Source organism: Actinoplanes palleronii (assembly GCF_016862315.1).
Taxonomy (GTDB): Bacteria; Actinomycetota; Actinomycetes; order Mycobacteriales; family Micromonosporaceae; genus Actinoplanes; species Actinoplanes palleronii.
In genome coordinates this window covers 1-41,079 of record NZ_BOMS01000091.1, presented here as the reverse complement: position 1 = coordinate 41,079, position 41,079 = coordinate 1, and the positions used below count along the sequence as shown (strand labels likewise).

The 41,079-nt window shown below is 71.6% G+C and carries 40 protein-coding genes; 25 read left to right on the top strand and 15 right to left on the bottom strand.

Annotated features, from left to right (window positions below):
• Nucleotides 1-13: 13 nt before the first annotated feature.
• Nucleotides 14-2,926 carry a glycoside hydrolase family 3 protein gene (locus tag Apa02nite_RS29105; RefSeq protein ID WP_203827854.1) on the bottom strand — a complete coding sequence of 971 codons (2,913 nt, stop codon included), beginning with the start codon at nucleotides 2,924-2,926 and terminating at the stop codon, nucleotides 14-16.
• Between the two features lie 231 nt (nucleotides 2,927-3,157).
• On the opposite strand from Apa02nite_RS29105, the gene Apa02nite_RS29100 reads away from it, so the two are divergent.
• Nucleotides 3,158-4,510, top strand: coding sequence for an FAD-dependent oxidoreductase (locus Apa02nite_RS29100; RefSeq protein ID WP_203827853.1), 1,353 nt, complete (start codon nucleotides 3,158-3,160; stop codon nucleotides 4,508-4,510).
• A 39-nt stretch (nucleotides 4,511-4,549) separates the two neighbouring features.
• On the opposite strand, the gene Apa02nite_RS29095 is transcribed toward Apa02nite_RS29100, so the two are convergent.
• Both Apa02nite_RS29095 and Apa02nite_RS29090 read right to left on the bottom strand, forming a co-directional pair.
• Nucleotides 4,550-7,837, bottom strand: a complete 3,288-nt coding sequence (locus Apa02nite_RS29095) for a S8 family serine peptidase (protein ID WP_373873065.1) — start codon at nucleotides 7,835-7,837, stop codon at nucleotides 4,550-4,552.
• An 85-nt stretch (nucleotides 7,838-7,922) separates the two neighbouring features.
• Nucleotides 7,923-8,786, bottom strand: a complete 864-nt coding sequence (locus Apa02nite_RS29090) for an alpha/beta fold hydrolase (RefSeq protein ID WP_203827852.1) — start codon at nucleotides 8,784-8,786, stop codon at nucleotides 7,923-7,925.
• Between the two features lie 57 nt (nucleotides 8,787-8,843).
• On the opposite strand from Apa02nite_RS29090, the gene Apa02nite_RS29085 reads away from it, so the two are divergent.
• A complete protein-coding gene (locus tag Apa02nite_RS29085) occupies nucleotides 8,844-9,281 on the top strand; it encodes a MarR family winged helix-turn-helix transcriptional regulator (RefSeq protein WP_203827851.1) in 438 nt (145 codons plus the stop codon).
• A 63-nt stretch (nucleotides 9,282-9,344) separates the two neighbouring features.
• Here Apa02nite_RS29085 and Apa02nite_RS29080 read toward each other — a convergent pair whose 3' ends face one another.
• Entirely contained in the window at nucleotides 9,345-10,001 is a 657-nt protein-coding gene (locus tag Apa02nite_RS29080) for a maltokinase N-terminal cap-like domain-containing protein (protein ID WP_203827850.1), read from the bottom strand.
• 177 nt (nucleotides 10,002-10,178) lie between these two features.
• On the opposite strand from Apa02nite_RS29080, the gene Apa02nite_RS29075 reads away from it, so the two are divergent.
• Complete coding sequence (locus tag Apa02nite_RS29075; protein WP_203827849.1) at nucleotides 10,179-11,075, top strand: polysaccharide deacetylase family protein; 897 nt, start codon at nucleotides 10,179-10,181, stop codon at nucleotides 11,073-11,075.
• Here Apa02nite_RS29075 and Apa02nite_RS29070 read toward each other — a convergent pair.
• The 4 genes from Apa02nite_RS29070 to Apa02nite_RS29055 form a co-directional block, all read right to left on the bottom strand.
• On the bottom strand, nucleotides 11,072-11,584 hold the full coding sequence (locus Apa02nite_RS29070) for a hypothetical protein (RefSeq protein ID WP_203827848.1): 513 nt from the start codon (nucleotides 11,582-11,584) through the stop codon (nucleotides 11,072-11,074). The genes Apa02nite_RS29075 and Apa02nite_RS29070 overlap by 4 nt on opposite strands.
• A 338-nt stretch (nucleotides 11,585-11,922) precedes the next feature.
• Nucleotides 11,923-13,080: an acyl-CoA dehydrogenase family protein gene (locus Apa02nite_RS29065; protein WP_203827847.1), complete on the bottom strand. Its 1,158-nt coding sequence runs from the start codon at nucleotides 13,078-13,080 to the stop codon at nucleotides 11,923-11,925.
• Nucleotides 13,081-13,101: 21 nt separating this feature from the next.
• Complete coding sequence (gene fabG, locus Apa02nite_RS29060; protein WP_232344192.1) at nucleotides 13,102-13,851, bottom strand: 3-oxoacyl-ACP reductase FabG; 750 nt, start codon at nucleotides 13,849-13,851, stop codon at nucleotides 13,102-13,104.
• Between the two features lie 26 nt (nucleotides 13,852-13,877).
• Nucleotides 13,878-15,026 (bottom strand): acyl-CoA dehydrogenase family protein, encoded by a 1,149-nt coding sequence (locus tag Apa02nite_RS29055; protein WP_203827846.1) that lies wholly within the window; start codon nucleotides 15,024-15,026, stop codon nucleotides 13,878-13,880.
• 88 nt (nucleotides 15,027-15,114) lie between these two features.
• Here Apa02nite_RS29055 and Apa02nite_RS29050 point away from each other — a divergent pair, with 88 nt between their 5' ends.
• Both Apa02nite_RS29050 and Apa02nite_RS29045 read left to right on the top strand, forming a co-directional pair.
• Nucleotides 15,115-15,759, top strand: coding sequence for a TetR family transcriptional regulator (locus Apa02nite_RS29050; RefSeq protein ID WP_203827845.1), 645 nt, complete (start codon nucleotides 15,115-15,117; stop codon nucleotides 15,757-15,759).
• Nucleotides 15,756-16,646, top strand: a complete 891-nt coding sequence (locus Apa02nite_RS29045) for a PfkB family carbohydrate kinase (RefSeq protein WP_203827844.1) — start codon at nucleotides 15,756-15,758, stop codon at nucleotides 16,644-16,646. Before Apa02nite_RS29050 ends, Apa02nite_RS29045 begins: the two co-directional genes overlap by 4 nt.
• Nucleotides 16,647-16,829: 183 nt before the next feature.
• On the opposite strand, the gene Apa02nite_RS29040 is transcribed toward Apa02nite_RS29045, so the two are convergent.
• Entirely contained in the window at nucleotides 16,830-17,831 is a 1,002-nt protein-coding gene (locus Apa02nite_RS29040; RefSeq protein WP_203827843.1) for an LLM class flavin-dependent oxidoreductase, read from the bottom strand.
• A gap of 94 nt (nucleotides 17,832-17,925) precedes the next feature.
• Here Apa02nite_RS29040 and Apa02nite_RS29035 point away from each other — a divergent pair, with 94 nt between their 5' ends.
• On the top strand, nucleotides 17,926-18,792 hold the full coding sequence (locus tag Apa02nite_RS29035) for a L,D-transpeptidase (protein ID WP_203827842.1): 867 nt from the start codon (nucleotides 17,926-17,928) through the stop codon (nucleotides 18,790-18,792).
• Between the two features lie 18 nt (nucleotides 18,793-18,810).
• Here Apa02nite_RS29035 and Apa02nite_RS52420 read toward each other — a convergent pair whose 3' ends face one another.
• A complete protein-coding gene (locus Apa02nite_RS52420) occupies nucleotides 18,811-19,218 on the bottom strand; it encodes a helix-turn-helix domain-containing protein (protein WP_083971393.1) in 408 nt (135 codons plus the stop codon).
• A 194-nt stretch (nucleotides 19,219-19,412) separates the two neighbouring features.
• Between Apa02nite_RS52420 and rho the strand changes: the two genes are divergently transcribed.
• The 3 genes from rho (at nucleotide 19,413) to Apa02nite_RS29015 (ending at nucleotide 22,365) form a co-directional block, all read left to right on the top strand.
• Nucleotides 19,413-20,552, top strand: coding sequence for a transcription termination factor Rho (gene rho / locus Apa02nite_RS29025; RefSeq protein ID WP_239164643.1), 1,140 nt, complete (start codon nucleotides 19,413-19,415; stop codon nucleotides 20,550-20,552).
• A gap of 101 nt (nucleotides 20,553-20,653) precedes the next feature.
• Complete coding sequence (locus Apa02nite_RS29020) at nucleotides 20,654-21,451, top strand: SAM-dependent methyltransferase (protein WP_203827840.1); 798 nt, start codon at nucleotides 20,654-20,656, stop codon at nucleotides 21,449-21,451.
• 32 nt (nucleotides 21,452-21,483) lie between these two features.
• Nucleotides 21,484-22,365 carry a Sco1979 family transcriptional regulator gene (locus Apa02nite_RS29015; RefSeq protein ID WP_203827839.1) on the top strand — a complete coding sequence of 294 codons (882 nt, stop codon included), beginning with the start codon at nucleotides 21,484-21,486 and terminating at the stop codon, nucleotides 22,363-22,365.
• Nucleotides 22,366-22,488: 123 nt separating this feature from the next.
• On the opposite strand, the gene Apa02nite_RS29010 is transcribed toward Apa02nite_RS29015, so the two are convergent.
• Nucleotides 22,489-23,061, bottom strand: coding sequence for a TetR/AcrR family transcriptional regulator (locus Apa02nite_RS29010; protein ID WP_203827838.1), 573 nt, complete (start codon nucleotides 23,059-23,061; stop codon nucleotides 22,489-22,491).
• A 93-nt stretch (nucleotides 23,062-23,154) separates the two neighbouring features.
• Between Apa02nite_RS29010 and Apa02nite_RS29005 the strand changes: the two genes are divergently transcribed.
• On the top strand, nucleotides 23,155-24,363 hold the full coding sequence (locus Apa02nite_RS29005) for an FAD-dependent oxidoreductase (protein ID WP_203827837.1): 1,209 nt from the start codon (nucleotides 23,155-23,157) through the stop codon (nucleotides 24,361-24,363).
• Here Apa02nite_RS29005 and Apa02nite_RS29000 read toward each other — a convergent pair.
• On the bottom strand, nucleotides 24,360-25,235 hold the full coding sequence (locus Apa02nite_RS29000) for a universal stress protein (RefSeq protein WP_067692144.1): 876 nt from the start codon (nucleotides 25,233-25,235) through the stop codon (nucleotides 24,360-24,362). The two genes, Apa02nite_RS29005 and Apa02nite_RS29000, sit on opposite strands and share 4 nt — an antisense overlap.
• Nucleotides 25,236-25,486: 251 nt before the next feature.
• On the opposite strand from Apa02nite_RS29000, the gene glnII reads away from it, so the two are divergent.
• The 3 genes from glnII to Apa02nite_RS28985 all read left to right on the top strand — a co-directional run bounded on the left by glnII (nucleotide 25,487) and on the right by Apa02nite_RS28985 (nucleotide 27,353).
• Nucleotides 25,487-26,494: a glutamine synthetase gene (glnII, locus tag Apa02nite_RS28995; RefSeq protein WP_203827836.1), complete on the top strand. Its 1,008-nt coding sequence runs from the start codon at nucleotides 25,487-25,489 to the stop codon at nucleotides 26,492-26,494.
• A 150-nt stretch (nucleotides 26,495-26,644) separates the two neighbouring features.
• A complete protein-coding gene (locus Apa02nite_RS28990; RefSeq protein WP_203827835.1) occupies nucleotides 26,645-26,974 on the top strand; it encodes an STAS domain-containing protein in 330 nt (109 codons plus the stop codon).
• A complete protein-coding gene (locus Apa02nite_RS28985) occupies nucleotides 26,967-27,353 on the top strand; it encodes an ATP-binding protein (protein WP_203827834.1) in 387 nt (128 codons plus the stop codon). The genes Apa02nite_RS28990 and Apa02nite_RS28985 overlap by 8 nt, the downstream gene beginning before the upstream one ends.
• Here the strand turns inward: Apa02nite_RS28985 and Apa02nite_RS28980 are convergent.
• Nucleotides 27,343-28,842: a PP2C family protein-serine/threonine phosphatase gene (locus tag Apa02nite_RS28980; RefSeq protein WP_203827833.1), complete on the bottom strand. Its 1,500-nt coding sequence runs from the start codon at nucleotides 28,840-28,842 to the stop codon at nucleotides 27,343-27,345. The genes Apa02nite_RS28985 and Apa02nite_RS28980 overlap by 11 nt on opposite strands.
• Before the next feature lie 198 nt (nucleotides 28,843-29,040).
• Between Apa02nite_RS28980 and Apa02nite_RS28975 the strand changes: the two genes are divergently transcribed.
• The gene (locus Apa02nite_RS28975) at nucleotides 29,041-29,733 is read left to right on the top strand and encodes a ferric reductase-like transmembrane domain-containing protein (RefSeq protein WP_203827832.1); all 693 of its coding nucleotides are present in this window, start codon (nucleotides 29,041-29,043) and stop codon (nucleotides 29,731-29,733) included.
• A 51-nt stretch (nucleotides 29,734-29,784) separates the two neighbouring features.
• Nucleotides 29,785-31,452 carry a methyl-accepting chemotaxis protein gene (locus tag Apa02nite_RS28970; RefSeq protein WP_203827831.1) on the top strand — a complete coding sequence of 556 codons (1,668 nt, stop codon included), beginning with the start codon at nucleotides 29,785-29,787 and terminating at the stop codon, nucleotides 31,450-31,452.
• Nucleotides 31,453-31,469: 17 nt separating this feature from the next.
• Here Apa02nite_RS28970 and Apa02nite_RS28965 read toward each other — a convergent pair whose 3' ends face one another.
• Nucleotides 31,470-31,934, bottom strand: coding sequence for a response regulator (locus Apa02nite_RS28965; RefSeq protein ID WP_203827830.1), 465 nt, complete (start codon nucleotides 31,932-31,934; stop codon nucleotides 31,470-31,472).
• Between the two features lie 140 nt (nucleotides 31,935-32,074).
• Here Apa02nite_RS28965 and Apa02nite_RS28960 point away from each other — a divergent pair, with 140 nt between their 5' ends.
• The 9 genes from Apa02nite_RS28960 to Apa02nite_RS28920 all read left to right on the top strand — a co-directional run bounded on the left by Apa02nite_RS28960 (nucleotide 32,075) and on the right by Apa02nite_RS28920 (nucleotide 39,689).
• A complete protein-coding gene (locus tag Apa02nite_RS28960; protein ID WP_203827829.1) occupies nucleotides 32,075-32,995 on the top strand; it encodes a siderophore-interacting protein in 921 nt (306 codons plus the stop codon).
• Nucleotides 32,989-33,669, top strand: coding sequence for a nucleoside/nucleotide kinase family protein (locus Apa02nite_RS28955; protein WP_239164642.1), 681 nt, complete (start codon nucleotides 32,989-32,991; stop codon nucleotides 33,667-33,669). Before Apa02nite_RS28960 ends, Apa02nite_RS28955 begins: the two co-directional genes overlap by 7 nt.
• Before the next feature lie 525 nt (nucleotides 33,670-34,194).
• Nucleotides 34,195-34,515: a protealysin inhibitor emfourin gene (locus tag Apa02nite_RS28950; protein WP_067687636.1), complete on the top strand. Its 321-nt coding sequence runs from the start codon at nucleotides 34,195-34,197 to the stop codon at nucleotides 34,513-34,515.
• 238 nt (nucleotides 34,516-34,753) lie between these two features.
• The gene (locus Apa02nite_RS28945) at nucleotides 34,754-35,296 is read left to right on the top strand and encodes a hypothetical protein (protein WP_203827828.1); all 543 of its coding nucleotides are present in this window, start codon (nucleotides 34,754-34,756) and stop codon (nucleotides 35,294-35,296) included.
• A gap of 72 nt (nucleotides 35,297-35,368) precedes the next feature.
• Complete coding sequence (locus tag Apa02nite_RS28940) at nucleotides 35,369-36,319, top strand: STM4015 family protein (RefSeq protein WP_203827827.1); 951 nt, start codon at nucleotides 35,369-35,371, stop codon at nucleotides 36,317-36,319.
• Between the two features lie 4 nt (nucleotides 36,320-36,323).
• Nucleotides 36,324-37,127 (top strand): STM4013/SEN3800 family hydrolase, encoded by an 804-nt coding sequence (locus Apa02nite_RS28935; RefSeq protein ID WP_203827826.1) that lies wholly within the window; start codon nucleotides 36,324-36,326, stop codon nucleotides 37,125-37,127.
• Entirely contained in the window at nucleotides 37,124-38,425 is a 1,302-nt protein-coding gene (locus Apa02nite_RS28930; protein ID WP_203827825.1) for an STM4012 family radical SAM protein, read from the top strand. The genes Apa02nite_RS28935 and Apa02nite_RS28930 overlap by 4 nt, the downstream gene beginning before the upstream one ends.
• Nucleotides 38,422-39,336, top strand: coding sequence for an STM4011 family radical SAM protein (locus tag Apa02nite_RS28925; RefSeq protein ID WP_203827824.1), 915 nt, complete (start codon nucleotides 38,422-38,424; stop codon nucleotides 39,334-39,336). Before Apa02nite_RS28930 ends, Apa02nite_RS28925 begins: the two co-directional genes overlap by 4 nt.
• 95 nt (nucleotides 39,337-39,431) lie before the next feature.
• Nucleotides 39,432-39,689 (top strand): hypothetical protein, encoded by a 258-nt coding sequence (locus Apa02nite_RS28920; RefSeq protein ID WP_203827823.1) that lies wholly within the window; start codon nucleotides 39,432-39,434, stop codon nucleotides 39,687-39,689.
• A gap of 89 nt (nucleotides 39,690-39,778) precedes the next feature.
• Here the strand turns inward: Apa02nite_RS28920 and Apa02nite_RS28915 are convergent, their stop codons facing one another.
• Nucleotides 39,779-40,348 (bottom strand): nucleotidyltransferase domain-containing protein, encoded by a 570-nt coding sequence (locus tag Apa02nite_RS28915; RefSeq protein ID WP_239164641.1) that lies wholly within the window; start codon nucleotides 40,346-40,348, stop codon nucleotides 39,779-39,781.
• 168 nt (nucleotides 40,349-40,516) lie between these two features.
• On the opposite strand from Apa02nite_RS28915, the gene Apa02nite_RS28910 reads away from it, so the two are divergent.
• Nucleotides 40,517-40,954, top strand: a complete 438-nt coding sequence (locus tag Apa02nite_RS28910) for a CBS domain-containing protein (RefSeq protein WP_203827822.1) — start codon at nucleotides 40,517-40,519, stop codon at nucleotides 40,952-40,954.
• Nucleotides 40,955-41,079: the final 125 nt, after the last annotated feature.

The following is a 41,079-nucleotide window of genomic DNA, read 5'->3' as shown; positions in this document are numbered from 1 at the left end:
CCCGCCGCGAGTCTCATCGGATCCCGAACGACGCCAGCCGCAGCCCGGGACTGGGCAGCAGGTAGACGTCCCGGCGGCCACGCACGGCCGCCAGCGGTGCGGTGACGTCCGCGTACGTATAGATCCCGCCGGTGTCCGGCACGGTGGCCGTGCCCAGCAGCCGCCCGCCCGGTGAGCCCAGCCGGAGCTGGACGGTCCCGGCGCCGGACGCCCGTACGGTGAAGGTCTTTCCGCCGCGCAGCGCGGCATCCCGGAAAGCAATCCAGTCACCCGCAGTGACCGCACCCACCACCGTGCCGCTTGCCTTGCTCTCGTCGAGCAGGCGCACCCCGGCGTAGTCGTCGAACGTCTCCGCCCTGGTCACCGCGGACAGGTCACGGGCCGGGATCGTCTCGCCGCGCACCGGCAGGGCCGCACGCTGCCGGATGTCACTCGACGACGCGCCGACCAGCACGTCGTATACCGACGTCTCAGTCACCCAGCGTTGCCGGGTGACGTCCCAGCGGGCCAGGTCGGCCGGAGTGAGCGCGAACGTCACGACGGTGCTCCGCCCGGCCGCCAGGTGCACCTTGCGGAAGTCGCGGAGCTGCTTGGTCGCGGTGACGTCGCGGGAGGTGCGCTGGTGGGTGTAGAGCTGGACCACCTCGTCACCGGCCCGCTTGCCGGTGTTGGTGACGGTCACGCTGACCTTGCCGCCGGCCACCCGGAGCCCGCTGTACCGGAACGTGCTGTACGACAGCCCGTGGCCGAACGGGTAGAGCGGCGTCGCGTCGCTGTAGAGGTACGTCTGCCGGGACTTGACGATGTCGTACTCGTTGAGGTCCGCCGGCAGGTCCGCGACCGAGGAGTACCAGGTCTGTGTCAGCTTGCCGGACGGGTTGACGTCGCCGTAGAGCACGTCGGCCAGGGCGTTGCCGGTCTCCGCGCCGGCGTGCGTGGTCCAGACGATGCCCGGCACGTCCCGCTGGGCCCAGGTGATCGCCTCCGGATAGCTGCTCTGCAGCACCACCACGGTGTGCGGGTTGGCCGCGCGGACCGCCTCGATCAGCGCTTCCTGCCGGGCGCCGAGGGCCAGCCCGGTGCGGTCGTGCGCCTCCCTGCCGGCCACGAACGGGTTCGTCCCGACCACCACGACGGCGGTCTGCTTGCCCTTCGCCGATGCCGCCGCCGCGGCCACGCCGTCGACGAGCACCTCCTTGGCGAAGTGCGCGGCGCCGGCCGCGGTCGCCGAACCCAGGCCGAGTGCGCCGTCCGCGCCGACCGTCACGTAGGTGTTCGGGCCGAACCAGCTCTCCTGCGTCTCGTAGCCGGCGTAGTGCAGCACCACCGTGCCGTCGGCCTGCGGCTCCACTCTGAACTGCTGCTGGACGAACCAGCCGGTCGGTGCGGTGTCGTGGGTGACGAACGGGCCCCAGTTGTAGCCGAGGTACGTGCCGTTCGCGGCGTTGCGCAGCGTCGACACCCCGTCGCCCCAGTCCACTGAGTCGAACTGGGCGGCCGCGTCCGGTCCCACCCCGGTCGCGGCGACCGCTTCCGGGTCGGCGGCCGTCACGTACCGGCCGGTGGTGACGTCCTTGAGGGCGATCCGGTCGGCGCCCGCGGCGGTGGACACCGTGCCGGCCCGCGCGGTGATGCCGTCCAGCGCGGTCACCTGGTACGGGAGCTGTCCGCCGTACCAATCGGTGAAGAGCGAGTCGGCCAGCGGACCGACCACCGCGACCGAACCGCCGGTCTTCAGCGGCAGCGCGTTGCCGTCGTTCTTCAGCAGCACCGCGGCCTCGGCCGCGGCTTCCCGAGCCAGCTTGCGGTGCGCGGGACTGTCCACGACCGACGTGGGGATCTTCGCGTACGGGCCGCCGTCCGGGTCGAACTCGCCGAGCCGGAAACGGATGCTCAGCGCGTTCCCGACCGCGGTGTCCACCTGCGCCTCGGTCAGCAGACCCCGGTCGAGCGCCTGCTGCAGCGCGGTGGTGGTCGGCTCGCCGTTGGTGTCGTTGACCGTGAAGCTGTCCAACCCGGCCGTGACCACCGCGGCGTCCGCCTCGGCCTGAGTCGCGAAGTAGGCCTGCGAGCCGGTCAGGTTGGTCGGCGCCCAGGCATCCGAGACGTTGAACAGCCGCCGGTCGCTCCAGCCCCGGACCAGCGTGCCCAGGTCCGGGTCCACGGTGGCCGGCCGCCCGTTGATCAGGTTGTAGGAGGCCATCACGCCGGTCGCGGCCCCGGCTTGCAGGGGGATCCGGAACGGCTCGCGGTCGTACTCGTTGAGCACCCGCTGCGGGACGTTCGACGAGGTCCGGTCGCGGAGCGTCTCGTTGTTGTACGCCGCGTAGTGCTTGAGTGTCGGCGCGGTCTTCAGGTGGTCCGGGTCGTCACCCTGCAGCCCCTGCCCGTACGCGGTGGCGATCGCCCCGGTCAGCAGCGGGTCCTCGGAGTAACCCTCCTCGTTGCGGCCCCAGCGCGGGTCGCGCAGCAGGTTGACCACTGGCGCCCAGAGGTTCAGGCCCCACACCGTCGGGTCCTGCGCGTGCAGGCCGCGGGCCTCGTCGCCGACCGCCGAGCCGACCCGCTCGATCAGCGCCGGGTCCCACGTGCTGGCCAGCCCGACCGCCTGCGGGAACACCGTCGCGGTCGCGTCGATCTTGGCGCCACCGGCGTCGTAGTCGTTGGACCAGGCCACGCCGTGCAGTGCCTCGGTGCCGGCCTTGAACACGGCGAGGCCGAGGCGCGGGACGGCCGGCTGGTACTGGTGGAGCATCGAGAGCTTCTCCGGCAGCGTCAGCCGGGCGACCAGGTCGTCGACCCGCGCCGCCAGCGGAAGGGCCGGATCGCGGAACGGATAGGTCGCGTCGGCGCGTGCGGCTCCGGGGACGAGGGGAACGGCGAGCAGAGCGGCACCTATCAGGGCCAGGCCGCGTCTTCTGCGCATAGCGGACTCCAAAAGAATCGTTTCCAGGCACGGTGAATTGCCCGTCAGGGAGCACCCTGACCAGCGGAAACACTTTTCGAGAAATCAGTCGAAGCGCTTCGACGATCCGTCCTAGAGAACGGACTATCGACGGGGTTCGGTGTCGTCACCATAGAGCCCGGCCGATGCGACAGGCAACACCTTCCGGAAATCCGCCGGTAACAGAGCCGCTTATCCGGGCACAATGGGCGGATGCGACTGATCGTGATCGGCGGCGACGCGGCCGGGATGTCCGCGGCCTCACAGGCCCGGCGTAGACGCGGCCCCGACGACCTGGAGATCCTGGCCTTCGAGATGGGGCGGTTCGTGTCCTACTCGGCCTGCGGGATCCCCTACTGGATCGGCGGCCAGGTGGACGGGCCGGACGCGCTGATCGCCCGGACCCCCGAGGAGTTCCGCAAGAACGCGATCGCCGTGCACACCCGGCACGAGGTGACCGGCATCAACCTGGACGCCCGCACGGTCACCGTGCGCGACCTGGACGCCGGCCGGGACCGGCGCGAGGGCTTCGACGAGCTCGTCTACGCGACCGGCGCCTCCCCGGTGCGCCCGCCGTGGGCCGAGACCGACGCCGGCGGCGTGTTCGGCGTGCAGACCCTGGAGGACGGCAGCGCACTGCGCGCGTGGCTGGACACCGAGAAACCCGAGTCGGCCGTGGTGATCGGGGCCGGCTACATCGGCGTCGAGATGGCCGAAGCGATGATCAATCGCGGACTCCGGGTCACGCTCGTGGAGAGGTCCGCCCAGCCGATGGGCACCGTCGACGAGGACATGGGCGCGCTGGTCGCCGACGCGGTCCGCGGCCTCGGCATCGACCTGCGCACCGGCGTCACGGTCGAGGGCCTGGAGACCGCGAACGGCAAGATCGCCGCGGTGGTCACCGACGCCGGGACGCTGCCGGCCGGCGTCGTGGTCATCGGCTTGGGCGTACGGCCGAACACCGCCCTGGCCGCCGCCGCCGGACTCCCGCTCGGCGCCACCGGTGGCCTGCGCACCGACCTGCGCCAGCGGGTGGCCGGCGGGGTCTGGGCGGCCGGCGACTGCACCGAGACACACCACCGGGTCAGCGGCCGGCAGGTGCACGTCCCGCTCGGCACGCACGCCAACAAGCAGGGCCGGGTCGCCGGGATCAACCTGGGCGGCGGGTACGCCACCTTCCCCGGGATCATCGGCACCGCGGTCACCAAGGTCTGCGACCTGGAGGTGGCCCGCACCGGTCTCGGCTCCCGCGAGGCCGACCAGGCCGGCTTCCAGTACGTCACGGCCACCGTGGAGTCCACCAACCGGGCCGGCTACTACCCCGGCGCCACCCCGATGACCGTCAAGGTGCTCGCCGAGCGGGGCACCGGCGTGCTGCTCGGCGCGCAGATCGTCGGGAAGGCCGAGGCCGCCAAGCGGATCGACGCGTTCGCGGTGGCGGTGTGGAACCGGATGACGGTCGGCGAGATGACCGGGCTCGACCTGGGCTACGCGCCGCCGTACGCCCCGGTCTGGGACCCGGTGCTGGTCGCCGCGCGCAAGGCCGAGGACAAGCTGAGGGGATGAGCCCGGCGGGCCCACCCCCTCATCGCCTCGCGTCGCCGGTTACCCGGTGACGGCGCCGATCGCGACGGTGCCGCGGCCGACGACCGCGCCCTCGTCCGTCACGAACTGCACCTCACCGGAGAGGTGCCGGCCGGCCGGCGGGACCGCGGCCACGGTGACCGCGCCGGTGACCGTGGCGCTCGCGCCGACCCCCAGCACGATCGGGGTGCTCGGCACGGCGACCGTGCCGAGCGCCGTGCTGTAGTACGCGTCCCGGTAGTCGTACGCGGTCGAGCCGCTGGGCACCGAGTACCCGGCGATCTCCACGGTGTACGTGCCGGCGGCCGGCGAGGCGATCGAGACCGCCTCCTCCGAGTCGCCGTCGGCCTGCACCGCCACCTGGACACCGTTCTGGTCATAAACGGTCAGGTCGAGGTCGGCTGCCGGGTCGGCCGGGTTGCCGATCGCGACGTCCAGCCGGGCCGCGCCCTCCGGCACGGTGACGGTGAAGTCCTGCACCGCACCCTGCGCGATGGTCGGCCGCTGACTCGACGAGCTGCCCAGCGACCCGCCCTGCGGGGTGATGGTCAGCGGGCCGAACCGGTTGGTGACCGTCCACGACGCCGGGGTGGCCGTACCGACCTGCACGGTGGGCAGGGTGACCGTGGCCGGGGCCACCGTCACGCCCTGGACCTTGGCGGTCAGCGCGAACGGGTTGCTGAGCACCGGCGACGTGCGCCGGGACTCGACCTCGAGCTCCCAGACACCCGGGAGCGGGTTGTCGTACGAGCGCTCCTCCGGCTTGCACGTGGCCGGGTCGGAGTAGTTGGTGTAGCAGTACGGGCTGGAGGTCGGCTCGACCGGCACACCGTACGGGTTGATCCCGATCCACCGGGTCTGCGAACCGGCCGCGATGCCACCCAGGTCGACCTGCAACGAGGTGGCGCCCTCCGGCACGGTGACGAAGAACGAGGTGGTCGAGTTGCGGTCGACCTCGCCGGTGAACGTCGACGCGTACGACGGCTGCTTCGCCACGACGCCGGTGACCACGGTGTTGAGCACCTCGAAGTCGACCGCCGGGGTCCTCGGGTCGTCCACCTTGAGGATCGCGCTGGTCACGCCGCGCGCGGCGGTGACCTTGACCCTGACCGTGACGGCCTTGTTCAGCGGCAGCCCGACCGAGCGGGCCGACGAGAAGCCCCGCCGGTCACCCTGCCAGGAGAGCCTGTGCTCGATGGTGCGGTTCGGGCCGCTGGTGCGCTTCAGCGCGATCGTGACGTACTCGGTCTGTCCCGCGGTGAAACCACCGGCCGAGGCCGCGCACCGGTTGTAGATGCCGGTGCCGACCCCGGGCGGGGTCAGGTACTGCGCCAGCGGGGTGCAGACCGCGGCCGTCGAGGTGTAGGTGCGCGTCTCGAGCTTCTTGGCCAGCAGCTTCCACGAGGCCGGCACGTCGAACTGGCCGTAGCCCTGCTCGTAGACCTGCTCGCCGGCGATCGGGCCGGCGGTCGAGTAGATCGCCCGGCGCAGCTGGGCCGGGGTGACCGTGAGCCGGTTCTGCTTGGCCGCCGAGAGCAGCAGCGCGGCGCCACCGGTGGCCTGCGGCGCCGCCATCGACGTGCCGTTCTCCATCGCGTAGCCGACCGGCAGGGTGTACCCGACGGTGTCCAGACCGGCCACCACCTCCCAGGTCGGGGTGGCCGAGATGGCCGAGCCCGGTGCCGAGATGTTCGGCTTGAAGCCGCCGTCCTCGCGCGGGCCGCGCGACGAGAACGGGAACAGCTGCTCGCGCTTGCGGACCACCGAGCCGTAGTTGGCCAGCCAGGTCTGTTTGGACACGCTGGCCGCGACGCTCACCGCGTCGGTGGCCACCGACGGGTCGCCGATGGTGTTCACGCCCGAGCCGGAGTTGCCGGCCGAGATGAACAGCTGGACGCCGTACTTGGTGATCAGGTCCTGGTAGAGCTGGGACTGGGCGCTGGAGCCGTCGTTCAGCGCCGGGAGGCCACCGATCGACAGGTTCACCACGTCCACGTGCCGGTTGACCACCAGGTCGATCATGCCGGTGGTCAGCGCGGCCGCCGTGCAGCCGCCGCCCCACGAGCAGGCCCGGGCCGAGACGATCGTGGCGCCCGGCGCCTGGCCGTCCAGGACCCGGTTGCCGAACAGGTCGTTGCCGGCCGCGATGCCGGCCACGTGGGTGGCGTGCAGGCCCTCCGGGATGCCGATGTTGACGAAGTCGTCGGTGCCGGGCAGCCCGACCGGCTCCAGGCTGACGTCCTCGCGGTACTCGACCACGAACGGCATCCGCTCGGCGATCGCGGTGGCCGGGTTGTCGGTGCCGAAGTACCCGACGTCGAACTTCTCCTTGTACGGCCGCATCACGGCGTCGTCGGTGAAGTCCAGGTTCTGGTTCACGTCGACCCGGATGTCGTGGCTGACCGGGTCGTAGAGGATGCCCCAGGTGTCGGTGGTGTCGCCGTCGCGGTTGACGTCGCCGGCCGGCTCCGAGTTGGCGGTGATGCTCTCCGAGAACCGGCTGACCTTCCAGCTCCCGGCCGGTGCGGTCCAGGTCGCGCCGGCGTACGTGAACGTCGGGCCGGTCACCGCGGTGACCATCCGCCGCCAGGTGGCGTCGCCCTCGACGAGCGGGTCGGTCGCGGTGACCCAGTCGACGATCTTCCGCTGCCCGGTGGTGGTCTTCTGCAGCGCCGGGTGGGCCAGGTCGACACCGGTGTCCATCACGCCGATCGTCACGCCCCGCCCGTCGTACGCCGGGTTCTTCTTCTTGAAGTCCACCGACCCGGTCTCACCGACCGGCAGGTACGGGTTGTCGGCCGGGGTGTTCGCGCCCGGCCCGGCCGGCACGGCGGCCTGCTTGGCGGCGCTCGTGTCGGCGGTCAGGTCCGGCTTCGGCACCTGGACGGTCTCGTCCAGGTCGACGGCCGCGACACCGGGCAGCTTCGCGGCGCTGAGCGCCTTGCCGGTCGGCACCGAGGCGAGCAGGTAGCCGACCTGGTCGAACCGCCGGGCGACGCTGCCGCCCAGGGCTTCCACCCGGGCCGCCACGTCGGCGGTCCGGCCCTGGTCGGTGGCGATGATCAGGGTGACGTTCGGCCGTCGTGCGGCCTGTGCCTCGGCGAGCAGGCCGGCGTCGTGCGCGCCGAGCGCCGCCACCGGTGAGTCCTTGGGCGCGACGTCCTCGGTGGCGGGCGCGGTGTCGTTGGTGACCGGCGCCGGCGCGGCCGCGGCCGGCAGTGCACCGGTCATCGTCGTCACGCCGGCGGTCAGGCCGAGCGCCAGGACGGAGGTGAACGTTCGCCGGCCCCAGCGGGATGGTTGTCTCACGTGCGGGTCCTCCGGAGGAGAGCGCGCCCGAAAGGGGTGTCCAGGCGCTTCTCCCGGAGTCTCCGATCGATCGGCATGGAAGTCACTACGATCGATAAGGTTCGTGACCCTCCCGTGACCATTGTGGACTCACCGCGGCCGCGAGCACCTCGGTGAGCCGCGCGGCGAAGGCCCGCGGGTGCGTCATGTTCCCGTTGTGCCCACCGGGGAACCGCACCGCCGGCACGCCGAGATGCCGGGCCAGCGCCAGCCCGGCCTGACGGTCGAACCCGTCCACCGGACTCGTCTCCCCCACCGCCGGAACGATCCGCGCCCTGGCGGGCAGATCAGCCAGCCGCAGGTCGTCCTGGAGCGCGGCGTCGAGATCGTGGCTCAGGAAGTATTCAAAATCGGCCGCCCGCCGCTCGTCGAACGGGAACTCCCGCACCCCCGGCTCGGTCTCCTGATCCCGCGGGTCGATCCCGAGCACGGCCGCGACCGCCGCCGCCGCGGCCCGCCACCCGACTCGACGGTGCGTGTCCAGGACCGCGGTCAGGTCACGGCGGGCCCGGCCTTCGGCATCCGGGTCCAGGAAGCGCAGGGCGATCGGTTCGTGCGCCACCAGGTCCGCGACGATTCCCGGGTACGACACCAGCACGTGCATGCCGATCACCGCGCCCAGGCTGAGCCCGAGCATGGCCACCGGCTCATCGGTCACCTGACCCAGCACGGCGACCAGGTCCGCGGCGTGCTCGCCCATGCCGACCGGCGCGGCCACCTCGTCACGCACGCTGCGCGACAGCCCCCGCCGATCCCAGGTGACCACGGTGAACCGATCGGCCAGCGCGTCGACAAGATCGGCACTGCGGTCGGCGTCCCCGTCCCCGCTCTGCCCCACCACCAGCACCGGCCCGGCCCCGGCGACCTGGTAGTGGATCCGGGCACCGGGCACGTTCACGAAGGCGTTCATGCCCTCGACGATAAAGCATCACTTATGATGCATCAAGAGTGATGTATTGTGTGGCAGGTGACTCCCGTAGAACTGATCCTGCTCGGCCGGACCCTCCTGCGGCTCGGCGAGCAGGCTCTCCCCGAGCCGCCCGGCGGCCGCACCGGTGGTGAGCGTGCCGTGGTCGTCGTGATGACCGACGTCTACGCCCACGACGGCACCACGGTCACCGAGGTCGCCCGCCGCACCGGCCTGCCGCAGAGCGCGGTCTCCGGCGCCGTCGCCCGCCTGCGCGAGGCCGGATCGGTGCTGACCGAGCCGGACCCGTCCGACCGCCGCCGCCAGTTACTCCGCCGCAACCCGTCGATGTCCGCCCGCCGCCGCGAGGTCGCCACCGCGGACATCTCCCCCGCCGTCACCGCCGCGCTGGCCACGCCCACCCCGGAGTCCCTGGCCGCCGTCCTGACCGCCCTCGAGACCCTCCACCGCCACCTGACCCCGGCCACCGGCAACTGACCCCCGGCCGGCTCCCCGGGGTGCCTCAACCCTCCGGAGACACCCCTGACAACCAGCCGGATTTCAGGTGGCGAGGCTCGCGAGGGCGATCGGGGTGTCCACACCGGACCAATGGGCGGTGAGCAGCGCGCCGTCGGGTGCGGCCGGCGACTGCGTGGGCGTGCGGAACAGTCGCAGGACTCCCATGGACGTACCGATGAGGGTGGTTTGTCCGTCAGTGACCTCGAGGTCAGCGACCGTGAGGTCACCCACGGTCCCTGGCGCCTCGGATCCGCTGCCCCGCAGCAGCAGGTTCGGCTCGCGGACGATCACCTGATCGCCGTCGTGCAGCTCCTCGGCCGCCTGTGTGCCGCCGGTCCGGATCACGTCGGTCAGCACGGACACGAAGACCGGGTCACCGGCCGCGTCGTAGACCCAGCGCGTCCCGAGCACCCCGTGCTCGGTTGTGCCGACCAGGAACTCCTCCGCGCCGGCCAGCGGCGCGCCCCGGTAGGTCAGCGGGACGTGCAGCACCGGCCCGTCACCCACCCGGACCAGCATCACCTCGAGCCCGACCACCCCGGCCGGGTCGTCGAACCGCCCCGCGGCCACCCGGCTCACCGCGAGCCCGGCAGCCCCTTCAGCCCCGGCAGCTCCCGCGGCCCAGCTCCGGCCGGGCAGCCACTCACCCAGCAGCTCGAGTTTCGTCGGTTTGATCTCCGTCTTGTGCAGAAGTGCCATGCGCTCACCCTAGGACCGCCTCCGGACGTGCACCCGGTGCGTACCATCGGGACCCGATCACGGGCCCCCACCCGGGTTGACCAGAATGACGAACAGCACAATTCATCTTTCGAGTGAACATTTCACCCGTGGGCCGCGTCAGCTCTCTGACGAACCACCTACCGCGGGGACGCAGGCATGAGAACGAGCAGGTTGTTTCGCACCGCCGCAGCAGGGACCCTGCTGGCGGTCCTCGCCGGATGCGGCAGCTCCGGCGCACACCCCGCCGGCGGCCCGGAGACCCCGCCCCCGCCCAGCACCGCCCCGGCCGCCGACCCGTCCGCCCCGGCATCAGCGCCCGGCGCGTCCGGCGTCCCGGGATTCGGCATCGCCGGCTCCGGCACCCCGGAGTCCGTGACGGCGGCCCTGGCCGCGCTCCCGGAGAACCTCCGCAAGCGCGTCCCGCAGTTCCCACCCGCGCCGCTCCCGGTCAAGGTGTCGCTGCCACCGGCCACGGACGGCAAGGCCGCGTTCTTCAGCCGCATCCCCACCACCGAGAAGATCGCCTTCATCACGATCGACGACGGCTGGGAGAAGAACCCGCTGGCGCTGCAGCTGTTCCAGGCCGCCAACGTGCCGCAGTCCCTGTTCCTCGAGGTCAACGCGATCAAGGACAACCCGGGCTTCTTCCTCCCGCTGCAGACCGCCGGCGCCACCATCGAGAACCACACGATCACCCACGCCACGATGACCCGGCTGTCCCTGGAGGGCCAGAAACGCGAGATCTGCGGCGGCGCCGACAAACTGGCCGCGTACTACGGCACCCGCCCGACGCTGTTCCGCCCGCCCGGCGGCTCCTGGAACAACAACACGTTGCGCGCCGCACACGCCTGCGGCATGAAAGCCGTCTTCACGTGGACCCAGACCACCGACCACGGCAAGCTCTTCTACCAGAACGAAGAGAAAGTCATCTACCCGGGCGACATCATCCTGATGCACTTCCGCCCGCGCTTCGTCGACGACTACCTGGCCGTCCTGAAAGCCATCCACAAGAACGGCCTCACCCCAGCCCGCCTCGAGGACTACATCCCCTAGCTGGTCGCCGGTGCCGGCGCCGGTGCCGCTTTTCGGACCGTCGCCAGCACCTCGTTCGCATAAGCCCCGGCCGCCCCGAAAAGCTGCTTGCTCCGAGCATCCAACCCACCCGGCGGCGCCGACGTGATGAACCGCACGGACACTTCCAGGTTGCTGTGCCGGACCTCCAGCACGGGAATGAGCACCTGCTCCTCGGCCGGCGCGCGGACGTACCGATACGCCTCGGCACCAATGCCGCCCTGCTCCTCGACCCGCTGGTCCTGGGCGTAGTCCTTGGCGTCGTTGCCCTTGCCGTAGCTGAACTGACTCTTGGCCAGCTCGACGTCATGCCAGAAGGTGATCTCGGTGGTGACCAGACCACCGCTGTCTGCCCCGGCGCCGGCCTGCGGACTGAGGCTCTGAACGCACCGAGCCGACCGGCTCGACGTCGGATCAGACCCGAGCGCCTCCGTCTTGGGCGCTCCACTCGGAATCCCGAGCGCACCCCCCAGTGCCCCGTAGGACAGCAACGCACACAAACTCCGCGGATCCCCCGGCGCCGTATAAACCCCGGGCCCACTCGCCTCCGCGGGATCCGGCGTAGCGGCAGGCGCGGGATCATCGCCACTACAAGCGCTGATCGCGACCGAACTCAGCAGGGACAAGGACAGAGCAGCGATCCGCACTCTCATCACATGGACACCCTACGATGCCCAAGCCACTACACCCGGTAGTCGCGGCGCCCACCGAGACCGGCAGGTTCCGAGGCGGGGCCCTCTTCGAAGACATCAAGCCTGACGGGCTTCGAAGAGGGCCCCGCCTCGGAACCACCCACCTCGCGGAAGCGAAGCAAAAGTAAAAGCGAAAACTACAGCCCCATGTCCTTAGCGATGATCATCTTCATGACCTCGGACGTACCGCCGTAGATCCGGTTGACCCGGTTGTCCGCGTACAGACGAGCGATCGGGTACTCGTTGATGAACCCGTACCCGCCGTGCAGCTGCAGGCACCGGTCGATCACCCGATGCGCCACCTCGGTGCAGAACAGCTTCGCCGAAGCCGCCTCGGCCGCCGTCAGCTCACCCGCGTCCAGCGCCTCGAGAGCCCGATCGGCCACCGCCTGCGCCGCGTCCACCTCGGCCTGACAGGCAGCCAGCTCGAACTTGGTGTTCTGGAACGAGGCCACGCTCTGCCCGAACACCTTGCGCTCCAACGTGTACTGCTTCGCGAACTCCACCGCCGCCGCAGCCTGCGCGTACGCACCGTACGCGATGCCGAGACGCTCCTGCGGCAGGTTCTGACCGAGGTACGAGAACCCCTTGTTCTCCTCGCCGAGCAGATCCTCCACCGGTACGAGCACGTCCTGGAACGCCAGCTCAGCGGTGTCGGACGTCTTCAGCCCGAGCTTGTCGAGCTTGCGGCCCACCGAGTACCCGGGCAGCTTGGTGTCCACCACGAGCAGCGAGATCCCGAAGCGCCGGTCGTCGGGCTTGGCCGGCGACGTACGAGCGCAGACGATCACCCGGTCGGCGAGCACGCCGCCGGTGATGAAGGTCTTCGCGCCGTTCAGCACGTAGTGCTTGCCGTCCTCGGTGAGCTTGGCGCTGGTGCTCATCCCGGCCAGGTCGGAGCCGGTGCCGGGCTCGGTCATCGCGATCGCGAACATCATGTCGCCGCTCACGAACGACGGCAGCCAGCGCTGCTTCTGCTCCGCCGTGGCCAGCTTCAGCAGGTACGGCAGACACAGCGCGACGTGCACACCCGAGCCGCCGAACGAGACACCGGCGCGGGTGGTCTCCTCGTACTGGATCGCGGCGAACTTGAACGAGTCGATGCCGGCGCCGCCGTACTCCTCGGGCACCTCGATGCCGAACAGGCCGAGCTCGGCGAGCTTCTTGTAGAACTCGCGCGGCACCTCACCGGCGTGGAGCCACTCGTCGTAGTTCGGGACGACCTCGGCCGCCAGGAACTCCCGCAGGGTCTCCCGGAAGGCCTCGTGGTCCTCGTTGAATACGGTGCGACGCATGTCAGGGGGTCCTTTTCCAGGCTAGAGACGGCGGCCGCCGTCGACGTACAGGGTCTGGCCGGTGACGAACGATGCGGCGTCGCCGGCCAGGAACGCCACCACCCGGGCGATGTCCTCCGGCTGCCCGACCCGGCGCAGCGGCGTGATCTCAGCTGCCTTGGCCTGCATATCGGCAGCGGAGAGCCCGATGCGAGCAGCTGTCGCGTCGGTCATCTCGGTGGCGATGAAACCGGGCGCGACCGCGTTCACGTTGATGTTGAACGGGCCGAGTTCCATCGCGAGCGTACGGGTCAGGCCCTGGATGCCGGCCTTGGCCGTGGCGTAGTTGGCCTGACCGCGATTGCCCAGCGCGGACACGCTCGAGGTATTGATGATCTTGCCGTAGCGCTTGGGCACCATGTGCCGCTGCACCGCCCGGCTGCACAGGAACGCGCCGCGCAGGTGCACGTTCATCACCAGGTCCCAGTCACCCGCGGACATCTTGTGCAGCAGGTTGTCCCGGGTGACGCCGGCGTTGTTGACCAGCACGTCGACCCCGCCCAGCTCGGCCGCGACCTTGTCGACCGCGGCGTCCACCTGTGCCTCGTCGGCGACGTCGCAGCCCAGCGCGATCGCGGTGCCGCCGGCCGCCCGGATCCGGCCGACGATGCCGGCGCAGTCGGACTCGTCGAGGTCGAGCACGGCGACGGCCGCGCCCTCGGAGGCGAACTGCAACGCGGTGGCCGCGCCGATGCCGCGCGCGGCCCCGGTCACGATGGCAACCCGGCTCATGGATGAACTCCCTTGTTCAGACGTGTTCAGAACGCGCTGATCCCGGTCAGCGCCCGGCCGATGAGCAACTTCTGGATCTGGCTGGTGCCCTCGTACAGCGTGGTGACCCGGGCGTCGCGCATGTACTTGCCGACCGGGAACTCGTCGACGTAGCCGTACCCGCCGAACACCTGGATCGCCTGGTTCGCGGCCTTGACCGCGGCCTCACTCGCGAACAGCTTGGCCATCGAGGCCGCAGTGCCGAACGGCTGACCGCGATCGACCAGATCGGCGGCGCGCCAGACGAGCAGGCGCGCGGCCTCGGTCTCCACTGCCATTTCCGCAATCATTTCCTGTACGAGCTGGTACGCGGCGATCGGCTTGCCGAACTGGGTGCGCTCCCCGGCGTACGAAATGGAGGCCTCGAGACAACCGCGAGCCAAGCCCACGCTGCCCGCCGCGACCGCGATGCGGCCCTTGTCCAGCGCGCTCATAGCGATCTTGAAGCCGGCGCCCTCCGCACCCAGGCGTTCCGCGTCGGAGACGCGCACCTGGTCGAACGTCAGCTCGGCGGTGGCCTGACCGCGCAGCCCGAGCTTGCCCTTGATCTCGCGGCGGCCGAAGCCGGCCCGGTCGGTCGGCACCAGGAACGCCGAGACGCCCCGCGCACCGGGCCCGCCGGTGCGGGCGAAGACCAGCGCCACCCCGGCCCACGTCCCGTTGGTGATGAAGATCTTCTCGCCGCTGATCAGCCAGCCGTCGCCGTCGCGGACCGCGCGGGTGACCAGGTTGCCGGCGTCCGAGCCGGTGCCGGGCTCGGTCAGCGCGAAGCAGCCGAGCGTCTCGCCGGTGCACAGGGCCGGCAGCCAGCGCTGCTTCTGCTCCGCGTCGCCGTAGGCCTGGATGCTCTTGGCGACCAGCCCGAGGGAGACCGAGACGATGCCGCGCACCGAGGTGTCGCCGCGGCCCAACTCCTCCATCAGCAGCGCGTAGTCGAGGAAGTCGCCACCCGAGCCGCCGTGCTCCTCGGCGATCCCCAGACCGAGAAAGCCCAGCTCGGCGAGTTTCCCGACGATCTTCGGGTCGACCTGCTCGATCCGGTCCCACTCGGTGGCGTGCGGGACGACCTCGCGCTCCACCCAATCCCGGGCGAGGTCACGCAGCTGCTGCTGTTCCTCCGAGAGGGTGAGGTCCACGGCCGTCTCCTAAATTGAACGCTGTCAGGTTTCCCCGGCCATGTTAACTTAACAGTGTTAGGCAATTCAACGGTCAGGAGAAACAGCCATGCCGCGGCCGACGACCCCGCTGCTCAGCAAGCCCGGCATCCGGGCGGCCGCGCTGGAGATCATCGACCGGGACGGTCTCGCCGGCCTGAGCATGCGCAAACTGGCCACCGCGCTGACCGTGAGCGCCCCCGCGCTGTACTTCCACTACCTCACCAAGGAACAGCTGCTCGACGACGTGGCCAGCGAGATCATGGAGCAGGTCGACGTCAGCGCGTTCGCACTCGGCTGGCGCGACGGCCTGCTCGGCTGGGCCCGCTCCTACCGCGCGGCGCTGGCCGGCCACCCGAACATCGTCCCGTTCCTGGCACACGGCCCCGGCCAGCGCGACGCCTCGCTGCGCCGCGCCGACGCCATCCACGGCGGCCTGGTCGCCGCCGGCTGGCCCGCCCGCGACGCCACCATGATCGGCGCCTCCACCAAATACCTGGTGGTCGGCGCCGCCATGGGCTCGTTCTCCCGCGGCTTCGCCGACGACGTCCAGGTCTACCTCGACCGCTACCCGTCCCTCAACGACGCCCACCGCCTCCGCGAACACGCCGACGCCGTCGACCGGGACAGCTTCGAGTTCGCTCTGCTCACCTTCGTCGACGGCCTGACCACCCGCCTCGCCCGCGCGGCCCGCCGGGACGATCTCCCCGGATGACCGATGTCCTGTTCGCCGGCCTCTGCACACTGGACGTCCTCCAGTTCGTCGAGCGGTACCCGGCCGACAACGAGAAGGTCACCGCGCTCAGGCAGACCGTCGCCGCCGGCGGGCCGGCCACCAATGCCGCCGCGACCGCTGCTCATCTGGGCGGCACGGCCACGCTGCTGACCGCGGTCGGCAGCCATCCGCTCGCCGCCGGCATCCACGCCGACCTGGCCGCGCGCGGTGTCCACCTGATCGACCTGGCCGCCGGGGACCCGGGTGCCCCGCCGGTGTCCAGCATCGTGGTCAGTGCCGGCACCGGAAATCGCGCGGTCGTCTCCACCAACGGTGCCACCCGCACCCTGACCGTTCCTGATCTGCCCGCCCTGGTGCGGGGACAGCGCGCGGTCCAGGTCGACGGCCACTATCCGGAACTGGCCGTCGCGGTCCTGACCGAGGCCCGCCGCCAGGGCATCCCCACGCTGCTGGACGCCGGCAGCTGGAAGCCGGCCCTCCCGGCCCTGCTGCCGCTGCTGGACGTCGTCGTCTGCTCCGCCGACTTCCGCCCGCCGGCGGCGCACGACCCCGCCGCCGTGGCCGGTTTCCTGGCCGGCCACGGCGTCCGCTGGATCGCCGTCAGCCAGGGCCCCGGCCCGCTCCTGCGCTGGACCGGCAACGGCTTCGCGACCCATCCGGTGCCACCGGCCGACGTCGTGGACACCCTCGGCGCCGGCGACGTCCTGCACGGCGCCCTCACCCTGGCCACGGCCCGCCGCCGGCCCCTGACCGACACCACCTTCGCCACGTCCCTCGACGAGGCGGCCGCGATCGCCACCCGATCCTGCACCAGCTTCGGCACCCGAACCTGGATGTCCGATATCGATCGTCATGGGGCAACGTAGGAGACCCCGTCGCCGAACCGGCGGGTGATCGTCACCCGGGGCTCCGCGGGGTGAGTGATCGCCGGCGGCCCCGCGCCGGCTGGCCCCCAGAGGTGCCTCCACCCCCACGACACACCCCTGCGAGCCGGCCCGCCACCGCAAGTCGCGGGCGAAGCATCGGGCCAGGCAAGGTTCGCGCAGGCCCTACAGGCCGGGCCTCCAGCCCAGAGCCGGACCCAGGTGCGTGGCCATATCGGTAAGGATCTGCACGTAGTCGTCGTGGTCGAAGGTGAACGGCAGAGCGAACGCCACCTCGTCGATCTCCCGGAACGCCGCATGTCCCTCCAGCCGTTCCGCGATCTCCGCCGACGACCCCACGATGTCCGGCGCGAACATCATCCGCGCCGGCCCCTGCGGCGAGCGGGTGCGGGGCGTCCGCTGCTCCGCGTACGCGCGGTACTTGGCGCGCTGTTCAGCAGACGCGGAGTCGGTCGGGATCACCACCAGGCCCTGCGAGACCCGGGCCTTGTCACCGTCGGGATGCGCCGCCCGGAACGCCCGCACGTGGGACAACTGGATCTCCGCGAAGTCCTCCGACTCCTCGGCCTTCACCACGCTGCTGGTCAGGAAGTTCATCCCGTGCTCACCGGCCCACTGCGCCGACCGCAGACTGCCCCCGCCATACCAGAGCCTCGACGCCAGACCGGGCGAGTGCGGCTGCACCCGGCGGGAGAACTGTTCGAACCCCACGGTGCCCTCGAAGTCGGTGACCTGCTCACCTCGTACCGAAGAAAGCAACCTCTCGACCCGGGCGTAGCTGAAGTCCTCCGCATCGGCCGTGTCCGGATAGATCGCGTCCTTGACGCGGTCGAAGTTCATCGGCGGCCCCACGCTGAGGCCGGGGTTCAGCCGCCCGCCGCTCAGCAGGTCGACCGTCGCCAGGTCCTCGGCCAGGCGCAGCGGGTTCTCCCAGCCGAGCGGGATGACCGCGGTGCCCAGCTCGATCCGGCTGGTCCGCTGGGACGCCGCGGCCAGCACCGCGACCGGCGACGAGATGCCGAACTGCAGGTGCCGATGGCGGAGCCAGGCACTGTCGAAGCCGAGGCGCTCGCCCAGCTCGATGATTTCCAGGGTGGATTCGTGTCCCCGGGCGGGGTCGGCCTCGTCGAACAGGCCGATCGTGAGAAAGCCCAGCTTGCGCAGCATGTCAAAAACCCTATCCGCCAGATGTGAACGAGTCTCCGTTCAAAAGATCTCTCATTTTTTGATCGAGCGCGGGGGCGGTGGCTAGTCTGGGCCGATGCCTGGCGCCCGGACCCGTGTGTACCTGACGGCCGCGGCCGTCGCCGTGGTCCTCGCCGCCGGCGCGGCCGTCGGTCTGGCCAACGGGCGGGACACCACCGCCGCCCCCGAGCAGTGGGTGGCTCCCTCCGCGCCGCCGGCGACGCTCCCGGTGTCACCGAGCGCTTCGGCCGGGCCGCTCAAGCTGGTCAAGGCACCCGAGGACCTGCCGATCATCTCGTACGCGAAGGGGCCCCGCGGCCTCCCCGCCGACCCGGCGAAGAACTCCACCGTCGCACCTACCGAGGGCCTGCACCCGACGAAGAAGGTCGCGCTCTACGACGCACCGGGTGGCACACCCCGCGCGTTCCTGCCCCCGGAGATCAGCGGGCTGCGCACCGTCGTCCCGATCGTCGCCGAGGACCGCGGCTGGGTCGCGGTGCTCGTCCCGTCGGTGAACCGGCGGATCGGCTGGGTGCCGCCGGGTGGCTGGCAGACCGCGGTGCTGCACGACCAGCTCGTGCTGCAGCGGTCCCAGCACACCCTGACCTGGCTGCGCGACGGCCAGGAGCACCAGCGCTGGACCGTGGCGGTCGGCTCGCGAGCCACCCCGACACCGGTCGGGCGCACCTACGTGATGGGCACGACCAGGATGTCCGGCAGCCCCTACCTCGGGCTGGACGCGCTGGTGCTGGGCTCGATCCCGGAGGAGCCGGAGAAGATGGCGGCCGTCTTCCAGCTGGCGCACACCGGCATCCACGCGTGGTACAAGGCCGACGTGTTCGGCACGAGCGTGTCGAACGGATGCATCCGGATGCCGAAGGCCGCACAGCAGAAGCTGCTCGACGAGATCGGCCCCGGCACCCCGCTGACCGTGATCGCCTGACCTTCTGATCGCGGTCGGTCAGCAGGTCACGGTCAGACGCGCGAGCCGCGCGCACCCGAGGGCCGTGCGCGGACGACCCGCACCCCGGCGCAGGCGCAGCGTGGTCCCGTGCCGGAGTCCGGCGGCCGGGCGGACCGGCGCGACCCGGGCGACCGGCGCCACCGGGGCGGCCCGGCGCATGGTCTGTGGGGCGCCCTGGCGCAGCATCTCGTCGCGGACCAGGTCGAGCAGGTCGGTCATCGGCAGGCCGAGAGCCCGGCAGATCGCCGCGAGGATCTCCGACGACGCCTCCTTGGTGCCGCGTTCCACCTCCGACAGGTAGGGCAGCGACACGCCGGCCGCGCCGGCCACCTCTTTCAGCGTGCGGCCCTGGCGCTGACGCACGCGGCGCAGCACGGCTCCGATGATCCGGCGCAACAGTGGCATTCCCGTCCCCTCCCCGTGGCGTGTGACGTCCATCCTGCCCTACTGGGCGGAATCCGCGAACGGTGCTACGGTGGGCGCATCTCGGATGCCGGTGGATGTCCCCGCCCGGGAGCTCTTCCTCAACTCTGACGAGCCTTCAGTGCCGTCACCTTTCCCAACCCGGGCTGTTGTCGCGCCCGGCTAGGAGTCTTCCCTTGACGACAGTCACCCGTACCCGAAAAACACCCTCAACCGAGGAGACCGTCGCGGTCGACGCCCTCCTCGACATCGTCGACGACCGTGCCTGGCTGCGTGCCGACGGTTACCTGCCCGGCGGTGACGACCTGCCGCTCACCATGGCCGAGGTCCGGCGGCTCGGCCTGCGCCGCGGCGACCGGGTGACCGGGTTCGCCCGGATCGACCGGCCCGGCCGTCCCGCTCACCTGCAGGTCACCGCGGTCAACGGCCGCGATCCCGGCCCGCGGCCGGACTTCTACCGGCTGACCGCGATCTACCCGCAGGAGCGGCTGCGCCTGGAGACCGACCAGGACGTGCTCACCACCCGGGTGATCGACCTGCTGATGCCGATCGGCAAGGGCCAGCGCGCCCTGATCGTGGCGCCTCCGAAGGCCGGCAAGACCACCGTGCTGCAGCAGGTCGCCAACGCGATCAGCCGCAACAACCCGGAGTGCCACCTGATGGTGGTGCTGGTCGACGAGCGACCCGAAGAGGTCACCGACATGCGCCGCACGGTCAAGGCGGAGATCGTGGCGGCCACCTTCGACCGGCCGCCGCAGGATCACACCGCGGTCGCCGAACTCGCCGTCGAACGCGCGAAACGCCTGGCCGAGCTCGGCGAGGACGTGGTGGTGCTGCTCGACTCGATCACCCGGCTCGGGCGGGCGTACAACCTGACCGCACCGGCCGGGCGCGGCCGCACCCTCTCCGGCGGGCTGGACAGCACCGCGCTGCAGCCGCCGAAACGCCTGCTCGGCGCGGCCCGCAACCTCGAGGGCGGCGGCTCGCTGACGATCATCGCAACCGCCCTGGTGGAGAACGGCTCGGCGCTGGACACGGTGATCTTCGAGGAGTTCAAGAGCACCGGGAACGCCGAGCTGAAGCTGGACCGTTCGCTGGCCGAGGCCCGGATCTTCCCGGCCATCGACCTGGCGGTCAGCGGCACCCGGCACGACGAGCTGCTGCTGTCGCCGGCCGAGCTGACCGTTGTCGGTCAGGTGCGGCGCGCGCTCGGCGGTCAGGAGCGCCGCGAGGCCATGCCGCAACTGCTGACGCAGTTGCGCACCACCGCGAGCAACGCGGAATTCCTGCGGCGTGTCGCACGATCGATCGCCTGACCCTCCCTTTAGTACGTCCGACCTGGGTATGCTGGCCTCGATTACTCGCCGCGGCTCCACTGAGGACACTCGTGGTCCGCGCCCTACTCGAGGACGTGCGCGTGGCTGACGACCCGACCGACGCTCCCAAGCTCGACACGAGCGTTCCGCAGACCGCCCGGATCTGGAACTACCTGCTCGGCGGCAAGGACAACTTCGAGGTCGACCGTGCCGTCGGTGACCAGATCATCGCGTCGCTGCCGCACTTCGCCGAGCACGCCCGGCTCTCCCGGCAATATCTGGCCCGCGCGGTGCGCTTCCTGGCCGGCGAGGCCGGGGTGACCCAGTTCCTGGACATCGGCACCGGGCTGCCCACCGCCGACAACACGCACGAGGTCGCGCAGGACACCAACCCGTACGCGAAGATCGTGTATGTCGACAACGACCCGCTCGTGCTCGCGCACGCCCGAGCGCTGCTGACCAGCACCCCGGAGGGGCAGACCGCGTACATCGACGCCGACCTGCACGACCCGGCGCGGATCCTGGAGCAGGCCGGTCAGACGCTCGACTTCGACAAGCCGGTGGCGTTGATGCTGATGGGCATCCTCGGTCACGTCGAGGACGACGCCGAGGCCAAGCGGATCGTCGACACGTTGCTGGCCGCGTTCCCCTCCGGCAGCTACTTCGCGATGTACGACGGCAGCGACATCGACCCGGACGTCCGTGAGGCGGCTCGGATCTGGAACATCTCGGCGAACCCGAAATACCACCTTCGCTCACCGGAACGTTTCGCCGCGCTCTTCGACGGCCTGGAACTGGTCGAGCCCGGGGTGACCTCGGTGACCCGCTGGCGGCCGGACCCGGAGGGCAAGGACGCCGCGGAGATCAGTCAGTACTGTGCTGTCGGTCGCAAGCCCTAGTCAGTAATCTAGGCTCCCTCGAGGAGGTCTCCTTGACGGAGGAATACGACGGCGGTGGTTCGACGGTGCGCCGGCTTCAGGTCGGCGCCCATCTGCGTGCCCTGCGGCGGGCCAGCGGGCTGAGCCGGGAACAGGCGGGGTACGTCATCCGTGCCTCAGAATCCAAGATCAGCCGGATGGAGCTGGGCCGGGTCGGGTTCAAGGAACGCGACATCGTCGACCTGCTCAAGCTGTACGGCGTCGACGACCTGACCGAGCACACCCGGCTGCTCGCCCTGGCCCGCGAGGCGAACGCGCCGAGCTGGTGGCAGGCGTATGCCGACGTGCTCAACACCTGGTTCCAGAACTATCTGGACCTGGAGCAGGCCGCCGAGCTGATCCGGACGTACGAGGTGCAGTTCGTCCCGGGGCTGCTGCAGACCGACGCGTACGCCCGCGCGGTGATCCGGCTGGGCCACGTCAACGCCGGCCCGGACGAGATCGACCGCCGCGCGGGGCTGCGGATGGAGCGCAAACAGGTGCTGGCCCGGCCGGACGCGCCCCGGGTCTGGGCGGTGATCGACGAGGCGGTGCTGCGCCGGCCGATCGGCGGGAAGGCGGTGCTGCGCGAGCAGATCCTCGCGCTGATCGCGGTCTGCGAGTCGCCGACCGTGCGCCTGCAGGTGATCCCGTTCGGGTCCGGCGGGCACGCGGCGGCCGGTGGCGCGTTCAGCATCCTGCGGTTCCCGCACGAGGAACTGCCCGACGTGGTCTACATCGAGCACCTGACGAGTGCGCTCTACCTCGACAAGCGCGACGAGGTGGACAACTACGCGGCGGCGATCGGCCGGCTCTTCATCGAGGCCGAGCCGCCGTCCGAGACCCCGAAGATCCTCACCGACATCCTCAACGAGCTGGACGCCGGCAAACTCTGACCCCGCGCAGCCGCGCCCCGGCTCTCGGCCGTGGGCACGCGCCGGGCTCCGGCTGGTTCTCAGGGGTGCCTCCCGGGCCGGGAGGCACCCCTGAGAACCAGCCGACACCCGTGAGCTGACCGGCTACGCCGGGCCGGGAGCGGTCAGGGCGATGGTCGCGGCCCGGGCCGCGGCCAGCACCTCCTCGTCGCCGGCCGGGTGAGCCTGCGCGGCGAAGAGCGCCGCGCTCACCGAGTCGAACGCCATCCGGGCCAGCAACCGCTCGGACACCGGCGCTCCCGGCGGCAGGATCCGGTCGATCACGTCGTCGAACCAGCTGCGGATGTTGCCGCCCTGCGCCGCCAGCCGCGCCATCATCGGCCCGTTCGCGTGGGCGAACCGCATCGCCATGATCCGCTGCGGGGTGGTGGACTCGACCCAGCGCAGCGCCGCCCCGCGCAGCAGCCCGGGGCCGGGCTCCTGGGTGTCGATCCAGCTCATCAGGTCGTCGAACTCGGCGCGGCGGGAGTCCAGCAGCGCCTGGATGATCGCCTCCTTGCCGTCGAAGTGGTAGTAGAGCGACGACTTCGTCATGCCGAGCGCCTCGGCGATGTCCCGGATCGAGGCGCCCTCGAATCCGCGCTCGGTGAACAGCTCCAGCGCCACCCGCAGGATCTCCGCACGGGTCTCGCTGCCCGGCCGTCGTGTTGTCGTCATACCCCCAGGTTACTTGACGAACGGTCGTTCGGCAGCTTACCGTCGAGACACCTAACGAACGGTCGTTCGGTAGATGACAATCGAGGAGAGATCATGGAAATCGCGATCATCGGAGCCGGCCCCGGCGGGCTCACCTGCGCCCGGGTGCTGCAGAAGGCCGGCGTGCCGGTCACCGTCTACGACGCGGACACCGCGCTCACCGCCCGCGACCAGGGCGGCACCCTGGACATCCACGCCGACACCGGCCAGATCGCCCTGGCCGACGCCGGGCTGACCGCGGAGTTCGCCGCGCTGGCCCGCCCGGAGGGCCAGTCGAAGCGGATGCTCGACCCGTCCGGCGCCGTGGTGATGGAGCACCTGGTCGACGACGACGAGGACGCCGCACCCGAGATCGACCGCGCCCAGCTGCGCGGGCTGCTCGCCGCGTCGCTCGCCCCGGGCACGATCCGCTGGGGGCACCGGGTCACCGAGGTCCGGCCGGGCGGCGAGGTCGTCCTCGCGGACCGGTCCCCGATCACCGCCGACCTGGTGATCGGCGCGGACGGCGCCTGGTCCCGGGTCCGGCCGCTGCTCACCCCGGCGACGCCGGAGTACACCGGGATCAGCTTCGTCGAGGTGCGCTTCACCGAGGTGGACGAGCGGCACCCGGCAATCGCCGAGCTGGTCGGCCAGGGGCACCTGTGGGCCAACGGCGACGGGCAGAACCTGATCCTGCAGCGCAACAGCGGCGGCCACGTCCGCGGGTACGTCGGGATCCGCGCCGAGCTGGACTGGCTGGCCCGGGCCGGACTGGGCCGCGCCGACGGCCGGGGCGGCGTGGTCGACGCGAACGGCGTGCAGGCCCTGGACACCGAGCGGGTCCGCGCCGAGCTGCTGGAGCGGTTCGCGCACTTCGCCGCGCCGCTGCGCCGGGTGATCACGGACAGCGAGGGTGACCTGGTGAACCGGCCGATCTTCGCGCTGCCCGCGCCGCTGGCCTGGCCGCACCGCCCGGGGCTGACCCTGCTCGGCGACGCCGCCCACCTGATGTCACCGTTCGGCGGCGAGGGCGTGAACCTGGCCATGCTGGACGGCGCCGAACTGGCCCGGGAGATCGCCGCCGGCGGTGTGCCGGACGAGGCGGTGGCCCGCTACGAGACCCGGATGCTGGCGCGGTCCGGGCCGGTGGCGGCCGGCGCCAACGGCGCCATCAAGGAGTTCTTCGAGGGCGGCTTCGACCTGGCCGACGTCCCGGACTTCGCCGAGGAGACCGAGCAGTGGAAAGCGAACGCGGCGGCCTACCTGGCGGGACGGGAGAACTAGAAGCGGATCGCGGCGCGGGTCCGGCTCACCAACGCCACACTGCACCGCGCCCGGTGCAGCAGGTGCCGCCCCACCGACGGCCGCAGCACGGCCCGCAGCGCCCGGCGCCCGCGCGCTCCCGCCACCACCAGCTGCGCCCCGGCGGTGGCCTGCGCGAGCACCTCCCCCGGCGATCCGACCACCACCTCGGCGCTGACCGCGACACCCGGGAACCGGCGCTGCCAGCAGCTCACCATCGCCTCCAGCCGGCCGCGTTCCTCGGCGACCGCGCGCAGGTTCACGTCGCAGAGCAGGTCCCGCCCGTCCGGCGGGGACCAGCCGTGCACCGCGCGGACCGGCACACCCCGGACCGCGGCCTGTTCGAACGCGAAGCCGAGCACCACCCCGCCGGCCTCCGGCTCGTCCACGCCGGCCACCACCGGGTCGGTCGCCCGGGGCTCGCCGCGGACCACCACCACCGGGCAGCGGGCGTGCGCGCTGACCGAGCCGCTGGTCGAGCCGAGCCAGGCGCGCATCCCGGACGGGCGGCGCCCGCCGAGCACCACCAGGGACGCGTCGGCGGCCCGCTGGATCAGGGCGACCGCCGCGGTGGAGTGCTCGACCCGGGCCCAGACGCGTACGCCGGGGTGGGTGTCGTCGGCGTCGTCGACCGCGCGCCCGAGCATCTCGGCGACCGCGAGGTCGGTGTCGGCGTCCGGGTAGACCGCCGCCGCGGGCATCATCGCGGCGGCCGGTACGTAGCTCGGCCATTCGTACGCATAGACCAGCTCCACCGGCACGTCGCTCCGGTAGGCCTCGTCGAGTGCCCAGCGAGCCGCCTTGCGGGCTTCCGCCGAGCCGTCGTAGCCGACGACGATCCTCTGGTTCTGCACGGCGTTCGCCTCCTCCCGCGCTGCTTCCACTGCATCGTCGTTGCTGGACCGCCCGGGGGCAATAGTGTGGGGCCCGTCACATTGTGAACCTATTGCTTCGATGTGGACGGGTGACGCCAGGGTTACCGGGATCACTCGTCCGCTGTACGGGATCGGAAACATAGATTTGATCTTCGGTGGTTAGCCTCCTCGCGCCGCGCCAGGGTCGTCCGGCACTGCCATCCGGCGCCGTTTTTCTTGGAGGAGAATTCATGGCTGTCAAGGCCGAGTACCTGTGGGTCGACGGAACCCAGCCGACCGCGAAGCTCCGGTCGAAGACCAAGATCCTGGCCGACGGCGAGACGCCGCCGATCTGGGGCTTCGACGGTTCGAGCACCAACCAGGCGCCCGGTGACAAGTCGGACTGTGTGCTGCAGCCGGTCTTCACCTGTCCGGACCCGATCCGCGGCGGCAGCAACATCATCGTGCTGTGCGAGGTCGAGCTGATCGACGGCACCCCGCACCCGACGAACACCCGCGCCGCGTGCCGCGAGGTCGCCGACAAGTACGCCGACCAGAAGTCGATCTTCGGCATCGAGCAGGAGTACACGTTCTTCAAGGACGGCCGCCCGCTCGGCTTCCCGGTCGGCGGCGGCTACCCGGCCCCGCAGGGCGGCTACTACTGCGGCGTCGGCTCGGACGAGGTCTTCGGTCGCGAGATCGTCGAGGCGCACATGGACGCCTGCCTCGAGGCCGGTCTGCACCTGTCCGGCATCAACGCCGAGGTCATGCCGGGTCAGTGGGAGTTCCAGATCGGCCCGGTCGGCGCGCCCCAGGTCGCCGACGAGCTGTGGGTGGCCCGCTGGCTGCTGTACCGCATCGCCGAGGACTACGGCGTCTCGGCGACCCTGGACCCGAAGCCGGTCAAGGGTGACTGGAACGGCGCCGGCGCGCACACCAACTTCTCCACCGCCGCGATGCGGGAGAGCTACGACGCGATCATCACGGCCGCCGAGTCGCTGGGCAAGAAGCGCCAGGAGCACGTGGACGGCTACGGCGCCGGCATCGACCAGCGCCTGACCGGCCTGCACGAGACCGCCCCGTGGACCGAGTACAGCTACGGCGTCTCCGACCGTGGTGCCTCGGTGCGCATCCCGTGGCAGGTCGAGAAGGACGGCAAGGGTTACATCGAGGACCGTCGCCCGAACGCGAACGTGGACCCGTACGTGGTCACCCGCCTGATCATCGGCACCTGCTGTGAGGCGCTCGCCCAGTCCTGACGGGTAACGGACGTACGCGCGGGGCCGGCCAAGCGGCACCCGCGCGTATTCCTTCCGGCCCCGGATCACCGCGGCAGGCGCGTTTCGCGTCCCGTGGTGTCATGATGGGCCCGAGCAGGAATCCCCGTGCAGGGAAAGGTACGACGGTCGATGGCGAGCTTCGAGACGAGGACGGCCACCGCGCCGGGCCGGATCACGCTGATCCTGTCCGGCGACTGCGACCTGACCGTCCGCGACCAGTTCACCGCCGCCCTGCTCGACGCGGTGAGCCGGTCCACGACGGTCTTCGTCGATGTGGCCGGCGTCGGTTTTCTCGATTCCACCGGCGTGCACGCCCTGGTCACGGCCCATCACGCGGCGCAGGGCCGCGGCGGCCGGCTCTACGTGATCAACGCGGCCGGCGCGGTCGCCGCGGTGCTCGACCTGACCGGCCTGGGCGCCCTGCTGCGCGCCCCGGCGGACGAGCGTCACCATGCTTGAGCAGCCGGGCGACGACGACGGGATGTCGTACACCGAGCCTGACGATCTGCGGAGGGTACGCACCTTCGTCACCGAGCGGGCCGCGGCGCTGGGCCTGGCCCCGTCCCGGATCGATCTGCTCACCCTCGCGGTCAGCGAGCTGACCACCAACACCCTGCAGCACACCGGCGGCGGCGGGCACATCCGGGTCTGGGCCGAGGACGGCCGGCTGATCTGCGACGTGACCGACGGCGGCGGTCCCCGGCCGTTCGGGCGGGCGATGCCGTCGGCCGAGGCGGTCCGCGGGCGCGGCCTCGCCATCGTGGAACGGATCTGCGACTCGGTCTCCACCAGCACGGTGCCCGGCGGCACGCTCGTGCGGATCAGCCTCAACCTCTGACCAGCACCGCCAGCGTGCAGGTGTCGTCATCCGGGCTGGGCGCGTGCAACAGCCGGTGGATCCTCGGCAGCGGGTCAGGTCCCGGCGCCGCGGAGACCGCGCTCAAATGATCGCGCACCTCGGCGGTCCGCCCGAGCAGGTCCCCTCGGCGCTCCACCAGCCCGTCGGTGTAGAACAGCACCAGGTCACCGGGGCGCAGCCGGGCGGTGACCACCGGGAAGTCCGCCTCGGCCTCGGCACCCAGCAGCAGCCCCGGCGGCCGCTCCAGGTCCGAGCTGCGACCGGCCCGGCCGAGCAGCGGCGCCATGTGCCCGGCCCTTGCCCAGGGCAGCAGCCGGGTTTCCGGGTCGTAGACGCCGACCACCGCGGTGCCGGTGATGCCGAGCTGAGCACAGAGCCGGTTCAGGTGACGCAGCAGCAGGCCCGGGTCGCGGATGCCCGCCGACAGCCAGGCGACCAGGGCGAACCGCAGGTGGGCCATGCCGCTGGCGGCCTCCGTGCCGTGCCCGGCCACGTCGCCGACGGCGAGCGCCACCCGGCCGTCCGGCAGGGTCTGCGCGTGGTACCAGTCGCCGCCGACCTGGGCCGCGCTCTCGGCGGGCAGGTAGCTGACCATCGCGTCCAGCCCGTCCAGCGCGAACGCGCCGACCGGCACCGGCTGGATCATCTGCTGCAGCTGGCGGGCCAGCCGGTGCTCGGCGAGCGCGCTGATCTCGCGGACCCGGGCCTCGTCGCTGAGCCGTTCGATCTCGGTGCGGGTGGCCACCCGGGCGGTCACGTCCTGCACCACCGCGTAGATCTTCGCGGGCCGGCCGGTGGCGTCCCGGGCCAGGTCGGAGAGGACCCGCAGGTGCTTGATCGCGTCGCCGACCCGGAACCGGACGGTGACGTCGGAGGTGGCGCCGACGTCGAGGGTCTGCCACGCGGACTCGGCGACGCCCCGGTCCTCGGCCAGGATCGCGGCGGCCTGGTCGGCGCGCGCCATCGGGCCGTCGGCGGGGAGCCGCTGGAAGATCCGGTACATCCCCGGCGACCAGTCGGAGAGGCCGCTGGCCAGGTCGTACTCGGCCCAGCCGAGGCTGCCGAGCAGCTCGGTGCTCTCCAGCCGGCGCCGGTGCTCGTCGACCCGGGTCCACCAGACCAGCAGGCCGCCCAGCACCCGGCGCACGCTGACCTCGAAGCGGGACTCGGCGACCACTCCGGGACGGTTCTCCTCGTGCCGGAACTCGTCCATCGTGGCGGGCGCGCCGGTCGTGATCACCCGCAGGTAGACCTGCCAGAGCGGGCCGTCCACCATCGACGGGTAGAGCTCGCGGAGCCGTCCGCCGACGCGCTGCGTGCCGCGGCCGTAGATGTCCCGGATCTGATCGCTCGTCGCCGCGACCCGGAAGTCGGTGACCGCGCCGTCGTCCCCGATGATCGGAACCAGCCAACTGCAGCCGGCCGGAACCGCGGCGAGCAGCTCCCGGACCACGTCCTCGTCGGCCATCTCAGCAGCTTAGTCGCCGATCAGCCGGGTTTCCCGGACCAGCGTCGCCGGGAACGGTCAGGATGTCCCCCAGGATCAGATCAAAATCCCGATTTGGTACGGAGGTGAGCACACATGCGGGAGTCCACCGGCGGCACCACAGGTAACTCACAGCCGAACCTAACCACGGACTCAACCCGATCCTCCATCATCCGGCTCATGCCCCCGACCGCCACGGCCCGCGTCCCGGTCGTCCGACGCCCCGTTCCGGCCCCGCGCCGGGCGGCCGAGGCCGGCGGCTGCCTGACCGGGCTGAGCCTGCTGGTGGTCACCGCGTTCTGGGTGCACCACGGCGGCGTGCAGCAGGGCGCCGAGGGCGGGTGGACCGCCGCGCACGCGGCCGGGCGGCTGGCCGGGCTCTGGGCCGCCGACCTGCTGCTGGTGCAGACCCTGCTGCTGGCCCGGATCCCGTTCGTGGTGCGGGCGTTCGGCGCCGGCCAGATGATCCGCTGGCGCCACTGGGCCGCGGCCGGCTCCCTCGGGCTGCTGGCCGGGCACCTGATCCTGATCACCGGGGAGCGCTGGCACCCGGCCGCGCTGCGCGAGCTGATCACGCATGGTCCCGGTTTGCCGCTCGCGCTGGCCGGGGCGGTCGTGCTGGCCGCGGTGTCGATCGCCGCCCGGCGCACCGTCCGCCGTCACGCGCTCGACCTGTACGCCTGTTACGGCGTCACCCTCGCCCTGCCGCACCAGCTCTGGGCCGGCGCCGACTTCACCGCCTCGCCGGTGGCTCACGCGTACTGGTGGGGTCTTTATGTCCTGAGCGTGGGCAGCGTCCTGGTCCACCGCGTGGTGTTGCCCGCCTGGCGAAGCCGGCGGCCGGCCGCCGGACGAGTTGGGCAATACCGCTAAAAAAACGCGAAAAGGATTCTACCGTTAGGTCCGACCACCAGGGAGGACCCGATGCAGCCGACCGCGAGTGCCAGCGAGTGGACCACATCAGGACGCCGCGGCCTGCTGGAGCTACTGCTCGGCGACCGCAGCCTGTTGATCAAGAGCACCGTCACCGCGGGCTGTGTCGCCGTGGTGGCGCTCACGCTGACCCTGGTGTCGCTCGGCCGGATGGGTCAGCTCCGCGACGACCTGCAGACGATGAAGACCCAGCACGTCGACAGCATGGAGCAGATCGCGAACATGCGAGCCGGGATCACCAACGTGTTCCGGGGTGCCCTGCTCTACGACGCCGGCAAGAGCAGCAAGAGCAAGGAACTCACCGACCTGGGGCTGACCGTCGCCACCGCCGCGGACGCCCAGGTGGCCACGGGAGTGGCCGCCTACCGCAAGATCGCCACCGACTCCGGCGCCGCGGACCGGTTGTCCGGCCTGGACGCCTTCGCCGGCGCCTTCGCCGAGCACGCCGCGCTGCGCGACGTGATCATTTTCGGGAAGACCCCGCCGAGCGGCTTCCAGATGCCGGCCGTCGACCAGATCCTGCCCGCCTTCACCAAGGCCGAGTCCGGCATGAACACCGCGATGGACGACCTGCAGAAGGTCGAGGAGTCCGACGCCGACGCGATGACCGCGGCCGGCGACCGGGCCTACCAGCGTTCCCGGTGGACCACCCTGGCCGGGCTGGCCGCCGGGTTCGCGATCGCCAGCTTCGTCGGGGTCGGCGTGATGCGGCTGATCAAGCGGCAGCTCGCCACCGTGCAGGCGGCCCTGGGCGCGGTCGCCGACGGCGATCTGACGGTCGCCGCCGAGGTGCGCTCCCGCGACGAGCTCGGCCGGATGGCCCAGGCGGTGAACCGGGCCAGAGAGGGCCTGCAGACCACGGTCAAACAGCTCACCTACGGCGCGGGCACGCTCGGCGAGGTCACCGCGCGGCTGAGCGGCATCACCGGCCGGCTGGACACCCAGTCCCGGGCGGCCGCCGAGCAGGCCGGGATGGTGGCCGGCACGGCCGGAGACGTCTCGGCCAGCGTGCAGTCGGTCGCCGCGGGCAGCGACCAGATGGGCGCCTCGATCCGGGAGATCTCGGAGAACGCCAGCAGCGCCGCCCGGGTGGCGGCCGGCGCGGTCGGCGTCGCCCAGGCCACCAACGACACGGTGGCGAAGCTCGGCGCCTCGTCCGCGGAGATCGGTGACGTGGTCAAGACGATCACGTCGATCGCCGAGCAGACCAACCTGCTCGCCCTGAACGCGACGATCGAGGCGGCCCGCGCGGGCGAGGCCGGCAAGGGCTTCGCCGTGGTCGCGACCGAGGTCAAGGACCTGGCGCAGGAGACCGCGAAGGCCACCGAGGACATCTCGCAGCGGGTGCAGGCGATCCAGGCCGACACCGAGAACGCGGTGACGGCGATCCAGGAGATCTCCCGGATCATCTCGGAGATCAACGATTACCAGGTGACCATCGCGTCGGCGGTGGAGGAGCAGACCGCCACCACCAACGAGATGAGCCGCAGCATCGGCGTGGCCGCGAACGGCAGCTCGACCATCGCCGGCAACATCAACGCGGTCGCCGACGCCGCGCGGGCGACAACGGCCGCGCTCGGCGAGGCGGACGTGTCGATGGGTGAGCTCACCCGGGTCGCGGGCGAGCTGCGCGAGGTGGTCTCCCGCTTCCGGGTCTAGGGCTTGTCCTGCCTGCTTCAGTGGCCGACCAGGTGCTGGACGCGACGCAGCAGGTCGGCCGGGTCGATCGGCTTGACCATGTAGTCCTCGGCGCCCACCACCCGGCCGAGGTCCAGGTCGGCCTGCTCGCCCCGCCCGCTCATGAAGATCACTGGGATGTGCGCGGTCTGCGGCGACGAGTGCAGCTCGTAGCAGAAGCCCAGCCCGTCCAGGCCCGGCATGCACATGTCGAGCAGGACCAGCTGGGGCCGCTCGCCCACCGCGAGCGCCAGCGCGGTCCGGCCGTCGGCGGCGAGCAGCGTCCGGTACCCGGCCGCCCGCAGCTTCGTACCGACCAGGTCGCGGATCCCCTCGTCGTCGTCGGCGATCAGCACGGTGGGCGGCTCCAGCGCCGCGGCCCAGTCGTCCAGCGGCCAGGACAGCCCGGCGTCGGCGTCGCTGAACGTCAGGACCGTTGTCGTTCCGGGCGTGGTCTGCGACATCTCCGAGCTCCTTTTACGGTGGGACTCCTGAGATCGTCAGACTTTCCGCCGCCTGCAGGAAACCTCACGTTGCGGTCGGGTTGCGGGACCACCCGCTCCTTAGGTTAGGGTTACCTAAATCAGTGCCTGGGGAGGCGACCGTGACTCAGACCGTTGTTCCGTCGACCGAGACGGTCCCGTTCCGGTTCTTCCCGGTCACGGTGGCCCGGATAGCCCGGCTCAGCCCGAGCTTCCTGCGCGTCACGTTCACCGGCGACGACCTGGACAAGTTCGCCGACAACGGCTTCGACCAGCGCTGCAAGCTGCTCCTGCCGCTCGCCGACTGCGGGCTCGACCACCTGCCGATGGGCCAGGACTGGTATTCGGAGTGGCGCGGCCTGCCCGCCGAGCGGCAGAACCCGATCCGGACGTACACGGTTCGCCGCGTCCGCGCCCACCTCAACGAGGTCGACGTCGACATGGTGCTGCACGGCGTGAGCGGCCCGGCGTCGCGCTGGGCCGTCGAGGCCGGCCCCGGCTCGACCGCCTGCCTGCTCGGGCCGAACGCGGAGTTCGCCGGCCCGTCCGGCGGCATCGACTTCCACCCGCCGGTCGACACCAACCGGATCCTGCTGGTCGGCGACGAGACCGCGGTCCCGGCGATCGCCTCGATCCTGGCCGGCCTGCCCGCCGGCATGTGCGGCGAGGCGCTGCTCGAGGTCCCGGAGAGCGGCGACCACCTGACCCTCGAGGCACCGGCCGGCGTCCGGATCACCTGGCTCCCCCGCGACGGCGCCGGCCACGGCGTCAAGCTGATCCCGGCCGTCCAGGCCGCCGCGGCACACCTGCTCGGCGACGCGGCCGGCGCCACCTGCGCCGACCTCGAGGACGTCGACGTCGACGCCGGGCTGCTCTGGGAGGTCCCGGACGGCACCGCCGCCACCGACGGCTTCTACGCCTGGCTGGCCGGCGAGGCCGCGGTCATCAAGACCCTGCGCCGCCACCTGGTCGGCACGTGCGGTGTCGACCGGCGCGCGGTCGCCTTCATGGGCTACTGGCGCCTCGGCAGGGCCGAGTGCTGATCCGGCCCGGGGTGTCCACACCCGAGCGCGACCGCGTCCTGACCACCGTTGCCACGGCGATCACCGATCGCCGTGCGGACGGTTTCCTCCGGGTCGGTGTGGATGGGCCGGACGGTTCCGGCAAGACCATCCTGGCCGATGAGCTGGCCGGCACGCTGCACGCCCGGGGCACGGCAGTCGTCCGGGTCTCGATCGACGACTTCCATCACGTACGAGCGATCCGGCACCGCCGCGGGCGCGACTCCCCGGACGGCTTCTGGCTCGACTCGTACGACTACGACCGGTTCCGCACCGACGTGCTGACCCCGTTCGGCCCGGGCGGGACCGGTCGCTACCGCCCGGCCGCACACGACGTGGCCACCGACGCGCTGCTGAACCCGGAGCCGGTGCAGGCCCCGCCCGGCGCGGTACTGATCGTGGACGGCATCTTCCTGCACCGCGACGAGCTGGCCGGCGCCTGGGACCTGTCGCTGTTCCTGGACGTCCCGTTCACCGAGACGGCCCGCCGCATGGCAGCCCGCGACGGCACCCCACCCGACCCGTCCCACCCGGGCATGCGCCGCTACGTCGAGGGCCAGCGCCGCTACTTCACCACCTGCACCCCGCACCGCCGAGCCACCTGGCTCCTCGACAACACCAACCCCGCCACCCCCCACCTGCACCCACCCCGCTGACCCCCGCAGCTGGCGCCCACAGCTCCCTCAACCCACCCGACACAGCCGTGACCACCAGCCGGCCGCACCGGGCTGGCCCAGAGAGGTGCTTCCAGGCGGGCGAGACACCCCTGACAACCAGCCGGGGAACCCGGCAGCGCGCCCACGGACCGGGCCCGGGACCACGCCGGCGCGGCACCGCGCTGCGGGGCTCGGGGTTGGGGTGGCCGTGCGCCCACGCGGGCGTCGCCCTGGAGGGCTTTGCGTTGTGGACGCGTAGCGGCCAGCGAAGACCGGAAGGGTCCCGGCGGGAGCGGCGGTCTGCACCCCAGCGGACGCACGACATCCCGATCTTGAATTTGATCTTCGGCGGTCAGCCACCGCCGGGGAACCCGACACGGAACTGTTCAAGAACCGACAGCGGATCTGTCGGCACGGTGCCAGCATCGGGAGAAGGCCTGGGGGAAAGCCAAAGGACGATCCCGTCCGGGCCGATCTGCTTCTACGTTCGTGCGGTGGGCAGCGCAGCAGAGGGAGCGAGTCGACATGACGGAACGTGTGATCGCCGAGTTGAGGCGGCCGGCCGGATACACCGGCCGGTCGTTGCATGTGGTCCTGGACTCCGAGGAGATGCCCACCGACCAGGCAGAGGATCTGCTCCGCCTGGTCCACGCGATCGACCTGACCCGGCTCGGCGTCAAGCTGCCGGCCGCGTCCGGCGCCGACCTGATGCGCTACGACGTGGCGGTCGAGCACGCCGGGCGGCACTGGCGCGGCACCGCCTACGAGCCGTACGTGCCGGGTGAGCTGCGTCCGCTGCTGCGTTTCCTGGTCGACTCGGCCAGTGCACTCCCGGGACGCCGTTGACCGGGGCGACCGTGCGCGCGATGCGGGCCGGCGTGACCGCGCGGCGTGGAGCGGCTTCCCCACCGCGGTCCCGTCGCCGTCCGAGCTGATCGGTGGTCGGCCGGCGACGGGCACTCCCGCGTCCGGGCGTGCCGCGCGCGACGATCGTGGTGAGCCGGCCGGGGCGCGGATTCGCTCACCTGCCACGATCCCGCGCCGATGATCCGGCCAACGCTCCTTCGAGCCCCGAGGTACGCCGATGACCGTCGCCCGTTACGCCGCCCGGACCACCGCCTTCGCGGCGGCGTACCTGCTCGCCTACTGGGCCGGCATCCCGCTCGCCGTGCTCTCCCCGGTCGCGGTCGCCGCGGTCTGGATGCTCGCGCAGGGCCGCTGGGGTCTGCGCCGGTTCGACGTGATCACCCTGGCCACGCTGACCGCCGCGTCGGCGATCGCGCACGGCGCCGGCATGCTGATGGCGTTCGGCCTGGCCGCCGCGGTCACCCTGCCCGCGATGATCTTCGCGGTCCTGCTGGAACGCTGGCTGCCCGGCTGGTGGCAGGGGCACGGCGACCGGTTCCGGCCCCGGCGTACCCGTCTGGTCCGTCTCGCCGCCGTGGCCGCGCTCACCGCCGTAACCTCCGTGGTCCTGCAGGCGATCCTGTCTCCCGAGCCTTCGGTGTACGACGTGAGCCTCCGGCTGGCCCGCGACGTCGTCACGCTCCTGGCGGTCACCCTGGCCGGCCGGGCGCTGCTGCGGCCACGCACGCCGCAGCGGACCGGGCTGACCCTGGTGCGCTGACCGGCCGCCGTTTGTCGGTGGCGCCTGCTACGGTCGCGCCGCCCGCTACACCGCCGTCCCGGAGTGCCCACCATGACCTTCTCGTCCGACACCTCCGCCTTCGACGGCCGCCGGATCGCCGAGTACCCGGCGGACGACAGCAGCGCCACCGTCGCCTGGCGCGTCTCCCACCACGAGTACGACAACTCGACCGACGTGAAGCTCAACGAGGGCTTCCGCGCCAAGCTCGAGGCGTTCCTGACCGACCTGGGTGCGGAGACCGAGTCCCTGGTGATCGGCTCGTGGGGCTATGCGGCGTTCTCCCCCGCCCCGATCGAGCAGCTCTGCGCGGCCGCCCCGCGCCTGCCCCGGCTGCGCTCGCTGTTCCTCGGCGACATCGGCGCCGAGGAGTGCGAGATCTCCTGGATGAAGGTCGGCGACGTGAGCCGGCTGCTCACCGCGTTCCCGCTGCTGGAGACGCTGCAGGTGCGGGGCGGTGAGGACTTCCGGTTCTCCGGCCCGGTCCGCAACGACCACCTGCGCCGCCTGGTGGTGCAGAGCGGCGGCCTCGGCGCCGGCTTCACCACCGCGGTGCTCACCTCGGAGCTGCCCGAGCTGACCGACCTGGAGCTGTGGCTGGGCGTCGACGAGTACGGCGGCTCCACCACCCTGGAGACCCTGCGCCCGCTGCTGGACGGCAAGCTCTTCCCCCGGCTGCGCCGGTTGGCGCTGCGCAACGCGGAGAACGCCGACGAGATCGCCACCGCGCTCGCCCAGGCGCCGGTGGTCGCCCGGCTGGAGGCGCTCGACCTGGCGATGGGCACGTTCGGCGACCAGGGCGCGGCCGCGCTGCTGGCCGGCCAGCCGCTCACCCACCTGCGCGAGCTCGGTCTGGAGTTCCACTACATGTCCGACGAGACCGCGCAGGCCCTGGTCGAGGCGCTGGCCGGGGTCGAGGTCAACGTCGACGACCAGCAGGAGCCCGACGAGTACGAGGACGACGGCGTGACCATCTCGGAGCGGTACACCGCGGTCTCGGAGTGACCCGGTGCGCTCGCTGATCGGCAGTCACGACATCCTCCTGGTCACCATCGACACGCTGCGCTACGACGTGGCCGCCGAGCTGGCCGCGGCCGGCCGCACTCCGGAGCTGGCCGGCGTGCTGCCCGGCGGCCGGTGGGAGCGCCGGCACTCCCCGGCGAGTTTCACCTACGCCGCGCACCACGCGTTCTTCGCCGGTTTCCTGCCCACCCCGGCCTCACCCGGCGTCCACGACCGGCGCTACGCCGCGGCGTTCCCGGGCAGCGAGTCGTCCGGGCCGGACACCTGGGTCTTCGACGCGGCCGACCTGCCGACCGCGCTCGCCGTGGAGGGTTATCACACGCTCTGCCTGGGCGGCGTCGGCTTCTTCAACCGGCGCGGCGCGCTCGGCAGCGTGCTGCCCGGGCTGTTCGCCGAGGCGCACTGGGAGCCGTCGTTCGGGGTCACCGCGCCCGACTGTCTCGGCGCCCAGCTCGACCGGCTGGCCGGCTCGATCGACGCGGTCCCGGCCGGGCAGCCGCTGTTCACGTTCCTCAACGTGGCCGCGCTGCACCAGCCGAACCGGCACTACCTGCCCGGCGCGGCGGCCGACGGCCGGGACAGCCACGCGGCCGCCCTGGAATACACCGATGGTCGCCTCGGCCGGCTGTTCTCGCTGGTCCGCGGCCGCGGCCGGCCGGTCTTCACGATCATCTGTTCCGACCACGGCACGGCGTACGGCGAGGACGGCCACACCGGACACCGGTTCGGTCACGAGGTCGTCTGGACCGTGCCGTACGCCGAGTTCGTCCTGACCCCGAGGGCCTCATGATCGACGATTCGCCCTACCAGGGCTACCTGTACGCCTACCCGCACAAGACCTCGTACCGCCCGTTCCAGCCGCGCCCGGCGCTGGCCGACGTGTGGCGCGACGAGCCCTCCGACGCGCTCTTCCTCTACGTGCACGTGCCGTTCTGCGAGATGCGCTGCGGGTTCTGCAACCTGTTCACCCGCGCGAACGCCCCCGCCGAGCAGGTCACCGCGTATCTCCGCCAGCTGCGGCACCAGGCGGTCGCGGTCAGCCGGGCGCTCGGCGACGCGACGTACGCGATGGCCGCGTTCGGCGGTGGCACACCCACCCACCTGGAGGCCGGCGAGCTGGCCGAGCTGTTCGACATCTGCACCGGCGTGCTCGGCGCCCGGCTGCCCGGGGTGCCGCTCACCGTGGAGACGTCCCCGGCCACCGCCACCCCGGACCGCCTGGCGGTGCTCACCGCGCACGGCGTCACCCGGGTCAGCATCGGCGTGCAGAGCTTCCTGGACAGCGAGGCGCACGCGGCCGGCCGCCCGCAGCGCCGCTCCGAGGTGGACCGCGCGCTCGGCGCGATCCGGGACGCCCGGGTGCCGGTGCTCAACCTCGACCTGATCTACGGCATCGACGGCCAGACCCCGGAGTCCTGGCAGCTCAGCCTGGACACCGCGCTCGGCTGGCGGCCGGAGGAGATCTTCCTCTACCCGCTCTACGTCCGCCCGCTCACCGGCCTGGGCCGCCGGGCGGTCAGCCGCGACGACTGGGACGCCCAGCGCCTCGCGCTCTACCGGCAGGGCCGCGAGGCGCTCCTCGCCGCCGGGTACCGGCAGGAGTCGATGCGGCAGTTCCGGCTCGCCACGCTCCCGGTCGACGGTCCCGACTACTCCTGTCAGGACGACGGCATGGTCGGTCTGGGCTGCGGCGCCCGGTCGTACACCCGGGAGCTGCACTACTCGTTCGACTACGCGGTCTCGGTCGGCCAGGTCCGCGCGGTCCTCGACGACTACCTGGCCCGCCCGGCCGACGACTTCCGCTACGCCGAGGTCGGCTTCGCGCTGGATCAGACCGAGCAGCGCCGGCGTTGGCTGATCAAGTCACTGCTGCGGGCCGAAGGCCTTGACGGGTACGCGTACCGCAGACGTTTCGGCACCGCCCCGGCGGCGGACTTCCCCCAGCTCGAGCAGCTCGTCGAGGCCGGCTGGGCGGAGCCGGGCGGCCTGCGCCTGACCCCGGCCGGGCTGGAGCGCTCGGACGCGATCGGCCCCTGGCTGACGTCCACCGAGGTGCGTTCCGCGATGGCCGGGTACCAGGTCCGATGAACCTCGCCGTGCTCTACCGCGGGCCCCTGGCCAGCTGCAACTACGACTGCCCGTACTGCCCGTTCGCGAAGCGGCACGACCCGCCGGAGCTGCTCCGCGAGGACCGGGCCGCTCTGGCGCGCTTCACCGGCTGGGCGACCGCGACCACCGACGTACGCCTCTCGGTGCTCTTCACCCCGTGGGGCGAGGGCCTGACCCGCAGCTGGTACCGCGACGCGATGGTGTCGCTGTCGCACCTGCCGCACGTCGAGCGGGTGGCGATCCAGACGAACCTGGCCGCCCGGCCGGACTGGCTCGCCGCAGCCGACCCCGCGTCGGTCGCGCTCTGGGCCACCTACCATCCCGGCCAGGTCACCCGGGAGCGTTTCCTGGCCCGCTGCGCCGCGCTGCTCGCGCTCGGCGTGCGCTTCTCGGTCGGCGTCGTCGGCCTCCCGGAGCACCTCGCCGAGGCCCGCGCCCTGCGCGCCGCGCTGCCGCCGGAGGTCTACCTCTGGATCAACGCCGCCGAGGGCAAGCGCTACACCGCCGGCGAGGAGGCGGAGTGGACCACGCTGGACCCGCTCTTCGCCTACAGCGTCCGCCCGCACCTCTCGCTCGACCGGCCCTGCCACGCCGGCGAAACCGCCATCTCGGTCCAGGGCGACGGTACGGTCCGGCGTTGCCACTTCATCCAGGAGAAGATCGGCAATTTGTACGACGGCACGTGGCGTTCGGCGCTCCGCCCGCGGAACTGCGTGAACACCATCTGCGACTGCCACATCGGGTACGTGCACCTGAAGCCGCTCGGCCTGCGCGAGGTCTTCGCCGGCGGCCTCCTCGAACGGATCCCGGCCGGGTGGCCGAACCACCCGATCAGTGCGGTTTCTGCGGCTTCCGTCGCTTCTGTCGGTTTAGTGACACCAAGGGAGTGACTCTCCGATTATTTTCAGTCACAGAACGGGTTGAACGCTAGGGGACAAAGGGCATAGAGCACGGCATAACGCACCCCGCGAGGAGAGGTTGAGCGATGACGACGAACGCCACCGACCAGGTCCGCACCATCACCCCCGACGAGCTACGGGTCACCGGCCCGTCCCGGCTCCGCCAGGCGGTCACCACGGTCCGCACGTCCCGCCCCGCTCAGAAGGTGTCGGCCCACCGCAAACCCGCCACCGCCACCCTGCTGGCCCTCGCCGGCGTCGCCACCGCCACCCTGCTGTATCTCCGCAAGCGCAACGCCAGGCCGGCCCCCAGCCGATGGCGTTCCGCCCTGCGCCGCAGCTGACCCCACCCCACCCGACGCCGCCGCCCTCCCAGCGGCGGCGTCGCCAGTTGCGGGTCAGCCCGGTGCCGGCGCTCACGTGTCCTGACAGGTCAGCTCTTGCGGGTGGTCCTGCCGTCCTGGCTGCGCACTTCGAGGGCGGCCTCGAGGCGGGCGATGTCCGCGGCGTCCTTGGGGCGGCGGGCCAGCGCCGGATTCCACACCGGAAACATCCGCTTGATCTCGATCTGCGCCTCCACACCGACGATCGGGCAGGTGATCCCGGCAAGCGTCCCGGGCGGCCCGTCCAACATGGCCTCCGGCCACGGCTCACCGGCCCACGGCCCGGCCGGCACCACCGGACGTCCCGCCTCATCGTGACCGACAAGCGTCAGGCTCTGCTCGACATCCCCCTTGACCAGATCCATCTGCCGATCGTGCGGCGGCTCCGGCAACAACACCCAGCCCCCGGCGACCAGGGCCTCCGCCAGCCGCACCACCTCGCCCTCCCGGACGAACCAGTCGACGTCCACATGCGCCCGGGTCACCACACCGAGGTAGAAGTCCATCGCCCACCCGCCCCGAAGCCACACGGCCACGCCAAGCCCCCGCGCCAGCCCCACCAGCTCAGCGATAGCCGCCAGCTGCCGCCCGCCGGTCCCGTCCATCGCCCTGTCGGTCACCGCCGGACGGTAGCCCACACCCCCGACCTCAGCGACCGATTTAGCCCCACCGCAACCCAGCACTATTTCGGCATAGCCCGAACCCTATTGACTTCAGTACCCGCTCTTCGGCATAGAAGCAGGAAGAGATTCGAGCGAGCACGGGGGCCGACCACACAAGGAGGGGCGATGCGGATCAGCGACATCATCCGAGTCAAAGGCGACAAGGTGGTGACAGTGGCACCGGACCTGACCGTCAAGGGCCTGATCGAGGAACTGGCCAGGCACCGGATCGGCGCCGCCGTGGTGTCCCGAGACGGCCTCACGGTCGACGGCATCGTCAGCGAACGCGACGTCGTCCGGGCCCTGGCCGCCCAAGGCCCCGCAGTCCTGTCCCACCCGGTCAGCACGATCCACACCACTCAGGTCCGAACCGTCCCCCCAGAAGCCCGCCTGGAGGACGTCGAACGCCTCATGACCGAACACCGCTTCCGCCACGTCCCGGTAGTCCACAACGGCCACCTGGCGGGCGTGGTGAGCATCGGCGACGTGGTCAAGAACCGCATAGACGAACTGGAAGCCGAACGCCACACCCTGGCCAACTACATCACCGGCGACCGCACCTGACCCAGCCGGGGGGCGGCAACAACACGCAGTCGTGCGGTTGCCGCCCGCCTGCCCCAGTCGCGGCTGGAGTTGCTGCGTTAGGTCGGGGTTGGGGGGCGAGACCCAGCGCGATGGGGGGACGGTTT

Bases quoted from the DNA above. Each gene is read 5' to 3' on its own strand.
- Apa02nite_RS29105 (WP_203827854.1), bottom strand. From the start codon at position 2,926: ATGCGCAGAAGACGCGGCCTGGCCCTGATAGGTGCCGCTCTGCTCGCC.
- Apa02nite_RS29100 (WP_203827853.1), top strand. From the start codon at position 3,158: ATGCGACTGATCGTGATCGGCGGCGACGCGGCCGGGATGTCCGCGGCC.
- Apa02nite_RS29090 (WP_203827852.1), bottom strand. From the start codon at position 8,786: ATGAACGCCTTCGTGAACGTGCCCGGTGCCCGGATCCACTACCAGGTC.
- Apa02nite_RS29080 (WP_203827850.1), bottom strand. From the start codon at position 10,001: ATGGCACTTCTGCACAAGACGGAGATCAAACCGACGAAACTCGAGCTG.
- Apa02nite_RS29075 (WP_203827849.1), top strand. From the start codon at position 10,179: ATGAGAACGAGCAGGTTGTTTCGCACCGCCGCAGCAGGGACCCTGCTG.
- Apa02nite_RS29065 (WP_203827847.1), bottom strand. From the start codon at position 13,080: ATGCGTCGCACCGTATTCAACGAGGACCACGAGGCCTTCCGGGAGACC.
- fabG (WP_232344192.1), bottom strand. From the start codon at position 13,851: ATGAGCCGGGTTGCCATCGTGACCGGGGCCGCGCGCGGCATCGGCGCG.
- Apa02nite_RS29050 (WP_203827845.1), top strand. From the start codon at position 15,115: ATGCCGCGGCCGACGACCCCGCTGCTCAGCAAGCCCGGCATCCGGGCG.
- Apa02nite_RS29045 (WP_203827844.1), top strand. From the start codon at position 15,756: ATGACCGATGTCCTGTTCGCCGGCCTCTGCACACTGGACGTCCTCCAG.
- Apa02nite_RS29040 (WP_203827843.1), bottom strand. From the start codon at position 17,831: ATGCTGCGCAAGCTGGGCTTTCTCACGATCGGCCTGTTCGACGAGGCC.
- Apa02nite_RS29035 (WP_203827842.1), top strand. From the start codon at position 17,926: ATGCCTGGCGCCCGGACCCGTGTGTACCTGACGGCCGCGGCCGTCGCC.
- Apa02nite_RS52420 (WP_083971393.1), bottom strand. From the start codon at position 19,218: ATGCCACTGTTGCGCCGGATCATCGGAGCCGTGCTGCGCCGCGTGCGT.
- Apa02nite_RS29010 (WP_203827838.1), bottom strand. From the start codon at position 23,061: ATGACGACAACACGACGGCCGGGCAGCGAGACCCGTGCGGAGATCCTG.
- Apa02nite_RS29005 (WP_203827837.1), top strand. From the start codon at position 23,155: ATGGAAATCGCGATCATCGGAGCCGGCCCCGGCGGGCTCACCTGCGCC.
- glnII (WP_203827836.1), top strand. From the start codon at position 25,487: ATGGCTGTCAAGGCCGAGTACCTGTGGGTCGACGGAACCCAGCCGACC.
- Apa02nite_RS28990 (WP_203827835.1), top strand. From the start codon at position 26,645: ATGGCGAGCTTCGAGACGAGGACGGCCACCGCGCCGGGCCGGATCACG.
- Apa02nite_RS28985 (WP_203827834.1), top strand. From the start codon at position 26,967: ATGCTTGAGCAGCCGGGCGACGACGACGGGATGTCGTACACCGAGCCT.
- Apa02nite_RS28980 (WP_203827833.1), bottom strand. From the start codon at position 28,842: ATGGCCGACGAGGACGTGGTCCGGGAGCTGCTCGCCGCGGTTCCGGCC.
- Apa02nite_RS28975 (WP_203827832.1), top strand. From the start codon at position 29,041: ATGCCCCCGACCGCCACGGCCCGCGTCCCGGTCGTCCGACGCCCCGTT.
- Apa02nite_RS28970 (WP_203827831.1), top strand. From the start codon at position 29,785: ATGCAGCCGACCGCGAGTGCCAGCGAGTGGACCACATCAGGACGCCGC.
- Apa02nite_RS28965 (WP_203827830.1), bottom strand. From the start codon at position 31,934: ATGTCGCAGACCACGCCCGGAACGACAACGGTCCTGACGTTCAGCGAC.
- Apa02nite_RS28950 (WP_067687636.1), top strand. From the start codon at position 34,195: ATGACGGAACGTGTGATCGCCGAGTTGAGGCGGCCGGCCGGATACACC.
- Apa02nite_RS28945 (WP_203827828.1), top strand. From the start codon at position 34,754: ATGACCGTCGCCCGTTACGCCGCCCGGACCACCGCCTTCGCGGCGGCG.
- Apa02nite_RS28940 (WP_203827827.1), top strand. From the start codon at position 35,369: ATGACCTTCTCGTCCGACACCTCCGCCTTCGACGGCCGCCGGATCGCC.
- Apa02nite_RS28930 (WP_203827825.1), top strand. From the start codon at position 37,124: ATGATCGACGATTCGCCCTACCAGGGCTACCTGTACGCCTACCCGCAC.
- Apa02nite_RS28925 (WP_203827824.1), top strand. From the start codon at position 38,422: ATGAACCTCGCCGTGCTCTACCGCGGGCCCCTGGCCAGCTGCAACTAC.
- Apa02nite_RS28920 (WP_203827823.1), top strand. From the start codon at position 39,432: ATGACGACGAACGCCACCGACCAGGTCCGCACCATCACCCCCGACGAG.
- Apa02nite_RS28910 (WP_203827822.1), top strand. From the start codon at position 40,517: ATGCGGATCAGCGACATCATCCGAGTCAAAGGCGACAAGGTGGTGACA.